The organism is Buttiauxella gaviniae (assembly GCF_040786275.1).
GTDB lineage: Bacteria > Pseudomonadota > Gammaproteobacteria > Enterobacterales > Enterobacteriaceae > Buttiauxella > Buttiauxella gaviniae_A.
Window position 1 is genome coordinate 2,474,072 of sequence record NZ_JBFMVT010000002.1, and the last position, 57,671, is coordinate 2,531,742.

Annotated in this window: 53 protein-coding genes, 2 tRNA genes and 3 rRNA genes (2 of these 58 running past the window's edge); 43 read left to right on the top strand and 15 right to left on the bottom strand. The window is 47.7% G+C overall.

Features of this window, described 5'->3' with window-relative positions; all coding sequences use genetic code 11:
- Positions 1 to 1,383, top strand: partial view of a UxaA family hydrolase gene (locus tag AB1E22_RS12110; protein WP_367595557.1) — the 3' portion only. 105 nt of this gene lie to the left of the window's left edge; 1,383 of the gene's 1,488 nt are visible here — the last part of the coding sequence; the start codon falls outside the window, past its left edge; the stop codon is at positions 1,381 to 1,383.
- A gap of 87 nt (positions 1,384 to 1,470) precedes the next feature.
- Positions 1,471 to 2,013, top strand: coding sequence for a YgjV family protein (locus tag AB1E22_RS12115; protein WP_367595558.1), 543 nt, complete (start codon positions 1,471 to 1,473; stop codon positions 2,011 to 2,013).
- A gap of 36 nt (positions 2,014 to 2,049) precedes the next feature.
- Here the strand turns inward: AB1E22_RS12115 and sstT are convergent, their stop codons facing one another.
- From sstT to AB1E22_RS12140, 5 genes are all read right to left on the bottom strand, one after another.
- Complete coding sequence (gene sstT / locus AB1E22_RS12120) at positions 2,050 to 3,294, bottom strand: serine/threonine transporter SstT (RefSeq protein ID WP_367595559.1); 1,245 nt, start codon at positions 3,292 to 3,294, stop codon at positions 2,050 to 2,052.
- 300 nt (positions 3,295 to 3,594) lie between these two features.
- Positions 3,595 to 4,563, bottom strand: a complete 969-nt coding sequence (locus AB1E22_RS12125) for a TerC family protein (RefSeq protein WP_367595560.1) — start codon at positions 4,561 to 4,563, stop codon at positions 3,595 to 3,597.
- 243 nt (positions 4,564 to 4,806) lie between these two features.
- Positions 4,807 to 5,805 (bottom strand): Gfo/Idh/MocA family protein, encoded by a 999-nt coding sequence (locus AB1E22_RS12130; RefSeq protein WP_367595561.1) that lies wholly within the window; start codon positions 5,803 to 5,805, stop codon positions 4,807 to 4,809.
- A 72-nt stretch (positions 5,806 to 5,877) separates the two neighbouring features.
- Positions 5,878 to 6,456, bottom strand: a complete 579-nt coding sequence (locus AB1E22_RS12135) for a class I SAM-dependent methyltransferase (protein ID WP_367595562.1) — start codon at positions 6,454 to 6,456, stop codon at positions 5,878 to 5,880.
- Positions 6,456 to 7,472, bottom strand: a complete 1,017-nt coding sequence (locus tag AB1E22_RS12140; RefSeq protein ID WP_367595563.1) for an HNH endonuclease — start codon at positions 7,470 to 7,472, stop codon at positions 6,456 to 6,458. The genes AB1E22_RS12135 and AB1E22_RS12140 overlap by 1 nt, the downstream gene beginning before the upstream one ends.
- 277 nt (positions 7,473 to 7,749) lie before the next feature.
- Here AB1E22_RS12140 and AB1E22_RS12145 point away from each other — a divergent pair.
- The 6 genes from AB1E22_RS12145 to AB1E22_RS12170 all read left to right on the top strand — a co-directional run bounded on the left by AB1E22_RS12145 (position 7,750) and on the right by AB1E22_RS12170 (position 16,939).
- Positions 7,750 to 7,834, top strand: a tRNA-Leu gene (locus AB1E22_RS12145).
- 198 nt (positions 7,835 to 8,032) lie between these two features.
- Positions 8,033 to 9,298: a tyrosine-type recombinase/integrase gene (locus tag AB1E22_RS12150; protein WP_049097490.1), complete on the top strand. Its 1,266-nt coding sequence runs from the start codon at positions 8,033 to 8,035 to the stop codon at positions 9,296 to 9,298.
- A gap of 542 nt (positions 9,299 to 9,840) precedes the next feature.
- Positions 9,841 to 12,813 (top strand): type I restriction endonuclease subunit R, encoded by a 2,973-nt coding sequence (locus AB1E22_RS12155; protein ID WP_049097491.1) that lies wholly within the window; start codon positions 9,841 to 9,843, stop codon positions 12,811 to 12,813.
- A 69-nt stretch (positions 12,814 to 12,882) separates the two neighbouring features.
- The gene (locus AB1E22_RS12160) at positions 12,883 to 14,166 is read left to right on the top strand and encodes a restriction endonuclease subunit S (RefSeq protein WP_367595564.1); all 1,284 of its coding nucleotides are present in this window, start codon (positions 12,883 to 12,885) and stop codon (positions 14,164 to 14,166) included.
- Positions 14,163 to 15,335 (top strand): AAA family ATPase, encoded by a 1,173-nt coding sequence (locus AB1E22_RS12165; RefSeq protein ID WP_049097494.1) that lies wholly within the window; start codon positions 14,163 to 14,165, stop codon positions 15,333 to 15,335. The genes AB1E22_RS12160 and AB1E22_RS12165 overlap by 4 nt, the downstream gene beginning before the upstream one ends.
- Positions 15,332 to 16,939, top strand: coding sequence for a type I restriction-modification system subunit M (locus AB1E22_RS12170; protein WP_049097495.1), 1,608 nt, complete (start codon positions 15,332 to 15,334; stop codon positions 16,937 to 16,939). The genes AB1E22_RS12165 and AB1E22_RS12170 overlap by 4 nt, the downstream gene beginning before the upstream one ends.
- 65 nt (positions 16,940 to 17,004) lie before the next feature.
- On the opposite strand, the gene AB1E22_RS12175 is transcribed toward AB1E22_RS12170, so the two are convergent.
- On the bottom strand, positions 17,005 to 17,868 hold the full coding sequence (locus tag AB1E22_RS12175) for a hypothetical protein (RefSeq protein ID WP_049097496.1): 864 nt from the start codon (positions 17,866 to 17,868) through the stop codon (positions 17,005 to 17,007).
- Positions 17,869 to 18,092: 224 nt separating this feature from the next.
- On the opposite strand from AB1E22_RS12175, the gene AB1E22_RS12180 reads away from it, so the two are divergent.
- From AB1E22_RS12180 to AB1E22_RS12190, 3 genes are all read left to right on the top strand, one after another.
- Entirely contained in the window at positions 18,093 to 18,383 is a 291-nt protein-coding gene (locus AB1E22_RS12180; RefSeq protein ID WP_226324415.1) for a helix-turn-helix transcriptional regulator, read from the top strand.
- A 205-nt stretch (positions 18,384 to 18,588) separates the two neighbouring features.
- On the top strand, positions 18,589 to 20,196 hold the full coding sequence (locus AB1E22_RS12185; protein WP_049097497.1) for a YfjI family protein: 1,608 nt from the start codon (positions 18,589 to 18,591) through the stop codon (positions 20,194 to 20,196).
- Positions 20,197 to 20,734: 538 nt separating this feature from the next.
- Positions 20,735 to 21,988: a hypothetical protein gene (locus tag AB1E22_RS12190; RefSeq protein WP_148677555.1), complete on the top strand. Its 1,254-nt coding sequence runs from the start codon at positions 20,735 to 20,737 to the stop codon at positions 21,986 to 21,988.
- A 196-nt stretch (positions 21,989 to 22,184) separates the two neighbouring features.
- Here the strand turns inward: AB1E22_RS12190 and AB1E22_RS12195 are convergent, their stop codons facing one another.
- Complete coding sequence (locus tag AB1E22_RS12195; RefSeq protein ID WP_043865901.1) at positions 22,185 to 23,129, bottom strand: glycosyltransferase; 945 nt, start codon at positions 23,127 to 23,129, stop codon at positions 22,185 to 22,187.
- A 535-nt stretch (positions 23,130 to 23,664) separates the two neighbouring features.
- Here AB1E22_RS12195 and AB1E22_RS12200 point away from each other — a divergent pair.
- The 13 genes from AB1E22_RS12200 (at position 23,665) to AB1E22_RS12260 (ending at position 33,951) form a co-directional block, all read left to right on the top strand.
- The gene (locus AB1E22_RS12200; RefSeq protein ID WP_233097513.1) at positions 23,665 to 24,846 is read left to right on the top strand and encodes a hypothetical protein; all 1,182 of its coding nucleotides are present in this window, start codon (positions 23,665 to 23,667) and stop codon (positions 24,844 to 24,846) included.
- A gap of 181 nt (positions 24,847 to 25,027) precedes the next feature.
- Positions 25,028 to 25,696 carry an EcsC family protein gene (locus tag AB1E22_RS12205; RefSeq protein ID WP_048299772.1) on the top strand — a complete coding sequence of 223 codons (669 nt, stop codon included), beginning with the start codon at positions 25,028 to 25,030 and terminating at the stop codon, positions 25,694 to 25,696.
- Positions 25,696 to 25,947: a DUF905 family protein gene (locus tag AB1E22_RS12210; RefSeq protein ID WP_198802594.1), complete on the top strand. Its 252-nt coding sequence runs from the start codon at positions 25,696 to 25,698 to the stop codon at positions 25,945 to 25,947. Before AB1E22_RS12205 ends, AB1E22_RS12210 begins: the two co-directional genes overlap by 1 nt.
- A gap of 131 nt (positions 25,948 to 26,078) precedes the next feature.
- Complete coding sequence (locus AB1E22_RS12215; RefSeq protein WP_198802596.1) at positions 26,079 to 26,897, top strand: DUF932 domain-containing protein; 819 nt, start codon at positions 26,079 to 26,081, stop codon at positions 26,895 to 26,897.
- Between the two features lie 185 nt (positions 26,898 to 27,082).
- Positions 27,083 to 27,565, top strand: coding sequence for an antirestriction protein (locus tag AB1E22_RS12220; protein ID WP_049097504.1), 483 nt, complete (start codon positions 27,083 to 27,085; stop codon positions 27,563 to 27,565).
- 11 nt (positions 27,566 to 27,576) lie between these two features.
- Entirely contained in the window at positions 27,577 to 28,056 is a 480-nt protein-coding gene (gene radC, locus AB1E22_RS12225; RefSeq protein WP_043865897.1) for a RadC family protein, read from the top strand.
- Positions 28,057 to 28,067: 11 nt separating this feature from the next.
- Complete coding sequence (locus tag AB1E22_RS12230; protein ID WP_043865896.1) at positions 28,068 to 28,289, top strand: DUF987 domain-containing protein; 222 nt, start codon at positions 28,068 to 28,070, stop codon at positions 28,287 to 28,289.
- A gap of 22 nt (positions 28,290 to 28,311) precedes the next feature.
- The gene (locus AB1E22_RS12235) at positions 28,312 to 28,671 is read left to right on the top strand and encodes a type IV toxin-antitoxin system YeeU family antitoxin (protein ID WP_048299776.1); all 360 of its coding nucleotides are present in this window, start codon (positions 28,312 to 28,314) and stop codon (positions 28,669 to 28,671) included.
- A 62-nt stretch (positions 28,672 to 28,733) separates the two neighbouring features.
- A complete protein-coding gene (locus AB1E22_RS12240) occupies positions 28,734 to 29,111 on the top strand; it encodes a TA system toxin CbtA family protein (RefSeq protein WP_367595565.1) in 378 nt (125 codons plus the stop codon).
- Positions 29,108 to 29,599 (top strand): DUF5983 family protein, encoded by a 492-nt coding sequence (locus tag AB1E22_RS12245; RefSeq protein WP_048299778.1) that lies wholly within the window; start codon positions 29,108 to 29,110, stop codon positions 29,597 to 29,599. The genes AB1E22_RS12240 and AB1E22_RS12245 overlap by 4 nt, the downstream gene beginning before the upstream one ends.
- Before the next feature lie 127 nt (positions 29,600 to 29,726).
- Entirely contained in the window at positions 29,727 to 30,575 is an 849-nt protein-coding gene (locus AB1E22_RS12250) for a DUF4942 domain-containing protein (RefSeq protein WP_049097506.1), read from the top strand.
- A gap of 69 nt (positions 30,576 to 30,644) precedes the next feature.
- A complete protein-coding gene (locus AB1E22_RS12255; RefSeq protein ID WP_198802600.1) occupies positions 30,645 to 31,652 on the top strand; it encodes a restriction endonuclease in 1,008 nt (335 codons plus the stop codon).
- Between the two features lie 340 nt (positions 31,653 to 31,992).
- Positions 31,993 to 33,951 (top strand): NACHT domain-containing protein, encoded by a 1,959-nt coding sequence (locus AB1E22_RS12260; RefSeq protein ID WP_367595566.1) that lies wholly within the window; start codon positions 31,993 to 31,995, stop codon positions 33,949 to 33,951.
- 55 nt (positions 33,952 to 34,006) lie between these two features.
- Here the strand turns inward: AB1E22_RS12260 and AB1E22_RS12265 are convergent, their stop codons facing one another.
- The gene (locus AB1E22_RS12265) at positions 34,007 to 34,264 is read right to left on the bottom strand and encodes a helix-turn-helix domain-containing protein (protein ID WP_367595567.1); all 258 of its coding nucleotides are present in this window, start codon (positions 34,262 to 34,264) and stop codon (positions 34,007 to 34,009) included.
- Between the two features lie 99 nt (positions 34,265 to 34,363).
- Here AB1E22_RS12265 and AB1E22_RS12270 point away from each other — a divergent pair, with 99 nt between their 5' ends.
- From AB1E22_RS12270 to tauD, 12 genes are all read left to right on the top strand, one after another.
- Positions 34,364 to 34,675 (top strand): helix-turn-helix domain-containing protein, encoded by a 312-nt coding sequence (locus AB1E22_RS12270; RefSeq protein ID WP_367595568.1) that lies wholly within the window; start codon positions 34,364 to 34,366, stop codon positions 34,673 to 34,675.
- 83 nt (positions 34,676 to 34,758) lie between these two features.
- Positions 34,759 to 35,094, top strand: a complete 336-nt coding sequence (locus AB1E22_RS12275) for a helix-turn-helix domain-containing protein (RefSeq protein ID WP_367595569.1) — start codon at positions 34,759 to 34,761, stop codon at positions 35,092 to 35,094.
- Between the two features lie 184 nt (positions 35,095 to 35,278).
- Positions 35,279 to 38,821 carry an AAA domain-containing protein gene (locus AB1E22_RS12280; protein ID WP_367595570.1) on the top strand — a complete coding sequence of 1,181 codons (3,543 nt, stop codon included), beginning with the start codon at positions 35,279 to 35,281 and terminating at the stop codon, positions 38,819 to 38,821.
- 567 nt (positions 38,822 to 39,388) lie between these two features.
- Positions 39,389 to 40,930, top strand: a 16S ribosomal RNA gene (locus AB1E22_RS12285).
- A gap of 86 nt (positions 40,931 to 41,016) precedes the next feature.
- Positions 41,017 to 41,092: transfer RNA gene (locus AB1E22_RS12290), tRNA-Glu, on the top strand.
- Between the two features lie 218 nt (positions 41,093 to 41,310).
- Positions 41,311 to 44,218, top strand: a 23S ribosomal RNA gene (locus AB1E22_RS12295).
- 109 nt (positions 44,219 to 44,327) lie between these two features.
- Positions 44,328 to 44,443, top strand: a 5S ribosomal RNA gene (rrf, locus tag AB1E22_RS12300).
- Together the 16S, 23S and 5S rRNA genes with 1 tRNA gene alongside form the textbook arrangement of a ribosomal RNA operon.
- A 184-nt stretch (positions 44,444 to 44,627) precedes the next feature.
- Positions 44,628 to 45,101, top strand: coding sequence for a VOC family protein (locus AB1E22_RS12305; protein ID WP_367595571.1), 474 nt, complete (start codon positions 44,628 to 44,630; stop codon positions 45,099 to 45,101).
- 223 nt (positions 45,102 to 45,324) lie between these two features.
- The gene (tauA, locus tag AB1E22_RS12310) at positions 45,325 to 46,299 is read left to right on the top strand and encodes a taurine ABC transporter substrate-binding protein (protein WP_437178384.1); all 975 of its coding nucleotides are present in this window, start codon (positions 45,325 to 45,327) and stop codon (positions 46,297 to 46,299) included.
- A 10-nt stretch (positions 46,300 to 46,309) separates the two neighbouring features.
- Complete coding sequence (gene tauB / locus AB1E22_RS12315; RefSeq protein WP_367595572.1) at positions 46,310 to 47,077, top strand: taurine ABC transporter ATP-binding subunit; 768 nt, start codon at positions 46,310 to 46,312, stop codon at positions 47,075 to 47,077.
- Complete coding sequence (gene tauC / locus AB1E22_RS12320; protein ID WP_367595573.1) at positions 47,074 to 47,901, top strand: taurine ABC transporter permease TauC; 828 nt, start codon at positions 47,074 to 47,076, stop codon at positions 47,899 to 47,901. Before tauB ends, tauC begins: the two co-directional genes overlap by 4 nt.
- Positions 47,898 to 48,746, top strand: coding sequence for a taurine dioxygenase (tauD, locus tag AB1E22_RS12325; RefSeq protein ID WP_367595574.1), 849 nt, complete (start codon positions 47,898 to 47,900; stop codon positions 48,744 to 48,746). Before tauC ends, tauD begins: the two co-directional genes overlap by 4 nt.
- A 58-nt stretch (positions 48,747 to 48,804) precedes the next feature.
- On the opposite strand, the gene nepI is transcribed toward tauD, so the two are convergent.
- The 7 genes from nepI to AB1E22_RS12360 form a co-directional block, all read right to left on the bottom strand.
- Positions 48,805 to 49,989 carry a purine ribonucleoside efflux pump NepI gene (nepI, locus tag AB1E22_RS12330; protein WP_367595575.1) on the bottom strand — a complete coding sequence of 395 codons (1,185 nt, stop codon included), beginning with the start codon at positions 49,987 to 49,989 and terminating at the stop codon, positions 48,805 to 48,807.
- A 91-nt stretch (positions 49,990 to 50,080) separates the two neighbouring features.
- Complete coding sequence (locus AB1E22_RS12335; RefSeq protein ID WP_367595576.1) at positions 50,081 to 50,803, bottom strand: DUF2461 domain-containing protein; 723 nt, start codon at positions 50,801 to 50,803, stop codon at positions 50,081 to 50,083.
- Positions 50,804 to 50,935: 132 nt separating this feature from the next.
- Positions 50,936 to 51,337: an Exc2 family lipoprotein gene (locus AB1E22_RS12340; protein WP_367595577.1), complete on the bottom strand. Its 402-nt coding sequence runs from the start codon at positions 51,335 to 51,337 to the stop codon at positions 50,936 to 50,938.
- A 511-nt stretch (positions 51,338 to 51,848) separates the two neighbouring features.
- Complete coding sequence (locus AB1E22_RS12345; RefSeq protein ID WP_116329951.1) at positions 51,849 to 52,625, bottom strand: coiled-coil domain-containing protein; 777 nt, start codon at positions 52,623 to 52,625, stop codon at positions 51,849 to 51,851.
- Positions 52,618 to 53,673: a phage integrase gene (locus AB1E22_RS12350; RefSeq protein WP_111975959.1), complete on the bottom strand. Its 1,056-nt coding sequence runs from the start codon at positions 53,671 to 53,673 to the stop codon at positions 52,618 to 52,620. The genes AB1E22_RS12345 and AB1E22_RS12350 overlap by 8 nt, the downstream gene beginning before the upstream one ends.
- A gap of 9 nt (positions 53,674 to 53,682) precedes the next feature.
- Positions 53,683 to 54,582: an NAD-dependent DNA ligase gene (locus AB1E22_RS12355; protein WP_162875876.1), complete on the bottom strand. Its 900-nt coding sequence runs from the start codon at positions 54,580 to 54,582 to the stop codon at positions 53,683 to 53,685.
- A gap of 11 nt (positions 54,583 to 54,593) precedes the next feature.
- Positions 54,594 to 55,208 (bottom strand): phage repressor protein CI, encoded by a 615-nt coding sequence (locus AB1E22_RS12360; RefSeq protein ID WP_111975961.1) that lies wholly within the window; start codon positions 55,206 to 55,208, stop codon positions 54,594 to 54,596.
- A 100-nt stretch (positions 55,209 to 55,308) separates the two neighbouring features.
- Here AB1E22_RS12360 and AB1E22_RS12365 point away from each other — a divergent pair, with 100 nt between their 5' ends.
- The 7 genes from AB1E22_RS12365 to AB1E22_RS12395 all read left to right on the top strand — a co-directional run.
- On the top strand, positions 55,309 to 55,545 hold the full coding sequence (locus AB1E22_RS12365; protein WP_062856346.1) for a hypothetical protein: 237 nt from the start codon (positions 55,309 to 55,311) through the stop codon (positions 55,543 to 55,545).
- A gap of 34 nt (positions 55,546 to 55,579) precedes the next feature.
- Positions 55,580 to 56,089 (top strand): phage regulatory CII family protein, encoded by a 510-nt coding sequence (locus AB1E22_RS12370; protein WP_111975962.1) that lies wholly within the window; start codon positions 55,580 to 55,582, stop codon positions 56,087 to 56,089.
- A 7-nt stretch (positions 56,090 to 56,096) separates the two neighbouring features.
- Positions 56,097 to 56,297, top strand: a complete 201-nt coding sequence (locus AB1E22_RS12375) for a phage filamentation protein Fil family protein (protein ID WP_111975963.1) — start codon at positions 56,097 to 56,099, stop codon at positions 56,295 to 56,297.
- On the top strand, positions 56,261 to 56,602 hold the full coding sequence (locus AB1E22_RS12380) for a DUF5347 domain-containing protein (RefSeq protein ID WP_126499255.1): 342 nt from the start codon (positions 56,261 to 56,263) through the stop codon (positions 56,600 to 56,602). Before AB1E22_RS12375 ends, AB1E22_RS12380 begins: the two co-directional genes overlap by 37 nt.
- Positions 56,603 to 56,669: 67 nt before the next feature.
- Positions 56,670 to 56,897, top strand: a complete 228-nt coding sequence (locus tag AB1E22_RS12385; RefSeq protein WP_039025453.1) for a DUF2732 family protein — start codon at positions 56,670 to 56,672, stop codon at positions 56,895 to 56,897.
- Positions 56,897 to 57,124 (top strand): TraR/DksA family transcriptional regulator, encoded by a 228-nt coding sequence (locus AB1E22_RS12390; RefSeq protein WP_048987514.1) that lies wholly within the window; start codon positions 56,897 to 56,899, stop codon positions 57,122 to 57,124. The genes AB1E22_RS12385 and AB1E22_RS12390 overlap by 1 nt, the downstream gene beginning before the upstream one ends.
- Positions 57,121 to 57,671 carry the 5' portion of a DNA adenine methylase gene (locus tag AB1E22_RS12395; RefSeq protein ID WP_367595579.1) on the top strand. It continues 301 nt past the right edge of the window, so the window shows 551 of its 852 coding nt (coding positions 1-551); the start codon lies at positions 57,121 to 57,123; its stop codon lies beyond the right edge, outside the window. Before AB1E22_RS12390 ends, AB1E22_RS12395 begins: the two co-directional genes overlap by 4 nt.

Genomic DNA, 57,671 nt, shown 5'->3' on the forward strand with positions numbered 1-57,671 from the left:
CAGCCGGTACTGCGTGGCCACAAATTTGCGCTCGTCACCATCGCACAAGGTGAAAACGTTGTTAAATATGGCCTGCCGATTGGCCATGCGTTGGCAACCATTGAAGCCGGGGAGCACATTCACTCGCACAATGCGCGCACTAATCTGAGCGATTTGGATGAGTATCGCTATCAACCGGATGTTCTTTCTCTGGCAAGCCAGGCGGCAGATCGCGACGTGAGCGTTTATCGCCGTGATAATGGCGCTGTGGGCGTGCGTAACGAGCTTTGGATCCTGCCAACCGTGGGTTGTGTAAACGGCATTGCGCGTCAGATCCAAAACCGTTTCCTGAAACAGAACAATAACGCCGAAGATATTGACGGTGTGTTCCTGTTCAGCCACCCGTTTGGTTGTTCACAGTTGGGTGAAGACCACGTCAACACTCGCACCATGCTGCAAAACATGGTGCACCATCCAAATGCGGGTGCGGTGCTGGTGATTGGCCTGGGCTGTGAAAACAACCAGGTGAGTGCTTTCCGCGAAACGCTGGGCGAATACGACGCTTCTCGCGTTCACTTCATGGTTTGCCAGCAGCAAGACGACGAAGTGGAAGCCGGGCTTGAGCAGTTGCAAGAGCTTTACGAAGCGATGCGTCATGATAAACGTGAGCCGGGCAAACTCAGCGAACTCAAATTCGGCCTTGAGTGCGGCGGCTCAGACGGTTTATCCGGGATTACGGCAAACCCAATGCTGGGGCGTTTCTCAGACTATATGGTGGCAAACGGCGGCACGACTGTACTGACAGAAGTCCCGGAAATGTTTGGCGCTGAACGCATTCTGATGAGCCACTGCCGCGATGAAGCCACGTTTGAAAAAACCGTCACCATGGTGAACGACTTCAAACAGTATTTCATCGAACATAATCAGCCGATCTACGAGAACCCATCACCAGGGAACAAGGCTGGCGGTATCACCACGCTTGAAGAAAAATCCCTTGGCTGTACGCAAAAAGCCGGTGAGAGTGAAGTGGTGGATGTGCTGCGTTATGGCGAGCGCCTGAAAACGCCAGGCCTGAACTTGTTAAGCGCACCAGGCAACGACGCGGTTGCTACCAGTGCACTTGCTGGAGCAGGATGCCATATGGTGCTGTTCAGCACCGGGCGCGGCACACCGTACGGTGGTTTTGTCCCGACAGTTAAAATCGCAACCAACAGTGAACTGGCAACGAAGAAGCCGCACTGGATTGATTTCGATGCTGGCAAACTGCTGCACGGCAGCGACATGAACACACTGCTGACCGAGTTTATCGACACCATTGTGGATATCGCAAACGGCAAGCAAACCTGCAACGAACGCAATGATTTCCGCGAGTTGGCGATCTTTAAAAGCGGCGTCACGTTGTAAGCGTTAAGCTGGTGCTAACATGAAACGGTATTTTGATCATCGAAATACCGTTTTTTTTCGCCTGAAGTTTATTAACAAGGATATGTCATGACCGCGTATTGGGTTGCTCAGGGCATCGGCGTTCTGGCCTTTGTGGTTGGCATCACCACGTTTATCAACCGCGATGAACGGCGTTTTAAGCTACAACTGGCGGGTTACAGCGCTATCATCGGTATTCACTTCTTTTTGATGGGCGCAAGCCCAGCGGGCATGAGCGCGGAACTTAACGCGATACGCACCGTGATTTCCCTGCGCACGCGTAGCCTGTGGGTGATGGGGATTTTTATCGCTTTAACGTTGGGCCTGGGCCTTGCGAAGTTTAACCACGCCATGGAATTGCTGCCGATTGCCGGAACCGTCGCCAGCACCTGGGCGCTATTTCGCTGCAAAGGGCTGACCACGCGCTGTGTGATGTGGTGTTCCACCGCCTGCTGGGTAACGCATAATTTCTGGTTGGGTTCGATTGGCGGGACGTTAATCGAAGGGAGTTTTCTAATTATGAACGGCCTGAATATCATTCGCTTCTGGCGCATGCAACGGCGGGGCATTGATCCGTTTAAAATTGAAAAAGAAGTGCAGCAGCAAGAGTAAAAACTCCCCGCTTCGAAAAACGGGGAGCATTGAACATTAACCGCGTAACGGGTTTTTATCCGCCAGGCGAGCATCTTCTGCCTGGCAGGCCGCAGCGGTAAACAACACATCGGTTGAGGAGTTGAGCGCGGTTTCGCACGAATCCTGCAACACGCCGATGATAAAGCCGACGGCAACCACCTGCATGGCAATCTCATTTGGGATACCGAACATCCCACAAGCCAGCGGGATCAGCAGCAGCGAACCGCCCGCCACACCTGATGCACCGCAAGCACACAGAGAAGCCACCACGCTCAGCAGCAGTGCAGTTGGCAAATCCACCGGTACACCCAAAGTATTTACCGCCGCCAGCGTCAGCACGGTAATGGTGATTGCCGCCCCCGCCATATTAATGGTCGCGCCCAATGGGATGGAGACGGAATAGGTGTCGCGGTCCAGATTCAGCTTCTCACAAAGCGCCATATTTACTGGAATATTGGCCGCAGAACTACGCGTAAAGAAGGCAGTGACGCCGCTTTCGCGCAGGCATGCGAACACCAGCGGGTACGGGTTACGGCGAATTTTGATAAACACCAGTAGCGGGTTGATGATAAGCGCCACGCCGAACATACAACCAACCAGCACCAGCAACAGTTGCGCGTAGCTCCACAGGGTTTCAAAGCCGGTAGTCGCAAGCGTTGAGGCGACCAGGCCAAAAATACCGATCGGCGCAACGCGAATCACCACTTTAACGATAAAGGTCACCGCATCGGAGACATCGTTAATCAGGTTTTTGGTGCTCTCGTTACCATGGCGCAGAGCGAAGCCCAGCCCGACTGCCCACACCAGAATTCCGATGTAGTTCGCTTCCAACAGGGCGTGAATTGGGTTGGAAACCATGCTCATCAACAGCCCGCGCAACACTTCAACAATACCTGAAGGCGGGGTGATGTCTGTTGTGCCAGTAACTAAATGGAGTGTCGAAGGGAATATGAAACTGACCACCACGGCAGTTAACGCAGCGGTGAAAGTGCCAATGAGATAAAGCACCAGAATGGGGCGGATACTGGTTTTCTGCCCGTGTTTATGGTTGGCGATTGACGCCATGACCAGCATCAGAACCAGCACCGGCGCGACGGCCTTTAGTGCCCCAACGAATAACGTCCCGAGTAAACCGACGGCAATCGCAGCGGGTTTTGAAACGGCTGCCAGAGCAATACCCAGCACCAGACCTATCAAAATCTGTTTGACCAGACTGCCTTGTGCCAGGCGTTTTAACATGCCCGGAGATTGTGTAGACATAAGTAACCTTCCTGTTTTGTCGATCGTCCCATCCTGCGTCGGTACTCTGAGGTACTTAATTGACCGGATGTAAATAAATGTGTTTGCCTGGTCGAGTATAAGGAAATACCGTTGGGTAGAAAGGAGTAATCACTGATTATTTCGGGGTGGGTTAGATTTTATAACTAAGTTTTAACAAATATGTGACATTAGCGGCAGTTCATAAACCAGGCGCAGCGTAGCGAATTGACTTGCCAGAATAGTGGCCTACAAAAAGAAAAACCCCGCCAAAGAGACGAGGTTTGTGCAGCCGGAAAGTCGTTATTCCGACAATTTCTTCTGATCGTTTCGGTAATTCACGACCGAGTTGATGATAAGCGTTAACGCCAGAATACCGCCCACAACGCCCAGCGAAATCGCAATTGGGATGTGGTAGAAATCGACAATTAACATCTTCACGCCGATAAACACCAGGATAATCGACAAGCCGTATTTCAGCATCGAGAAGCGTTCTGCTACGCCCGCCAGCAGGAAGTACATCGCACGCAGGCCGAGAATCGCAAACAAGTTAGACGTCAGCACAATAAACGGATCGGTTGTTACCGCAAAAATAGCCGGAATACTGTCGACCGCGAAAATCACGTCGCTTAGTTCAACCAGAATTAGCACCAGCAGCAATGGCGTTGCGAACAAAATACCGTTCTTACGGATAAAGAAGTGCTCGCCTTCGATTTTATCCGTCATGCGCAGATGGCCGCGGATCCAGCGTACCAGCGGTTTATCGCCAATGCCGCTTTCATCTTCTTTCGCCAGCGCCATTTTGATACCGGTGAACAGCAGGAACGCGCCGAAGACATACAGCAGCCATTCGAACTGGTTGATAAGCCAACTGCCCGCGAAAATCATAATGGTACGCAGCACAATTGCGCCCAGCACGCCATAAACCAGCACGCGACGTTGCAAGGCCGCAGGAACTGCGAAGTAGCTAAACAGCATCAGCCAAACGAAGACGTTATCCACCGCCAGCGCTTTTTCTATCAAGTAACCGGTGAGGAAGGCGAGAGCCTGGGTATCCGCGACTTCACGGCCAGATGTTCCGGTGAGATACCACCAGAATGCTGCGTTAAACAGCAGTGAAAGCGAAACCCAGACCAGGGACCAGGCGGCCGCCTGCTTCATGGACATGGTGTGCGAGCCTTTGCGCCCCTGTAAAAAGAGGTCGATAGCCAGCATGATGACGACCACGACGGCAAAGCCGCCCCACAATAATGGAGTGCCGACACTATTCATAAAAAGTATTCCTTCAAAAACAAAAACGGCCAACGTCGGAAGACGCCAGCCGCTAATGCTTGCAACAGGGATCTCGCCTTCCGGCAAGGTCTCACTTACAACGTATAAACGTTGCCCGGCAACCGGGTGCTGACGCACCGTAATGACGATTAACCGGCAATGAAGTTACTCCCCTTTGCGAGTAACAAAATATTACAGCCGATACAATCCGTCAACATCTTGCTACCCCTGTTTTACAATCCTTTACGCCGGTAGATGCACAGGCACATCATCCGCCGGGAATTTCACGCCGGTTTGAGCGCGGATCTCAGTGCTTAGTGCGGCTGTTAAACGCGACGTCACTAAACCGGGATGATTCACTTCGTTGTCGGTGACCAGACGGGCAAACACTTCAGCTTCATACAGCATAGTATTGATATGCTGCGGGAGCGTGAGATCCTGCGGTTTGCCGCCGCGCGGCACAAAGGTGATGCGCTGGCACTCAGAGATTTTCTCGATGACAAGTGAACCGGCTTCGCCCTGTATCTCGCTTGGGATAACCGAGTCGCTCACTTTTGAGTGCAGTAGATTCACGTCAAAATCACCGTAGTTCATCTGCACTGAACCGTGAGCATCAACGCCGCTTTCCAGAAGACTGGCGGTGGCGCGCACCGAATACGGCTCGCCCCACAGCGCAACCGCCGAGGCCAAAGTATAAAAACCGATATCCATAATCGAGCCGTTTGAGAACGCGGGATTAAAGGTATTTGGATTTTCGCCATCCAGATAACGCTGATAGCGCGAGGAATACTGGCAATAGTTGAGCAGCACTTTGCGGATCTTGCCCACTTTCGGCAGCGCTTGTTGCAGCGCGATAAAGTTCGGCAGGCTGGCGGTTTTAAACGCCTCAAACAACACCACCTGATTTTCACGCGCGCAGGCAATCGCCGCTTCCACTTCACGCAGATTAGACGCCAATGGCTTCTCGCAAATCACATGCTTTTTATGGCTGAGGAACAACAGCGTTTGCGGAGAGTGCAGGGAGTTTGGACTGGCGATGTAAACCGCATCTATCGAGTCGCTTTTCGCCATCGCATCAAGGTCGGTAAAAAGATGTTCCACCGGATAGTCGCTGGCAAAACTTTGCGCCTGTTCCAGCGAGCGGGAGTAGACTGCGGTGAGTTTATATTTGCCACTTTCGTGGGCAGCATCGACGAACTGACGGGTGATCCAGTTAGTTCCAATAACAGCGAGGCGTATCATAAACGGGTGCTATCTCCGAAGGGGATTATCTTTGAAAGACTATCATGATGTGAGGGGAAAACCAGTGTTGGACTAGCGTTTTCTGAGAAGTGCATTCAACCAGATTTCATCGCGCTCTGGGCGTTTGTCTTGTGTCGTCCAAAGCGATTCAATTTCCACTTCTGGCGTGGTTTCCATTAACGTGTTGAAACTAGCTTCATTCATGTCCGTAAATTGGCGGCCATCTTTTTCGCGCTCGCCGTCGCCATACTTGAATGACACGTACCAGATACCATCAAGTTTGAGGGCGGTTGTCAGGTTCTGCATTATCGTTGGTAATTCCTGCGCGGGAACGTGGAGAAGGGAAGCGCAGCACCAGATACCGTCGTATTTTTCCTTTGCATCCACATCGGCGAATGTCATCTGCTGAACAGATAAACCAATGTGCTGGATTGCTAACGCCACCATTTCTGACGAGGCATCGAACGCTTCAACTTGATAACCCATTTCATGGAATGCTTTGGCGTCACGACCGGAACCGCATCCAGCATCTAATACCTTCGCGCCTTGCGGTAAATGACAGGTAAAAGTTTCATACAGCGCGCTCATATCGACATTCACCGTGCCATCAAAAAAGTTCTGCGCGTTGTTTTGGTAATAATTAAGCGTCATCAGAATGTTGCCTCACCTTCGGCTTTCGGTTCCCAGGTATGGAAAAGCCTGTTGTTTTTCGCAGCTTGCCAGTTCTTTTCAAGGAAGTCTTTGCGTTGAGTTGTCTGGTTACCCGTCTGATTCACGATGGTTTCATGCAGAGGCAGCTTGCTTTGAACAAAGTACTCGTTCCGCGCATGAAGACGCTGCAATAGTTTACGGCTTGGTAAATGCGCGAATTTGCCTGCCTCACCCCGGTTACAGCACTGGCATGCCAAAACTAGATTCCACACGCCATTGATATTGTTGACCTCATTACGGGCCATCCATGGAATAAAATGGTCAACGTCAGCCAGTTCGGAGTCGCCCGGTATCAGGCTAATGGTGCGGAAGCAGTAAAAGCAACGCCCTTTCTGGTAACCATTCAGGCTATCCCTGCAACTGGTGATATTCACCCGACGCGCATTGATATGGCTAAACAGAAGCTGTTCCTGCTCATCGAACTCAACGGTAACAAGGTTGCGGGAAACACCCATCGCCCAGGCCTGCTCAACCAGATTCCAGCGCGCGTTCGTCTCGTAAACCAGGTTCTGATATTGCGGCCGCTCACTGAGCTGAAAGAAGTTATCAGTAAGACGAATTCCCTTTGCTGTTTTGCGCTCATCAAGGAAAAAACGTTTCTCAATTTCGCCCGCATTCACATTATGGAAAGCATCAATCACATTGCTAAAACCAAGGCGCACTGTGGTTTCTATCAACTTATCTTGCGTGATTTCACCGTTATTGAATTGCACACAGGTTTCCAGATACTGGCTGCCCCGAGATGTGATTTGCTTTGGCGCATGTAAAAGATGTTGGCAAAGATGCCGACTAAACGGAACGGCGAGATCTTCAAGCGTGACCAGATCGCTACCTGACTTATCCACTTCATACAACGCATGTGCGAGAGCAAATTTGTAAGATGCGACGTTTCTTCCAAAAAGGATCACGCCGCGCCAATAGTTCTCAAGCGTAGGATCGGTCTGATAAAAATCCATTCACGTTTTCTCGGTTACGGTTTGGCAATGCAGGAGGGAAGTTGGGTTAGTGAAACCCGTAACAGGATCACATAACAAATGAAAGGTGATGTAAATCGATGAACGATAGATTTTGTGAATTTGTGAAGTAGTGCAGGAAGCGCAGAACCCGTAGGGAAGGGCAACGAATTGATGATGCGATGGTTTTTTCAGCACTCAGTACGCAAAAGGTAGAATGGGGCTTGCAAGGCAGTCTGTGACAGGTATAATCCCCAACGTTTTCCGCATACCTCTTCGTGCCGAAGTGGCGAAATCGGTAGACGCAGTTGATTCAAAATCAACCGTTGAAAGACGTGCCGGTTCGAGTCCGGCCTTCGGCACCATCGGAACATCAATAGACGTCAACGGACGTCTTTTTTTGTGCCTGAAATCCAGTATCCGCAAGGCTTTCCTCGCTTTTTCACTCAACCTAAGTCAACCTGATTCAATCTACATCAACTTACTGATGCGGGTACATCTGCGGGTATATCTCGGTTCGATAATGTTTGTACCCACACAGAACCCTTGAAAGGATACTCATTATGGCTCTGAGTGATGTGAAAGTTCGTTCGGCTAAGCCTGAAGCAAAAGCCTATAAACTTACTGACGGTGAAGGCATGGTTTTGTTGGTTCACCCGAACGGCTCCAAATACTGGCGGCTACGTTATCGCTTCGGTGGTAAAGAGAAGATGCTGGCGCTTGGGAAATACCCTGAGGTTTCGCTGGCGGATGCCAGGGCGCGCCGGGATGAGGCCCGTAAGCTATTAGCTAATGGTGTTGATCCCAGTGAGAACAAGAAAGCCGTTAAGGTAGAGCAGGAGCAAGAGGCGATAACGTTTGAAGTGGTTGCCAGAGACTGGCATGCCAGCAATCAGAAATGGTCTACATCGCATAGTGCTCGTGTATTGAAAAGCCTCGAGGATAATCTCTTTGCTACCATTGGTAAGCGGAACATTGCGGAACTGAAGACGCGGGATCTTCTTGTACCCATCAAAGCGGTGGAATCATCCGGACGACTCGAAGTTGCGGCTCGTTTGCAACAGCGGACTACCGCGATTATGCGGTTTGCTGTGCAGAGTGGTTTAATCGACTACAACCCAGCGCAAGAGATTGCCGGTGCGGTTGCTACGGCGAAAAGACAGCATCGTGCTGCTCTGGAACTTAATCGCATTCCTGAATTGCTTCACCGCATCGATCATTACTCCGGCAGACACTTAACTCGATTAGCTGTCGAGCTCACTTTATTAGTGTTTATCCGCTCAAGTGAACTACGTTTTGCACGCTGGTCAGAAGTAGATTTTGAAACGGCCATGTGGACGATTCCAGGTGAGCGTGAACCGCTGGAGGGTGTAAAGCATTCTCAGCGTGGTTCGAAGATGCGAACTCCCCATCTTGTTCCCTTGTCGCGGCAGGCTATAGCCATTTTGGAAAAGATTAAAAGCATGAGCTGGAATCGTGAGCTGATTTTCGTAGGCGATCACGATCCGCGTAGGCCGATGAGTGAGAACACGGTTAACAAGGCTTTACGAGTAATGGGGTATGACACAAAAGCGGAAGTATGTGGGCATGGATTCAGGACAATGGCCTGTAGCTCATTGATTGAATCGGGATTGTGGTCGAGGGACGCGGTAGAGCGGCAGATGAGCCATCAGGAGCGTAGCTCTGTTCGGGCAGCTTACATTCATAAGGCCGAACATCTGGGGGAGCGGAGGTTGATGTTGCAGTGGTGGGCTGATTTTCTGGATGCGAATCGGGAGAAGGCAGTTAGTCCGTTTGATTTTGCTAAAATTAACAACCCTTTGAAATGATTTATAACATTATTAAATTGAGTAGCCACTGTCTGCATTTGGATTGATGATGAGCAGTGCTGCTGATGACTTTTAGTTAGTCATCATTTAGTAAACTCCCCAGCTTATGGCAGAACTCTTTGGTTTGGCGATAGGCTGGCAGGTAATCTACTGAAATATAAATATATTATATTTATAGGAATAGTTTGTTCTGTCAATTTGAGCCTATTGAGTGTAGTAGCGTTGCAATGCAAAATGCATTACATTTATAGGCCTTAGCATTGAGGGTTCCGCCTATGACTCGCCTTAAAGACGAAACACTTTCTATACGCACGTCTGCCGATATTAAACAGCTTCTTCGCCTAGCAGCTGATCGTGAGCGTCGCTCTGTCGCTTCAATGATTGAGATTTTGATTGTGGATTATGCGAAGACGCACGGACTAACGTCGGACCAATCTAAAAATCAAACTGCCGAATAGCTCACGTTTTAATGCCTCATTCAACGAAAGCAGCAGCTTAGTCAAGCACAAGAGCAAATTGATATTGAGGTGAGGAATTCACTTATGAGTACGACTGAAAACCAAATTGAGTTGGACCTTCTTGCCAAGCTGGCTGAGTTAAAATATACACTTCGACCCGACATTCGTGATCGTGCATCCCTCGAAAAAAATTTCCGGGCGAAGTTTGAGGCTCTCAATAGAGTTCATCTGACCGATAGTGAGTTCCAGCGTTTACTCGATTCTATCATTACACCTGACGTGTACAATGCTGCTCAGACATTACGCAATATCAACAGCTTCGAGCGAGATGATGGAACACCGCTAAACTACAGCTTGGTTAACATTAATGACTGGTGTAAGAACGACTTCGAGGTCGTTAATCAGTTGCGCATTAACACCGAGAATAGCCATCATCGCTATGATGTAATGCTACTCATAAACGGTGTACCAGTGGTGCAGATCGAGCTTAAAACACTGTCCGTTAGCCCACGCCGAGCTATGCAGCAAATCGTGGATTACAAAACCGATCCTGGCAATGGTTACGGAAAGACACTGCTGTGTTTCATTCAGCTCTTCATCGTCAGCAACCGTTCTGATACTTGGTACTTCGCAAACAATAATGCACGACATTTTAGCTTTAATGCAGATGAACGCTTTTTGCCTGTCTACCAGTTCGCTAGTGAAGATAACAAAAAAATTACCCTGCTAGACAGATTCGCTGATAAGTTCTTGGCCAAGTGTACATTGGGGCAGATGATTAGCCGTTTTATGGTTTTAGTTGCCAGTGAACAGAAGCTATTGATGATGCGCCCGTACCAAATCTATGCGGTCAAGGCTATCGTCGAGTGTATTCATCAGAACTGTGGAAACGGCTACATCTGGCATACCACTGGTTCAGGTAAGACGCTGACATCTTTCAAAGCATCTACTTTGCTCAAGGACAATCCAGACATCGAAAAATGCCTTTTCGTAGTGGATCGTAAAGACTTGGACCGACAGACCCGGGAAGAATTTAACCGTTTTCAGGAAGGCTGCGTAGAAGAGAACACTAACACAGAAACACTGGTGCGCCGACTTTTGTCCGACGACTATGCTGATAAGGTTATTGTTACTACTATCCAGAAGTTGGGTCTGGCGCTGGACGGCACAAATAAACGTAGCTACAAAGAGCGCTTGGAGCCGTTGCGAGACGCCCGTATCGTGTTTATCTTTGATGAATGCCATCGCTCGCAATTTGGCGAAAATCACAAGGCTATAAAAGAATTTTTCCCCAACGCTCAGCTTTTTGGCTTCACAGGGACGCCCATCTTTGAGGCGAATGCTAGCTATCAGCAAATTGAAGGCCAGCAAGCCAGCCTACGTACCACTAAAGACTTATTTGATCGGTGTCTGCACCAGTACACTATCACTCATGCTATCGAAGATCGCAACGTCTTACGCTTTCATATAGATTATTTCAAACCCGAAGGAAAGAATCCACCGAAGCCCGGTGAAGGGATAGCTAAATCTAAGGTTATCGAAACCATTCTTTCCAAGCATGATTCTGCTACCAACGGACGCAAATTTAACGCTGTTCTGGCGACAGCCAGCATCAACGACGCTATCGAATATTTTGAGTTATTTTCGAGCATTCAGATACAAAATGCAGAAAAAGATGCTGAATTTAGAGCACTGAACATAGCATGCGTGTTTTCACCACCTTCTGAAGGTAACAAAGACGTTCAGCAGATACAGGAAGATCTGCCGCAGGAGAAAGAAGATAACCAGCAAGATCCTGAAGGTAAGAAAGCTGCACTTACTCGTATCATTGCCGAATATAATGCCCGTTTCGGGACCAATCATCGTATAAGCGAATTTGATTCTTACTATCAGGACGTACAAAAGCGCATCAAGGATCAGCAGTATCCCAACACAGATTTATCTGCTGCGCAAAAAATTGACATCACCATCGTAGTAGACATGCTACTTACAGGTTTTGACTCCAAATACCTTAATACATTGTACGTGGACAAAAATCTCAAACACCATGGTTTAATTCAGGCATTTTCACGAACTAACCGTGTTCTCAACGATACCAAGCCATACGGTAATATTCTTGATTTTCGTCAGCAACAGAAATCGGTAGAAGGAGCCATTGCTCTCTTTTCTGGTGAGCAAATAGATAACCCGCGTGAGATATGGCTGGTAGATGCCGCACCTAAAGTGATTGATAACCTACAAAATGCCACGCGAAAGCTGGCCGATTTTATGCAATCACAGGGATTGACTAATGCACCGGAAGAAGTAGCCAACCTTAAAGGTGATGTCGCCAGAGCGCAATTCGTAAACCTGTTCAAGGATGTTCAGAGACTCAAAACTCAGCTTGACCAATATACCGATCTTTCTGAAGAGCAGAAGCAGCAGATTGAGAGCATAGTACCGTCAGATCAATTGCAAGGATTCAAGGGTGTCTATCTGGAAACAGCTAAGCGCCTGAAGGAAAAACAAGATAAAGATCAGTCAATTCCAGAAGTACAACAACTTGATTTTGAGTTTGTGCTCTTTGCTTCTGCGGTTATTGATTACGATTTTATCATGGGTCTTATTGCTAACCTGACTCAACAGAAACCAGGAAAACTCACTCTGAACCGCGAAGAACTCATTGGCCTAATTCAGTCTGATGCCAAGTTTATTGATGAGCGTGAAGATATTGCTGAGTACATCCGTGGTCTGCCGGTAAATGAAGCATTAAACGAAAAACAGATTCGAACGGGTTTTGCACACTTCAAAGCAGAAAAAAAGGCGAAAGAAGTCACTGACATCGCAACCCGACATGAACTCGCACCTGATGCCTTACAGGTTTTTGTTGATGAAATTCTGCGTCGCCGTATCTTTGATGGCGAACGCCTTTCTGAATTAATGTCTCCGCTGAATCTAGGCTGGAAAGCGCGCACGCAGAAAGAACTGGCGCTTATGGAGGAGCTAGCACCGTTTCTGCACAAACTAGCACAAGGGCGTGAGATCACGGGACTATCAGCCTATGAAGAAGACCGATAATGAAAGCAGGTTGGACATGGGTTATCTGCACATTAAGCGATATGTAAATTTTAATAAGTGATTGATTTTATGAATAAAAAAATGAATGGCGATGTTAAGCAATTTGTTCCTAGCTTGCGCTTTCAATCATTTAAAGCCTCAGGTCCATGGGAATTTAAGCCATTGAGTCAACTGGCTCAGCGCTCAACACGTAAAAATGTGGATCGTAAAATAACCCGGGTCTTAACAAACTCAGCAGAGTTTGGGGTGATTGATCAGCGTGATTTTTTCGAAAAAGACATTGCTAACCAAGGCAATCTCCAAGGGTATTATGTTGTAGAAGAAGGAAGCTATGTTTATAACCCACGTATCTCAACGATGGCTCCTGTTGGACCGATTTCAAAAAATAAAATCGGATTAGGGGTGATGTCGCCGTTGTATACGGTTTTCAAGTTTAATAATAGAGAAAATGATTTTTACGCTCATTACTTCAAGTCAACACATTGGCATCAATATATGCGCCAAGTTTCAAGTACAGGGGCGCGCCATGACCGAATGAGCATCAGTAATAATGCTTTTATGGAACTACCACTTCCTGTCTCTACGCCGAAAGAGCAAGAAAAAATCGCTGACTGTCTGTCTTCTTTGGATGACCTACTCACAGCAGAAGCCCAGAAACTGGATGCGTTGAAGAAATATAAAAAAGGCGTGTTGCAACAGATTTTTCCTCGTGAAGGTGAAGCTGTGCCACGGTTGCGGTTTCCTAAGTTTCGTGAAAGTGAAAAGTGGAATACGGTGGTTGTGGCTGAAATATGCGAAGTCAATCCTTCTAAAGCTAGCCGGCAAGATAATGAGTTGGTTAGCTTTATCCCAATGGCTTCCGTTTCTGAAGATGGCCGGATAACAAATCCAGAGATTCGAGCGTACGCAGATGTCAAAAAAGGTTATACCGCTTTTGCTGAAAATGATGTAATTATTGCAAAAATAACGCCTTGCTTTGAAAATGGAAAGGCTGCGATTGCGAGAGGTTTGAAAAATGGACTGGGTTTCGGCAGTACGGAATTTCATGTATTTCGGGCTTCCAAATCTTGCTTGCCAGAGTTCTTATTTTTGCAATTGTATCGAGATGAAGTTCGGACTGTTGGAGCTAGAAGCATGATAGGGAATGCCGGGCAGCGACGTGTTCCTGTGTCATTTTTCGAATCATTACCGTTTTATTTGCCATCTATTGATGAGCAACAAATGATCGTCGGTTTCCTCTCTACGCTTGATGAACAACTGAGCGCAATAAAAAAGCAAATAGACATTCTGAAAACCCACAAAAAAGGCTTGATGCAGCAGCTTTTCCCCGTGTTTGATAGGATATCAGCATGAAACCAAAGCAAACCTTTGCCGATCTTTCAGTGTTGGCCGACCAGTTGCGCACCAAACTAGAGACGATGAAAGTCATTCTACTCTACGCATATAACGGCACAGGGAAGACAAGACTGTCTATGGCGTTCAAAGATGCAGGTAAAAAAACAATTCACCGTCCTTTTTCGGCTGGTGATCATGTAGGCCAGCCACTCACAATAACCGAAACGATTGGTGATACCCTATATTTCAATGCGTTCACCGAAGATATGTTTCACTGGAACAATGATCTGGAAGGTGATGCGGATCGACGCTTGATGCTCAATAGGGATTCGCGATTTTTTCAGGGTCTTTTTGAGTTGGAAATGGATAACCGTATAAGGCCATTGTTACAGCGTTACACTGATTTTGACTTTCGCATTGATACCGAAGAATGGGCAATACGCTTCTCACGCACAGTTGATGGGCAACTCATTGATAATATAAAAGTTTCTCGAGGCGAAGAAAATATTTTCATTTGGTGTTTCTTCATAGCTATTGTACAATTAGCGCTTGATGGGGCTGATGCTTACCAGTGGGTAAAGTATGTGTACATCGACGATCCTATATCTTCACTAGATGAGCATAACGCCATCACAGTTGGTAGCCATCTGGCGCAATTACTGAACAAATCTGATAATCCATTGAAAGTTGTGATCTCGTCACATCATCCATTATTTTTCAATGTCATGCATAATGAACTTGATGCTCGCAAATCCAAAAAGGTCGCAGCCTATTTTTTATCAAGATCTAGGGCTGATGGTAGTTATTCCCTGACTTATACAGGTGCAACGCCGTTCTTTCATCATGTCGCGATACTCACCGAGTTGTATAAGGCAGAGCAATCAGGTGAGCTTTATACCTATCATTTCAATATGTTGCGTTCAGTTCTGGAAAAATCAGCCAGTTTCCATGGCTTCTCAAACTTCTCATCCTGCATTGCGCAGGATGCTGATGATCCAGAAAGAATTTTACATTCGAGGCTCATCAATATTCTGAGCCATGGGAACTATTCGCTGTTTGAGCCTCAGCCTATGCTAGACGAGAATAAAGCATATTTCAGAAAAATTTTGAATGATTTTCTGCAGCGCTATCCATTTAATCCTGATTTATTTCCTCAGCCGATTGAGGAAGGTGAAGAAAAATTATGACTGAGTTTGACAAACAAAAACTGGGCAAAACACTCTGGAATATAGCCGATCAATTACGTGGTGCTATGAATGCGGATGATTTCCGCGACTATATGCTGGCATTTTTATTCCTGCGGTATCTTTCGGATAATTACGAAGCTGCTGCTCAAAAAGAACTAGGAGTAGATTACCCTAAACTGAAAGAAGAGGAATATCATTCGCCGCTGACCTTGTGGTATGAGCAAAATAAGCAGGATATTCCTGAGTTTGAAAAACTGATGCGCCGTAAAGTGCATTACGTAATCGAGCCTCAGTATCTTTGGGCGGGTATAGCTGAGATGGCACGAACCCAACATGTGAAACTGCTTAATACATTACAGGCGGGCTTTAAGTACATTGAGGAAGAATCTTTCGCCAGTGTTTTCCGGGGATTGTTCTCAGAAATCAATCTTGCCTCAGAAAAACTAGGCAAAACATACAGTGAAAGAAATGACCGTCTTTGCAAGATAATTAAAGAGATTGCTGAAGGGCTGAAACAGTTCTCTACAGACAGCGACGCATTAGGTGATGCTTACGAGTATCTGATTGGTCAATTTGCAGCTGGGTCAGGTAAGAAAGCCGGCGAGTTCTACACTCCGCAGCGTATTTCAGATATTCTGTCAGCCATCGTCACTCTGGACAGCCAGGAGCCAGCTACAGGCAAGCGCTCGCATCTGGATAGCGTTTTCGACTTTGCCTGCGGCTCTGGCTCACTGTTGCTCAACGTGCGTCGCCTGATGGGCCCACACGGCATAGGCAAGATTTACGGACAAGAGAAAAACATCACCACCTACAACCTGGCACGCATGAACATGCTGCTGCACGGGGTGAAAGATTCAGAGTTTGATATTTTTCACGGTGATACTTTGCTAAATGATTGGGACATGCTACGCGAGACCAATCCGGCTAAAATACCCCGGTTTGATGCCGTGGTGGCTAACCCTCCATTCAGCTATCGTTGGGAACCGGCAGAAACATTAGCCGATGACGCACGCTTTAAAAATTATGGCTTGGCACCTAAATCTGCTGCTGATTTTGCCTTCCTTCTACATGGCTTCCATTTTTTAAAAGAAGATGGGGTAATGGCAATTATCCTTCCTCATGGCGTACTTTTCCGTGGTGGCGCTGAAGCACGCATCCGTACGAAGCTGCTTAAGGATGGTCATATCGATACAATAATTGGCCTACCTGCGAATCTGTTCTTTTCTACAGGAATCCCTGTATGTATTCTGGTGCTGAAAAAATGCAAAAAGCCAGATGATATATTATTCATCAACGCCGCTGATCACTACGAACCAGGTAAACGACAGAACCAGCTTTCGTCTGATCATATTAATAAAATTATCGATACTTATAAGTTCCGTAAAGAGGAACCTCGCTATGCGCGTCGCGTTAGCATGAAAGAGATTGAGAAGAATGAATTTAATCTGAATATTTCACGTTATGTAAGTACGACAAAGGCTGAAGCAGAAGTCAACCTTGCTTTAGTATATGATGAGCTTATTTCGCTGGAGAATCAGATAAAATCAGCAACTCAGAAACATAACGAATTTCTAAAGGAACTAGGGTTGCCTCTTTTACCTTAGGTTATTTGATTTTGTTTTCTATCATAGAACAATGCTCTTATCTTTTAAGATAAGAGCATATCTCTTTAACAGATCAGCTCTCCAGCAAGTGAATAAATCTGATCGTATGGTGGAGTATTACGTTTTGACCAGTCATGGATCCGGTAAGATAATTCTTCAGCAGAACTGACTCTGGATTTAATGGCTATCCTGCACTCGTTTTCAATTATAAAGGCATAAAGTGCCGGTGCGAGAGCTTCGGATAATGTAACTTTACTGGTAAACGTTTCGCCGTTCTCTACTTTCTCTGTCAGTATTCTGATAAGCTCATTTCTAATAAGTGCGGCTCCACTTTTCTGAACGGTGTTCTTACCTCCCTGACTTGATTGTTCCTTTCTCATCAACCGGTGACTTTCACTCTGCGCTATTTCAGCCCAGCCCCTGAATTGACCATAAAGCTCGTTTGCTTTGATTAGAGCATTGTAATACGCGTACGAATTTTTTGGCGTAAAGCAATGGCGGGCAAGAAGAAAAAAATAACAGGCAGACTCGAAGGCATTAAGATACAACGGTTCGCCAAATATGGCGTGTATCCGATTGAGCCCCTCGACGATCTTCTGCTCAGTGGCAAAATGCGTGTCTAATCTTTCCAGAAACAGGCTGAAATCGGGTTTCTCCTGCACAACCCATAACTGTAGTTCCGTTATTTCATCCGGAGAAATGAGGCCATCCTGAAACCAGGACAGACTCGCAGCACGCCAGACGGTATATGCCCGCTCCAGATGATGTATAAAACGTTTCTCAACGCGGGTCAGTCCATCCCAGATTTCCCATAGCGATTCCCCCTCCAGGTTAACCGGGGGAGACAGATAAATGTTGCGGAAATGGTCAATGAAAAAATCAGCAGGTTCGATTCCTTTTTTATTTCTGAACAGTATCTTTTTTTGCATATCCCTTCAGCCTGTGGTCGGGTTCGATGGGTTTGATTAAAGATCACGTTACAGCCATGCCAGGATCTTCGTCAAGAGTCGGTACCAGAGTGGGATGGTGGGGAAAAAAAGCGAAAAACGAATGAAAAATTAAATTGACTGCTACCGTTTACCCACCCGTTTTCGCTTTTGTACTCTTGGTTCCGGAGCACAGTGCTCCCGCTATCAACCATGAGGAACCCACAATGACCAACCCGCCACAAGCTGAATATCCGGTTTACGAAAACCGGCATGAGAACATACAAACTGAAACCCCACTTCCACAAGATGTTGAAAAACGGACCCGCTTTGCAATGGGCGATGACATTCTGCTCAGCATGAAAGACATTACTGCTCATAGCGGTCTTAGTGACAAGCATTACTATTCCCTTATTTCCAGAGGTATGTTTCCCCGACCGCTGAAAATTGGTCGCTCAAGTCGCTGGAGAAAAAGTGACTATGAAGCATGGTTAAATGAGCGGGACACAAATCGCTAGTAATCTGGACTGCAATATCGCTTACTGAAACGATTTGTATTAATGGGATTATCTAAAGTACGAGAAAATACGCACGCCTGTAATTGAAAAATAAGTTATCTGTACCAGCATATTTATCACATTAACCCCGTGAGGGGAACAGCTATACCTGCTGTTCATCAGCTGGTATATGTCTTATGCTCTTTAACAATAAGGAACCATTATCATGAATCTGCCCTTGCAGAATTATCAGGGGGGGACTCCTGATCAACAAAATCTGTCTGTAATCGCCTCTGAAACACGATCATTTCCAATAAAGTCTCTTCCCACAAAAATCAGCAATGCAATCATCGCTACGAGCGTAAATAAAAAAGTCTCTGTAGAGATTGCTGCCAGTTCATTTTTGGCTGCTGCTTCTCTTGCCTGCCTCCCGCTGATTGAAGTGATACCTGTACATACAAAGATCCCTGAGCCCGCCGTGCTCAATTTTCTGGTTGTTGCAGGGTCCGGTAGTGGAAAGTCTACGGTGTTGAGAGCAGTCATGCAGGTCTTTCATGATTTTTCATCAGTGGTGAATGATGAATATAAAAATCTATTGAACCAATTTCAGGCCGATACAAGCCTGTGGGAGGAAAATAAAAAGGCCTTGGCCCGAAACCTACGGCAGGCGACGTCCAGCAACTACGGTCGTGAAGATGCAGAAGCGGCTATGGAGGAACATCTTAAGAATAAACCGAAGAAACCTGTCCGGTTTAAGTTTTTATATCAGGATATATCTAACGGTGAGCTTATCAAAAGCCTCGGAGATAATCCTGATGCTGGTATTTTCTCTGAAGAAGCGGTGACATTTTTCAAATCTAGGGCTAAAAACGATCCGGGTATATTTAACCTCGGATGGGATGGTGCTCCATATTCATATCAACGTGACGGAGTGGATTGTGAAATCAATCTTCGCCTGATGTTTTGCCTGATGGTTCAGCCCGATATTTTTGATGAATATATCACCAGGAACCAGGCAACAGGAAGAGGGAGCGGTTTCCTTGCCCGTTTTCTGGCAGTCAAAGTAGATGGAGAATGTAAATATCAGGATGGCGATTTTAGTCATATGAATCGCGCCCTTGAAGAATTTGATAACAGAGTTCAGGAGCTATTAAAACAGGCAAAGCAACGATTTTATAATGGCAGCACTGATAAGCAACAACTTATTCTGTCGCCTCAAGCTATTGCATTCATGGGCGAGAAACGCGCCGAAATGAAGCAAAAAATAATTGAAGGAGGCCCATGGGAGCATATTAAGGATATTGCACTTAAATCTGGTGCTAACGTATTACGGCTGGCGGCAATTCTTCACTACTTTGATGAGCGACCAGGAAATGAGATATCGCTTTCAGCAATTGAATGTGCTCAGCGGATCATTGATTGGTATATGCAACAGGCTTGTAATGTATTTTATAAAAACTCGCATTTTTTCCTTTTTGAAAAAGATGTACTGGAAGTGTACCACTGGATCCACAACAAAATGATGATAGAAGGAGTTGCTATAATCTCCAAGTCAGAAATTATGCGTCTGGGGCCAAAGCATAAGGATAATAATCTCCGACTTGCCAGTAAACTGGAACCCATACTGGATCAACTGGCATGGCAAAAGAGAATTTATTTGATTCAGAATTACACAGGAGGCCCTGTTTATATCATTCTGGCTAATTCACTCGGCGTTTTTCAGGATCCACGTGTACGGCTAGACTTATTCCCTCATGGAATCAGATGTCTTGAGCCCGATTATGCACCTGAAAGGGTGTCTCTGAACTTGCCAAATTTGACGTTCACTTGGTGAAATCGGTGATCGTTATTGGATGTTCGATATGATTATTTATTCATTCCGTATGTTGGTGCTTCCCAAGGTGATTGAGTGTTTTTCCATCAATATGTAATCTGCCATGAACCTATATGCCCTGATTCTTGCGAATTTTCGCAGAATCGCGGCTGTGGTTATGCTTGGGATTTTTGTTTGCGGTTAAAAATTGAGCGATGAAGCCATTTGGGAGGTGATATGGCATAAGAGGCAAAGACCTCGCCATTGAATGATTAGTCACGAAATCAGCATTCAGGAATGCCCTTCATAGTCACCATGGGATCACTATGTGTGATCGAAGGGCTTCATCAAAATACCTGTCAGAGGAGGAGATATACGATTCATAATAAGTGAGTATTGAGGGTGGGTTAGTGAGATAGTCTCTAGGTGTCTTCTGTCTCATTTAACCCATTATACATTATCTTATTACTATTCATCATTCATCATTCATCATTCATCATTCATCATTCATCATCACTATCTATTCTATTTATAGATCATAACCATCAACAATATTATCATGACACAATGTGATCGGAGTAATTGTAAAAAGGAAATACTCAGACGAACAGAAGCTGGTAATGCAGGCCTTTGTGAGAAGCATTATCAGACATTTTTATTTAATCAACAAAATCAGGAGGTGAAGTTATTAAGTATGTGCCAGTGTTGCGGTGATTCTCTGGCAGAGACAAGAAATGAAAAGTATTGTAGTGCAGCATGCCGTCAGAAAGGTTCACGTAAAATTAATACCAACAATACCGTAAGTATTCTGAATTCATCATACTGGAAGCACATTAATAGTACCTATACACGTAATCCACTGGTATTAGGATCTATTACTGGACCAGGGGATGTGGTGGATTTTCACCAGCTATATCAGATAAAAGCCCGTCATCAGCGAAGCTATACCATTCTTACTTACGAGTGGGGACAGGAAAAAATGAAGCTTGTGGCGTTGCTGTGTATTGAAATATGTCATATGTATCCAAATGGGAAAGGAGGTGCAAACATAGCAGGTAATTTGATTATAGCTCCTGAATTAATAAACCGCAGAAACAGAGATGTAATACCTTATCAGGGCCATGGTTTCGACGGTATCAAATCAGCAGGTGAATGTATTCCATTTAACGGAAGTTTGTATGATGGACTGGTAGAGCGGTATGGCGTCTTAACGGTTAACGAAGAATTGAGCCGAGTCACACCTGTCAGACGCTTTCATGGTAATGTTCCCAGAAAGATTGAGTTTGGTGGTATTGAGCAACAACTTCCCTTGTTCACGCTGCTTCATGGGGAATTGTGGCGTCTTGGACATCACAGAATTTCAGAATGCCTGGGGGAGATCCGGCAGCTGTTCCCTGAATATCCTTTGTATCTGGAGCTACTGGCGATTGTGGGGTTCCATGCGGTGCTATCTGGCGATCCCGATCGCGTCATGGCGCTTTTATGCCGTGTTTTTAATAAATGCTTTGATGTCACCTCGTCATTACGCGAGCCACACAAGCAGTGTATCGGTCTGATGTACCGCTTATTGCGTAAGTATCTTCGTCGCTACTTCAGTGTTGAGATAGACAGCAGAGAGGCTGTGGTGGCGTTCTACAATGGCTTCTACTCACAGGAGATAATCGCGCCTGGCGATGCCGACGATGAAGTTGTGTGTTATCGCTATTCCACTGGCATCAAACATTCTTCCACCACCTTTTTTTATGTACTACCACAGAAGAAGGAACCCGTCGATTTATGGCGTCTTATGGGGGAAGATCTTACTTTTGAGTGAAGGATATTCCAGATATTTTTGCGGCTATATTACTTATTTGAATAGATCAGGAATCTATTCTGCAACGGTGAATAAACCACTTCCTGCATGACTTACCCGGTTCGTTACTGATGTAGCGTTCCGGGTTTTTTAGTTTTATGCGGCAATTCTCTGTTGCATCTATCTCGCGAGATTCGCCGCTGCGTAACCTCACTGGCTACAGGTAAATCTTTCTCACAAGTTTCAGCACAAAAAAGAGGTCGCTCAGACTGCTGACCCCTGCAATCAACTGACGCAACGCGATTCTCTGCCTGAACAGCTGTCGGGCTGCCTGCCGGTTGGCAATCTTACGCCGGAACAACCCGAGAAAATGGCGACACTCAACCAGCGCATGCCTTCTCAGAGGCTTCCTTATCTCATTGTGTTGCGGCAGGGATGAAAGAGCGAGAATGTCGCTGATAACGTCAATGTAGCTATGTGCACGGATATCGTAGTAGTCCTGTCGGTGGGTAATCGATGCCGGGTTCGTGATGTAGAAATAGTCTTTTCTGTCAGCGAAATAAAACAGGCCGTTTGCAGCGGCCAGGTTAATCGTCCAGAGGATGTCCTTGTGGCTTTTACCCTCCTGAAAACGCAGATTATTCTTCCTGATGTAGGACGAGCGTACCATCTGCAGCCACAGGTAATGCGGCCATTCTTTCTGCGCCACGCAATGCTGTATCCACGCATGCCCGTTGAGTGCCTGAGCATAGGGCTGCTTACGATGAACCGGTCGCCGTTGCAGGCAACTGCTGTCGGTGTACCAGCCATTGAAAAGGGCAACATCAGCCTGGGCCGCTCGTGCGCTTTTCAGTCTCTCCCGGAGAAAACCGTCTTCAATCCGGTCATCCGCATCCAGAAAAACCACCCATTCACCCCGGTGTACTGCCAGAGCGGCATTTCTTGCAGCATATACACCCTGATTTTCCTGATGAACAAGAATCAGCCGCTCGTCGGTGATGGCGCTCAGTATGGTCGACGTTTCGTCGGTAGAGCCATCATCCACAACAATCACCTCAATGCTGAGTGTTTGCTCGCTGAGGAGCCCATGTACCTGATGGCCGATAGTGGCCTGCGCATTGAATACCGGGATAATGACGCTGACATCAATTTTAGGCTGCATATCAGGTTACGCTTTCCCTTTGCTGTCATCTTTCTGACGCCTGACGGGGAGGATGTGTTTCTCCCTGATTTCCTGCTCAGTATCAAATAAGCACTCGTCGCAGAATTCCTTATCAAGCCCAAACAGACGGCTGATGATGCCCCTTCTCTTGTTACATCTTGCACATCGTTTCATTACATCACCTGTATTCCTTTGACCCAGCCACCTTCAACCACGGTTTAGCAAAAACAAATAAAAACATAGTGTTAACAACCTTTCGCCACCGTGATTGGGTTGTCTTTACAAAAATATTAATTGATTATACAGATCAATTTTATTAAATCGATCGATAAAAACGATCATGATATTACCGATTGCACGCACCCTGGCATAGGTTTTGGTCGGGTCATTTCCACGGCCGGAAGGGTTATCAACAGCGAAGAGGGCAGGATGAAGGTTTCCCGCTGATTAGCGGGTGATGAGTACGTTCAGGAAGTAAAACCATTCAGGGAAACAAGCCCGTTTCCCGTTCAGTAATAAAAAAGGAGAAAATTGAATGAAAAAATACCGTCCACATCAGAAAACCTTGCTGGCGGTTGTGCTCAGCATGGCGGCGTTTAATGCCTCTGCCGCCTGGACCGTCAATGGTACTTTCTGCCAGTCGTACAGCGATGACGGCCAGGTTCTGCTACGGGTTAAGCCATCAACGATCGGTATTATTGAGAATAAGCCGCAGTGCGGCGGTCGTGGCACCACCGAACTTGCAGGGAGTAATTTCAGGATTAATAACACGTCTTATCCATCCAGCGTGATGTGTAACAGCCAGTCCCAATACCAAGCTGTGCAGACAACCGTGGCAACCAGTGATATTCAGTCAGTTATTAATTCATTGAAAGAAAACAAAAAAGTCAGCATGAGCACGTTTGGTTCTTCTTTTACCTTCAGTACTGCTGATTTTGCCAGCGCGTGCAGCTCGGTAATTAATCAGAAGGTGGCTGATTTCGATCCTCAGTCAGAATACAAGCAGGACATGGCAAAGATGGGTTACAAACAGGATGAAAACGGCCAATGGCATAAACAATCAAAACAGGCATATTCACGCGAAGCTGATCCGGAAATAACTGCCAACTACAATCCAAAAGCGGGCGTTGCTGAAGGTTCAGGAAAAGGTGGGTTCTATGGAGACGGAACCAGTAAAAATCTTTATGGCCTGGGTAGCCAGGCGCAAAAAGAGGCAGAAGCGGCAAATGAAGCCCGCCGCCTCGCGGCACAACATCGTATGTCGAAAACTACCCCAAAAATAACAGAACCAGAGAAGCAGACAGCTCAGCAGTCTGTCGATCTCCCGGTGAATGCGTTCTGTACCCTGGATAACGGGAAAAATGTGGGTGTCTTTGCCGCCGCAGGACAGGATTATCGCTACACCTACTCGGATAAAAACGATAAACCCGAGCTGGAGTTAACGGAAGGGCTGTTCGGCGTGAAAGCCTTCCACTACCACGCACCGCTGGGAATGGGCTCTGCCAGTTATATCCGCTTTAACAAAGGGGTATACGACTACATTCTGCTGAGTAAAGACACCGGTCATGAAGAGTTTCAGGGTATTCGGGTGTACAAAAACGGCGACCTGGTTTCGGCTCACGAATGCAAAACCCATCTGACGCTCGATACCCGCCAGCTTCCCCAGGATAGTCACGTTGACAACGACAAAATGGGTGAACACTTCATCCTGAACTGACTGTAAAAGTCATTAACCGCAGGAATACCCCTGCCACGACTCTACCCCACACAGCAGGCCACATCCCTACAGGGGACGTGGCTTGTTCTTTTTATACCTTCTGACAGCAAACCCACAAGCCAGGCTCATCACAGCGATGTCCCTGGCCTTTCTTTTATCCACTGTTTAAGCAGGAGAACGAATGGAAAATAACGATGAGATTGACGTTGAGTATGACGATGAGATGCCTGCAGAGAAACACAACTCCCGCAGTATTCAGGCCATGATGGGCTGGCTCTATGACAAAGCCGTCAGTGGGATTGCCGGGATCGAGTCGGCTGAAACCCTGGCAGAACGCTATCTCACTGATGCTGAGGGTGATGTGACAAAGGCCGCCCACGCGATGATCCGCTGGGAAAGCGTCAAGGCGGGTAGTACCGGCTTTTTATCCGGTGTGGGTGGGGTGGTGGCGATGCCCGTCACGCTGCCGCTGAACATCACCAGCGTACTGTTTCTCCAGACCCGACTGGTGGCAGCCATCGCCTGCCTCGGCAAACGCAGTCTGGCTGACGAACGTATCCGGGCACTCGCCGGGCTGTGCCTATGCGGTAACGCTGCCAAAGCGCTGTTGCAGGAAGTGGCGTTACAGGCGATGGACAACTGGACCCGCCCCTTCACACGGAGGATTGTGGAGAAAACCCTGGTGCTGATGGCCGCCCGTGCCGGTGTACGCACCAGTGGCCAGTTTATTCGTCTGGTGCCTCTGGCCGGCGGTGTGGTCAGCGGGGCGGTGGATGTCACCACCACCCGCACGATTGGCCGTATTGCCTGCACCACGTTTCTTCCACCTTATCCGGGGCAACGGAAATAATGAGAAATCATGAGGTTACCACTTTTCCGCACAAGAGGCTCAGCCGCGCTGAGGCCGAAGCTATTGCTGCAACGTACACCAATGTCACCTTTGAGGATGACCAGGGTATCCATTTTCGTCTGGTTATCCACGATACCGACGGCATGCTTATCTGGTGGGACTGGGATTTTGTCCCGGAGGCTGGCGTGATGCCCAACCGCTTTATTGCCAGCTACGGTATCCCGATGGCCCCTGCTACTGACGACAATTAAAGATCGTCCCACGACGGCAACAATCACCGCTATCACTATTACCCCCTCACAGCCACGCAAACAATCAGGCCATACTTCCTTCCGGGGGTATGGCCTGTCTGCGTTTATGCCATTATCAAGGAGTTTACATAATGCGATTAGCCAGCCGCTTTGGCCACACGAACCAGATACGTCGTGACCGTCCGCTGACCCACGAAGAATTACACCAGCATGTTCCCAGCGTCTTTGGTGAAGACAAGCACAATTCCAGGAGCGAGAAGTACACCTATATCCCCACGATTACCCTGCTCGAAAACCTGCAGCGCGAAGGTTTTCAGCCCTTCTTCGCCTGCCAGTCGCGTGTACGTGACCCCGGACGCCGGGAGCATACAAAGCATATGCTGCGCCTGCGTCGCGCCGGGCAGATAAACGGCCAGCAGGTACCGGAAATCATCATCCTCAACAGCCATGATGGTGCATCGAGTTTTCAGTTGCTGCCGGGCATATTCCGCAGCGTCTGCACCAATTCCCTGGTTTGCGGGCAGTCGTTTGGCGAAATTCGCGTACCACACCGGGGCAACGTGGTGGAGAGAGTTATTGAAGGCGCTTACGAAGTCCTCGGGGTGTTTGACCCGGTGGAGGAAAAGCGCGAGGCCATGCAGTCGCTGCTGCTCCCGCCACTGGCGCAGCAGGCGCTGGCGAAGGCTGCGCTGACGTATCGCTTTGGCGAAGAGCATCAGCCGGTAACCGAAGCACAGGCGCTCTCTCCCCGTCGCTGGCAGGATGAGAAAAATGACCTCTGGACAGTCTTTAACCGCCTGCAGGAGAACCTGAGCAAGGGTGGATTGGCCGGACGCTCGGCACAGGGTAAGCGCAGCCACACCCGCGCCGTCAACGGTATCGACGGTGACCTTAAACTGAACCGGGCCTTGTGGGTGATGGCGGAAGAACTGCAGCAGGCGCTGAGCTGATGCGGCACGCTCCAGCGAAAGAGATGTCGATGGCTATGCACAGTTCTGCCCACGCTCACATCTGAACGTACCGCTTGCTGATATCACCCGCCGGTAACACGGCACATCTGCTCCCCCAATTACACGACTCACATGCTCCCGCTCATCGGGAGTGCGCTGATGACCCTGACAAAAGGAAAACAACCATGACGGACATGATTCATCTTAACGATAACAACCTGTTGTATCCCTCTACCGGTGATGACTCCATACCGGTATTAGCCGCCACACTCGTTCCGGATGAACAACGAGTGGAATTCTGGCCGCAGTACTTTGGTAACATCCCACAATGGATAATCCTTGAGCCACATATCTTCGCCTGGATGGACCGCTTCTGCGCGGACTACTGCGGGGGTATCTGGCAGTTTTACATGCTAAGCAACGGCGGTGCTTTTATGGCCCCGGAGGCGAATGAGGATACCGATGAAAAATGGTCGCTGTTCAACACCATGAACGGTAACGGTGGTGAACTCAGCGCCGAAGCCGCCGGTATTGCCGTCTGTCTGATGACTTACAGCCACCACGCCATGCGTACCGGATGCGATGCCATGACGGAACACTATTACCGTCTGCGGGATTACGCGCTCAACCACGCGGAATGCAGCGCCATCATGCACATCATCGACTGAGGTCAGACACTATGGAACAACAGCTACCGCTGTTTGCTGCCGGATTACCGGCATCCGCACAGCACATCATCCGGGAGGCACTAACCCTGCTGGAGCGTCAGTTACGTGAACCCGGAGCGTCATTTACCTCCAGCCACGCCGTCCGGGACTGGCTGCGCCTGCAGCTTGCCACACTGGAGCGTGAAGAGTTTACCGCGCTCTTCCTCGATAACCAGCACCGGCTGATTGCGCATGAAACCCTCTTTACCGGCACCATCAACCATACGCAGGTCCATCCACGGGAGGTGATGAAGGCGGCACTGAAATATAACGCTGCAGCCATGCTCGTCGCGCACTGCCACCCGTCAGGGCACGCAGAGCCCAGCGAGGCGGACAGACGGATCACAGAACGTCTTAAACAGGCACTGGACTTGGTGGACATCCGCCTGCTGGACCACCTGGTTGTTGGCGGGATGGAAATCGTCTCGCTCGCTGAACGTGGCTGGCTGTAAGGAGACCTGTGATGAAAATAATCCCCAAACGTCAGGCAATGACGATATACCGCCAGCATCCTGAAGCCCGGTTGTTTCGTTTCTGTACCGGAAAGTACAAGTGGAGCGGCAGCATCTGCCATTACGCGGGTCGGGAGGTTCAGGATATCAGCGGCGTACTGGCGGTTTTTGCTGAACGCCGTCAGGACCGTCATGGCCCGTATGTCGTATTGCGCAGCGTTACCCTGAATTAATGCACAGTTAAGGATTACTTAAATGCAGAACACAACAAATGTAGCAACCCATGATAGTGCCGAACCCTGGTGGGGACTTAAACCTACCGTCAGGACGTGCTTTGGCGCACGGCTGGTGCAGGAAGGCAACCAGTTGCACTATCTCGCCGACCGCGCCAGCATCACCGGCACGTTCAGCGAAGCGGATTTACGCCATCTTGATCAGGCGTTTCCGCTGCTTTTGAAACAGCTTGAATTGATGCTGGTTTCCGGTGAACTCAATCCCCGCCATCAGCACTGCGTCACGCTGTATCACAATGGTCTCATCTGCGAAGCGGACACACTGGGCAGTTGTGGTTATATCTACCTCGCGATTTATCCGGGGGAACCGCCAGCAGCATAATCACCAGACCTGCAACAGCATTCGGCACCACCTTCCTCGTTTCACCTCAGAAAGAGAACATCATGCAAACCCAATCTATACACCCTGCACGGGCGGCAGAGTCCTGCCCGCCGCCTGTCGCCGTCTGGCAGATATTACTGACGCACTTGCTGGACAGCCACTACGGTCTGACGCTCAGAGATACACCATTAGGCAACGATGGCGTGATCCAGGAGCATATTGAGGCTGGTATCTCGCTGTGCGATGCCATCAATTTTATCGTCGAAAAGTATGAACTAATCCGTATCGATCGTCACGGTTTCAACGCAGATACACAGTCTCCACTTATTAGTTGTATTGACATTCTCCATGCCCGTAAGGCTTGTGGATTAATGACCCGCAACGGCCACAAAGTGGTTACCGATATCACTCGCGGCAAATGTAGCGAGGTGCAGCAATGAAACTATCCCTGACAGTAGAAGCTGATGCCATCAACGTACTGGCTCTCAATATGGGTCGGATCGCCGTCGATATCGACGGGATTGAGCTGACCGACCTGATCAATGTGGTCTGTGACAACGGTTATTCGCTTCGTATTGCTGATACCCCCGGGAAGCTGATTGTTGAAGATCCGCTACTACCTGTCACCCGTCTGAACGGGATCCAGTGCAATACCGGGCACATTACCAGTGAGGATAACGCTATTCTCGACCAGATAAGTCTTCAACGCCACGACGGCGGCAACAACGACTGGATACTGTACACCGGCTACGGATTTATTCTCAGACTGAATGCCCGTTTACATCCCGTACTGGAACTAAAGCGAATCGGGCTTTCAAAAGACAGCCGTCGGTTAGTGACTACGCTCATACAACGTTACGGGATCGATATTCTGCATTTGGATGCAGCGGGCGACCTGTTGCCCGGTTTTGCAACTTTCGACTGGTAGGCCCTCGATCCGACATATTCAGTCTCTGCAATACTCCAGTCAGAATAATCGCAGTCCGATATTCACCTTACGCATAAGCGCCAGCCCTCACCGGCTGGCGTTTTGCTTTATAGAAAGGATATAAACTATGTCAGAACTCACCATCACCAAATCCGAAGTTTTAACCGATCACACCGACGTGATTTGCTCCACCAGCATTGAGCGCATCATCACCGGGCGTAATAGTGCACTTAAACAAATTGAGACACTGATACAACAAGTTGCTGATATATCGACGCTGACCAGAAGTATCGGCGGTAAAACCGCTCTTGACTGGGCCATGAAGCAGGATTTTCGCTGTGGCTGCTGGTTGATGGAAAAAAGAGAAGCGGCAATGAAAGCCATTACCCGCAATCTCGATCGCGATATATGGCGTGACTTAATGAAGCGTTCAGGGATGCTTTCCATTATGGATGCTCAGGCTCGTGAGCAGTGGTACAACAGCCTGGAGAAAGACGATATTCCCGCTATCAATGAAGAAAATATTCTGAGCACATTTAAACAATTGCATCTGAATAAAAGTGAAGTATTTGAACGTGGTGTGATTAACGTGTTTAAGGGGCTGAGCTGGGATTACAAAAGCAACAGCCCGTGTAAGTTTGGGAAAAAAATCATCGTGACAGGGCTGGTGAAATATGACCGTTGGGGATTTGGTCTTAACTGGGGCTGGCAGCGTGATCGCCTGGCTGACCTTGAGCGCATGCTGATGCTTCTCGATGGAAAACCTGTCCCCGACAACCGGGCTGATGTCACCCGTCGTCTCAGCGATCATATTCATGAGAACAGGCACAGTACCAGTTATGAGGATGAGATGTTTACTATTAAGTACTATCAGAAGGGAACGGCCCACATCACGTTCAAACGATCAGAGCTGGTTGATAAGTTGAATGACATCATCGCCCGGCACTACCCAAGCTTGTTAAGCAGCCGTTCTTGAGGGTTTTGACGGCTGAAGCTAACAAGCTTATGATCCGTCGTAATTTCTTTTCCTCATGAAGGAACGGGTATGAGCAGCAGAATGTGGATGATCCGTGGTGACGGCGGCAAGCTTTATGACGATTTTCGCGATAAGCAAATTGTAGGCATCGGTTGGTCTCAGCTGGCTCCATTAGTCAAACCCGGCCTGTCCCGAGCCCAGTTACTCGCCTTATACCAAGAGGCAGACCCATTAACAAAGCTGGGAACTGCGCGTTCTGGTGCATCGCAGGTCTGGCGTTTTGTGAACGAAATCCAAAAGGGGGATTGGGTTATGACCTATTCGCCAGCCAACCGTACTTATTTGCTAGGCAAAGTTACTTCAGACTACCAATATCATCCTGAATGGGTGGAAGAGGGGATGGGTATCGCTCGGCAGGTTAAATGGAATACTCAAGAAATCGATCGCGATCGACTGTCTGTATCTACCAAGAACACATTGGGTTCTACGCTGACGGTTTTCCAGCTTCCAGAATATGCGCTAGAAGAGCTTTTACAGGATAAGAAACCCACTATTGATGTGATTACTCAGAATCCAGTTGCGATGGATGAAGATGAGGTCGTTTCTGATCCGCTCCGCGATATGGAAATGCTGGCGTTTGAGGGTATCAAAGATCGTATCAACTCTCTTGACTGGGACGAGATGCAAAATCTGGTTGCCGGAGTTTTACGCAGTATGGGCTATAAAACGCAGGTCTCACCTGCAGGAGCCGATCGGGGTAAAGATATCATTGCTTCACCTGATGGGTTCGGTTTTGAAAATCCACGTATTATCGTTGAGGTAAAACATCGCAGGGAGCAAATGGGAAGTCAGCAGATTCGCAGCTTTATTGGCGGTCGCCATAAAGACGATCGCGGTCTTTATGTCAGTACAGGGGGTTTTACGAAAGATGCTCGATATGAAGCCGACCGTTCGACGATACCACTGACGCTTTGGACGCTTGATGATCTCGTCCGGGCGCTTATTGAGAACTATGAGCAAGTTGATATTGAGACCAAACTTTTGGTGCCTCTGAAGAAAACTTTCCTGCCTGCCTGAATCTTGCTTTGATAGCCATATCGGTGTTCTACTGGTGTGGCTTTATACCCACTTGCAATGTCTATTTTTTGTACGGATTTTAACTTGTGGGTACAAGTGCGGGTATAACTATTTATCCCTGTTTATAAACTACATTGATATCAGTCTATTGTGTGTGAAATTCGAGTCCGGCCTTCGCACCATCTGATATGCAAATCAAGTCGCTCCTAAGCGACTTTTTTTGTACCTTCATTATTTGATCTTGACATTTAAGCATAAATAATTTCATTAAGATTAATCTTTGAAATTTTTCGTTATTATACTTAACACATTATCAATTGATATAAATGAGAGGGATATTATGGTTTTAATTGATAGTTTAATTGAGCTAGCTAAACCTTGGGCTAAAAAGATTGTAGAGGAAAAATTCTTACCTTATCTTCAGGATATAGGGTATGAATACTATTTAAAGGGGCGTCAACTCAATAAATTAAAATCTTCTATGTCTGATTATCTTATAAGAGTCAAGTCGCAATGTTCTGTAATTAACTCCCTTGCATTTCCAAATGTTTTAAAGAAAATAAAAGATATTTATGAGCCACTATTTTTATCATCTCTTGACTCTCGTGATGAAAATAGTATCAGGGTATCAAATGGAAATGACTTTGTTACAATGATTACTCATGCATTAATAATTGATAATGCTGGTATGGGTAAGTCTACGTTGATGAAGAAAATCGTTATTGATACAATTGATAAAACAGAGTTTATACCAGTTTATATCGAGCTGAGATCTTTAGCTGACTCACCGATTACATATCAAATAAAAGAGCTGCTAGGAATCGAGCCGTCAGAGTCTGATGATTTGGTAAGGAATTTCCCGTTTGCATATTTTTTTGATGGTGTAGATGAAATTCCATTTGATCAAAAAAATAATATTCTTAAAAGAATTCGTGAATTTTCTGATGATTTTCCAAAGTCTAAAATTCTCATTACATCTAGACCCGATAACTCTCTTTTAGAGCTACATGGTTTTTCACGTTATAGAATAAAGCCATTAGAGCTAGAGCAGTCTTACAATTTATTGAGACTGTATGATGCGAATTCATATAGTTTAAGCAACAAATTGATTTTGTCTGGTAAATTAATTTCAGAGATAAAGTCAATGAGGAATAAGGATAGCATTACGGAGTTTTTAACTACTCCTCTATATGTCTCACTACTTTTTTGTGCTTATAAGCATAAGCCTATTATACCAAGAAGAAAGGATCTTTTTTACAGTCAAGTATATGAGGCATTATTTGAGTCTCATGATTTGAGTAAGGAAACTGGTTATGTAAGAGGGAAAATGTCAGGTCTGGATATAACCGATTTTAGCCTTTTATTGAGAAGGTTGGCTTTTTGGTGCCTTAAACACAATGGCAGGCTTGAGTTCTCGCGGGCAGAATTGGAAATATGTATCCTTGATATAGTATCTAATATAAAAGGTGTTCAAGTAAAACCAATACAATTTATTAATGATTTAATAACAACGGTTCCTTTATTTGTTAAGGAGGGATCTTTATACCGATGGTCACATAAATCACTAATGGAGTACTTTTCAGCAGAGTTCATTTGTATTGATGTCAAAGACAAGAGAGATGAAATTCTATTGAAACTTTTTGATAGCAATAGCCCCTCAAAGTACAAAAATATTTTAGAGTTATGTGCAGATATAGATTATAGTACTTTCAGGCGTACAGTCGTTAAACACTGCCTTGAGAGGTATTTAAATCATTTTGAAAAGATAGACGAAATAGATAACTTATCATTAGTTGATAAAGAAATATGGGCTAGTGTGAGTTTCTTTACAGATATTATATTACGGCTTACTCCCTATGGTAGTGCGAGCTTATCCGATTTTGTACCAGACGCAGAAAAAAGAAACAAATCTCCTGATCCTGAATATCCAATTTTCGAAAATACCTTTATCGGTTATCAAGATTTTATTACATCTCTCACTTATCCAGAGTCCCTCGGAAGTGCAGTTTTTGAAATATTGAAATGGAAGCATCTAGAGTATTTTTATACAGAGAGAAACTTTTATAATCGACTTAATGATGATGCTAATATCATTACAGAAAATGTTATGATTAAAGTTATTAATGGTAGAGTTATCGGTGCTCATGACTCCATTATTCCCGGAGTCATAACTGTTTTGCTGCAATTTAGACATGCATTATCAATACCAGTTATTCGTACTGCTTCTGCACGTAGAGCATTATCAGATATTAATTTGGATGCATCAAATGGTGTTGATAACTTATTAGAAGGTTTTTAATTTATATTGATGTGTATTATGTCAATGTAGTTGAGAGGGGCTTATGCCCCTTCAATTAGGATCTTTCTTTTCTAATTAAATTCAGACGATTAAGTTGTTTGCCACTTTTGTCAAAATATCTCTCCGGCCAAATCTCACTCGGATGCACTCCCAGCGCCTCAGCAATCAAAAATTCCCCTTTTGGCCAGGGTTTCGTTAAAGCGTTCGCCAGTGTTGATGAGCTCAAACCAGCCGCTCGCGAAAGTGCTGCTAGCGACGTACCTTTCTTACGTATACCCGCGATGATATCTGCCTGGTGCCAACCTTTTTTCATGATTCCCTCCTGACTCTTTCCTGTAAATGGAACTGCTATAAATCGATGCTACGTTATTCGTAGTATCGTGTCTAAACAAAAACTACGAATATCGTAGTTATGCGAACTACTCCAAATTACCGTGAAATTTTCTGCAAAAGACTCAAAGCTTCGCGGCTTGCATGTGGGCTTTCGCAAAGGCGGCTGGGGATTTTGGCGGGTATCGATGAGTTTGTCGCAAGTGCACGTATCAATCGTTATGAACTTGGAATTCATGAAGTTGATATACAAACGGCTCAGCAATTGGCAGATGTATTGAATGTTCCACTTGCATATTTCTATTCTGATGATGAGCAACTGGCAGAAATGATTTTGCGCTTTACTCGATCATCCTCACAGATTAAAGAAGATGTTTTGGAGTTGGTCCGCTAGCCATCTGTGTTGCCACGCTTTTTATTACAAGACTACGTTACTCGTAGTATCTGCTACGCTCTAAAGCTACGACTATCGTAGCCATGAAAACTTCTATCAATTACCCCGATATCTTCTGTCAGCGCCTAAAAGCTGCTCGTCTTTCTAAAGGACTATCACAAAAGAGTCTTGGCATTCTTGCGGGGATAGATGAGTTCGTTGCAAGCACGCGCATCAATCGCTATGAAAAGGGCGTTCACCAAGCCAACATAGAGATTGCTCAGCAGCTCGCTATGGCACTGGAAGTCCCTTTGGCATATTTCTATATGGTTGATGACGAACTAGCAGAGTTGACTTTAAATTGGGTGAAGCTATCTGCTCGGGACAAAACAGAAATGCTGGCTCACATAAAGGCCAGGGCTTCCGAAACCCCAAGATAAATTTTTGTTTGCCCGGCATTCTTACATTAGCTCCGGGCAAATATCCCACACGAATTCTTAGACGACCCCATTCCCCAGCACAAACAAAATATTGCGATTACGTTCGCATCGTGGACAATGCTTAACCATGTGCTGCGTTTATATTAACGAAATCAATAGTTTTATTTAAGTCACGGGATGGGCTATGGACAAGAACACTCGAAGGTTCGCATCATACTGGCGTAACTCCTTGGCAGATGCCGAGTCTGGTAAAGGGGCATTTGAGCGTAAAGATGCGGATAAATTCACCCGCTGGATGGATATCACTACGGGGCGGTTGGATGATAAGACCGTTCGTGCGTTCTTTGAGGGTGAAGATGAATCGGTTAAAACCGTCGAGGTGCTGCTACGTCCAAAAGTCTGGATCCGCCTTATAAAGCATGGCAAAGAGCGGACGGCAGGTGCACCAGGTATCGTCACTCCGTTGGTAACTTCTGCTCTTGTGAATCGCGAAGGCTTTTTGTTTCCCATCGCGCCAGCCACCATTCCCCGCGATCTACTCGAACCGCTTCCCAAAGGCACTTTCTCAATCGGTGAGATAGTGCAATATGACAAATATAAAACGACGCATAACACATCAACCTTTGGAGATGATGACGAACAAGAACGCCGTAACGAGACTGATGAACAGCGTACAGAGCGTTATGAAAAATATCGACATCAATGGGAAAAATACCTAAAGCAAGCAGACGAGCTTCTGGAAAATGTTGCCGGGCGGTGGAGTGCCTCCCACGAGCAATATGAACCGGCCGGATATGGCTATGTCATCAAGGCTAACCAGCCCGGCGGGGCCAGCATCCATATCCTTCCTCTGTACGATCATCTGCTGATGTCTAAAAAAGAGGTTCCGTTACTGGTGCGTTTGGCCTCTATGGAAATGCCTTCCGTAGAACCTCCCCTTGCCGCCAATGCAAAGTTTAGCGAGCGTTTGGGGCATTCCGGGGATGAGTTTCCGCTGGCTGTAGCGCAGCGCGATGCTCTAAGTCATTATCTCACCCTGCAATCGGGCGATATTCTCGCAGTCAATGGCCCTCCGGGAACCGGAAAAACCACTCTGGTTCTTTCTATTATTGCGACCGAATGGGCAAGAGCCGCCCTCGATAAAACAGAGCCACCGGTGGTGATTGCTACATCAACCAACAATCAGGCCGTGACCAATATCATTGAAGCGTTCGGTAAAGATTTTTCCACCGGCACCGGAGTAATGGCCGGGCGCTGGCTGCCTGAGTTAAAGAGCTATGGCGTTTACTTTCCGTCTTCGGGCCGTAAGGCTGACGCCGCAAAAAAATATCAGACGGATGACTTTTTCAACCGTGTTGAGTCTCTGGAGTATGTTGAAGATGCGCAAATCTTCTATCTTGAGAAAGCAAGGGCGGCGTTTCCATTGGCGGATTGCAGTTCTCCCGAACGCGTCGTGGATCTTCTGCATGAGTGTTTAACCAGGCAGTCAGCGCAGCTTAAGAAAATTGAACCTGCATGGGACAGCCTGAACCGCATCCGCCAGGAGCGGAATGCCATCAGCGAAGATCTCGATCAGTATATTCAGGATAACAATACGTCACTGCTCGGCTGCGCGAATGAAATCGCATTTTTAACCCAGGGTAAAAAGCAGTGGCAGCAATACCGTGCGGGCGAGTCGATGGTATATGCGTTCTTCTCCTGGATCCCCGCCATTCGTACTAAACGCCAATATCAGATTAACAATTTCTTGGACGAGACGTTTGGCATAAGAATGATTCCGTTCCAGGGGACTGCACCGGAAGGCATCGACGCGTTTATCGACGGACTGATTGCGCAAGCGCAAAAAGAGCAGGACAGATATCAGCAGCAAATCGATCTTGCGCAAGACGTTTCCCAACGCGAAAGAGAGGCTGCCCGTTGTTGGCACGACTTGACCCATTCGCTGGGGCATGCGAGTGAAGAGGAACTGAGCCTGACGGGAGCCGACGAGCTTGCCGATATGCAGATCCGCTTCCCGTCGTTCCTGCTGGCAACCCACTACTGGGAAGGCCGCTGGCTAATGGATATGGATGCGATTGACAATATTCAGAAAGAAAAAGGTCTTAAAGGGGCGAAAACGATCAAGGCCCGCTGGCAACGTAGAATGAAGCTTACTCCGTGCGTGGTGATGACCTGTTACATGCTGCCTCACCATATGGTCATCAGGGAACATATTGGCGGGGCTAAGAAATTTGATGATAGCTATTTATATAACTTTGCCGATCTGCTGATTGTCGATGAAGCAGGGCAGGTGCTCCCGGAAGTGGCTGCGGCTTCTTTCGCGCTGGCGAAAAAAGCGTTAGTGATTGGCGATACAGAACAGATCGCGCCTATCTGGAACAGTGTACCCGCCATTGATATAGGCAATATGATGGAGGAAAACATTCTCTCCGGTGGAACTCAGGAAGAGCTGATGGATGCCTATGCGCTAATGTGTGATTCAGGTAAAAGCGCTGCATCGGGCAGCGTTATGAAGATGGCTCAGTTTACGTCGCGCTATCAGTACGATCCGGACCTTGCCCGTGGCATGTACCTTTACGAGCACCGTCGCTGCTTTGACAACATCATCGGCTACTGTAATGCGCTCTGCTATCACGGCAAGTTACAGCCAAAGCGGGGAACCGAAAAGGAGACGCTTCTTCCGGCAATGGGCTATCTACATATAGATGGTCTGGGTCAGCAGGCAAACAGTGGGAGTCGCTATAACGCTTTTGAGGCGGAGACGATAGCGGCCTGGCTTGCCGCGCGCAAAGAAGAAATAGAACATCATTACGACAAACCACTGCATAAAGTGGTGGGCGTCGTTACGCCATTTTCGGCGCAAGTCAACTCTATCAAGATGGCATTGTGTAAGCAGGGTATTAATTGTAGTGGCGATGAAGATTCCCTAACGGTCGGCACAGTGCACTCTTTGCAGGGGGCGGAAAGGGCGATCGTTATCTTTTCTCCTGTTTATTCCAAACATGAAGATGGCGGGTTTATCGACAGCGACAGCAGTATGCTGAACGTTGCCGTCTCACGCGCCAAAGATAGCTTCCTGGTCTTCGGGGATATGGATCTGTTTGAGATTCAGCCAGGCTCTTCTCCACGAGGGTTGCTGGCAAAATACCTGTTCTCTTCCGATAGCAATGCCTTGCAGTTTGAGTTCCAGGAACGCAAAGATTTAAGCGCAACACAAACGCAGATTTCAACTCTACACGGTGTGGAGCAGCACGATACGTTTCTGAATCAGACTTTTGGCTCTATCGGGAAGAACATTACCATCGTTTCCCCATGGTTGACCTGGCAAAAGCTGGAGCAAACTGGCTTTTTGAAGTCTATGATCCAGGCGCGTTCGCGCGGCATTGATATCACAGTGGTAACAGACAGAAATTACAATACTGAACACGTCGATTATGAAAAGCGTAAAGAGAAACAGCAGGGCCTTAATGCCGCTTTGGAAAAGCTGAACGAGATGGGTATTGCTACGAAGCTGGTCAATCGTGTTCACAGTAAAATTGTGATTGGAGATGATGGGCTGCTGTGTGTCGGGTCGTTTAACTGGTTCAGTGCTACGCGAGATGAAAAGTATCAACGGTACGATACATCGATGGTGTACCGGGGCCAGAGCCTAAAGGGGGAAATCAAAACGATTTATGCCAGCCTGGAGCAGCGCCAGTGCTCTAGTGTTGCACTGGTGGGGCGATGACCCTGAATGTGAAGCTGCATATATATAGTGTCGTATGAGTCAGGCCGAATCATCATTCTCTATCCTTTATATATAGAAGATAAGAGATTCCGTTTGTGGTCTTGACTGGAAATATCATCACGATTGTGGATAACTGTGTGCACAACTGCGTATAAGGCGGGGTTTTGCTGTGGAATGCAGCAGTCAGTCAGATTCGTGCAAATTTAGGGTTGCGGCCCCGGCAGAACTCCCTATAATGCGCCTCCATCGACACGGAACATGTGAACAACATCACAGAGTAACGGCGGCGATGAGAGTCAAATATCCTGAAATTAAGGGTTGACTCTGAAAGAGGAAAGCGTAATATACGCCACCTCGAGTTAGCAAGCGAAAGCGCGTAACTCACTGCTCTTTAACAATTTATCAGACAATCTGTGTGGGCACTCGCAGGATTGATATCTCAGATACCTCCGGGTATCAAAAAAATATCAAGTCTTGAAGAGTGACCAAGCAGTAATTCATTTAGTTGAATTATTACGAAAGTTAATTTTTGAGCACCGCTTACTCATTGTAAGCAAATCAAGCTTTTAATTGAAGAGTTTGATCATGGCTCAGATTGAACGCTGGCGGCAGGCCTAACACATGCAAGTCGAGCGGCAGCGGGAAGTAGCTTGCTACTTTGCCGGCGAGCGGCGGACGGGTGAGTAATGTCTGGGAAACTGCCTGATGGAGGGGGATAACTACTGGAAACGGTAGCTAATACCGCATAACGTCTTCGGACCAAAGAGGGGGACCTTCGGGCCTCTTGCCATCAGATGTGCCCAGATGGGATTAGCTAGTAGGTGAGGTAATGGCTCACCTAGGCGACGATCCCTAGCTGGTCTGAGAGGATGACCAGCCACACTGGAACTGAGACACGGTCCAGACTCCTACGGGAGGCAGCAGTGGGGAATATTGCACAATGGGCGCAAGCCTGATGCAGCCATGCCGCGTGTATGAAGAAGGCCTTCGGGTTGTAAAGTACTTTCAGCGAGGAGGAAGGCATTGTGGTTAATAACCGCAGTGATTGACGTTACTCGCAGAAGAAGCACCGGCTAACTCCGTGCCAGCAGCCGCGGTAATACGGAGGGTGCAAGCGTTAATCGGAATTACTGGGCGTAAAGCGCACGCAGGCGGTTTGTTAAGTCAGATGTGAAATCCCCGGGCTCAACCTGGGAACTGCATTTGAAACTGGCAAGCTTGAGTCTTGTAGAGGGGGGTAGAATTCCAGGTGTAGCGGTGAAATGCGTAGAGATCTGGAGGAATACCGGTGGCGAAGGCGGCCCCCTGGACAAAGACTGACGCTCAGGTGCGAAAGCGTGGGGAGCAAACAGGATTAGATACCCTGGTAGTCCACGCCGTAAACGATGTCGACTTGGAGGTTGTTCCCTTGAGGAGTGGCTTCCGGAGCTAACGCGTTAAGTCGACCGCCTGGGGAGTACGGCCGCAAGGTTAAAACTCAAATGAATTGACGGGGGCCCGCACAAGCGGTGGAGCATGTGGTTTAATTCGATGCAACGCGAAGAACCTTACCTACTCTTGACATCCACAGAATTCGGCAGAGATGCCTTAGTGCCTTCGGGAACTGTGAGACAGGTGCTGCATGGCTGTCGTCAGCTCGTGTTGTGAAATGTTGGGTTAAGTCCCGCAACGAGCGCAACCCTTATCCTTTGTTGCCAGCGGTCCGGCCGGGAACTCAAAGGAGACTGCCAGTGATAAACTGGAGGAAGGTGGGGATGACGTCAAGTCATCATGGCCCTTACGAGTAGGGCTACACACGTGCTACAATGGCGCATACAAAGAGAAGCGACCTCGCGAGAGCAAGCGGACCTCATAAAGTGCGTCGTAGTCCGGATCGGAGTCTGCAACTCGACTCCGTGAAGTCGGAATCGCTAGTAATCGTAGATCAGAATGCTACGGTGAATACGTTCCCGGGCCTTGTACACACCGCCCGTCACACCATGGGAGTGGGTTGCAAAAGAAGTAGGTAGCTTAACCTTCGGGAGGGCGCTTACCACTTTGTGATTCATGACTGGGGTGAAGTCGTAACAAGGTAACCGTAGGGGAACCTGCGGTTGGATCACCTCCTTACCTGAAAGATACGAACTTGCGTAGTGCTCACACAGATTGTCTGATAGATGTAAAGAAGCAAGGCGTCTTGCGAGTGAGACTTCAGTGTCCCCTTCGTCTAGAGGCCCAGGACACCGCCCTTTCACGGCGGTAACAGGGGTTCGAATCCCCTAGGGGACGCCACTTGCTGGTTTGTGAGTGAAAGTCGCCGACCTCAATATCTCAAAACTGACTTAGCAGTCACGTTTGAGATATTTGCTCTTTAAAAATCCGGAACAAGCTGAAAATTGAAACGACACACTGTTTCCTTTCTCCGTAATAAGAAAGGAAGTGAGGTGTGTTCGAGTCTCTCAAATTTTCACGACACCGATTGTGTCTCACGAGACACCTTCGGGTTGTGAGGTTAAGCGACTAAGCGTACACGGTGGATGCCCTGGCAGTCAGAGGCGATGAAGGACGTGCTAATCTGCGATAAGCGTCGGTAAGGTGATATGAACCGTTATAACCGACGATTTCCGAATGGGGAAACCCAGTGCAATCCGTTGCACTATCGTTAAGTGAATACATAGCTTAACGAAGCGAACCGGGGGAACTGAAACATCTAAGTACCCCGAGGAAAAGAAATCAACCGAGATTCCCCCAGTAGCGGCGAGCGAACGGGGAGCAGCCCAGAGTCTGAATCAGTTTGTGTATTAGTGGAAGCGTCTGGAAAGTCGCAGGGTACAGGGTGATACTCCCGTACACAAAAATACACCTTCTGTGAACTCGAAGAGTAGGGCGGGACACGTGGTATCCTGTCTGAATATGGGGGGACCATCCTCCAAGGCTAAATACTCCTGACTGACCGATAGTGAACCAGTACCGTGAGGGAAAGGCGAAAAGAACCCCGGCGAGGGGAGTGAAACAGAACCTGAAACCGTGTACGTACAAGCAGTGGGAGCCTCTTTATGGGGTGACTGCGTACCTTTTGTATAATGGGTCAGCGACTTATATTCTGTAGCAAGGTTAACCGTATAGGGGAGCCGCAGGGAAACCGAGTCTTAACTGGGCGTTAAGTTGCAGGGTATAGACCCGAAACCCGGTGATCTAGCCATGGGCAGGTTGAAGGTTGGGTAACACTAACTGGAGGACCGAACCGACTAATGTTGAAAAATTAGCGGATGACTTGTGGCTGGGGGTGAAAGGCCAATCAAACCGGGAGATAGCTGGTTCTCCCCGAAAGCTATTTAGGTAGCGCCTCGTGAACTCATCTTCGGGGGTAGAGCACTGTTTCGGCTAGGGGGCCATCCCGGCTTACCAACCCGATGCAAACTACGAATACCGAAGAATGTTATCACGGGAGACACACGGCGGGTGCTAACGTCCGTCGTGAAGAGGGAAACAACCCAGACCGCCAGCTAAGGTCCCAAAGTCATGGTTAAGTGGGAAACGATGTGGGAAGGCACAGACAGCCAGGATGTTGGCTTAGAAGCAGCCATCATTTAAAGAAAGCGTAATAGCTCACTGGTCGAGTCGGCCTGCGCGGAAGATGTAACGGGGCTAAACCATGCACCGAAGCTGCGGCAGCGACACTTAGGTGTTGTTGGGTAGGGGAGCGTTCTGTAAGCCGTCGAAGGTGGCCTGTGAGGGCTGCTGGAGGTATCAGAAGTGCGAATGCTGACATAAGTAACGATAAAGCGGGTGAAAAGCCCGCTCGCCGGAAGACCAAGGGTTCCTGTCCAACGTTAATCGGGGCAGGGTGAGTCGACCCCTAAGGCGAGGCCGAAAGGCGTAGTCGATGGGAAACAGGTTAATATTCCTGTACTCGGTGTTACTGCGAAGGGGGGACGGAGAAGGCTATGTTGGCCGGGCGACGGTTGTCCCGGTTTAAGCATGTAGGCGGGAAGTTTAGGTAAATCCGGACTTCTGTATAACGCTGAGGTGTGACGACGAGGCACTACGGTGCTGAAGTGACAAATGCCCTGCTTCCAGGAAAAGCCTCTAAGCATCAGGTAACATCAAATCGTACCCCAAACCGACACAGGTGGTCAGGTAGAGAATACCAAGGCGCTTGAGAGAACTCGGGTGAAGGAACTAGGCAAAATGGTGCCGTAACTTCGGGAGAAGGCACGCTGTCGGTAAGTGAAACCCCTCGCGGGTGGAGCTGAAGGCAGTCGAAGATACCAGCTGGCTGCAACTGTTTATTAAAAACACAGCACTGTGCAAACACGAAAGTGGACGTATACGGTGTGACGCCTGCCCGGTGCCGGAAGGTTAATTGATGGGGTTAAGCGCAAGCTGAAGCTCTTGATCGAAGCCCCGGTAAACGGCGGCCGTAACTATAACGGTCCTAAGGTAGCGAAATTCCTTGTCGGGTAAGTTCCGACCTGCACGAATGGCGTAATGATGGCCAGGCTGTCTCCACCCGAGACTCAGTGAAATTGAAATCGCTGTGAAGATGCAGTGTACCCGCGGCAAGACGGAAAGACCCCGTGAACCTTTACTATAGCTTGACACTGAACACTGGTCCTTGATGTGTAGGATAGGTGGGAGGCTTTGAAGCGAGGACGCCAGTTCTTGTGGAGCCAACCTTGAAATACCACCCTTTAATGGCTGGTGTTCTAACGTAGACCCGTGATCCGGGTTGCGGACAGTGTCTGGTGGGTAGTTTGACTGGGGCGGTCTCCTCCTAAAGCGTAACGGAGGAGCACGAAGGTTAGCTAATCACGGTCGGACATCGTGAGGTTAGTGCAAAGGCATAAGCTAGCTTGACTGCGAGAGTGACGGCTCGAGCAGGTGCGAAAGCAGGTCTTAGTGATCCGGTGGTTCTGAATGGAAGGGCCATCGCTCAACGGATAAAAGGTACTCCGGGGATAACAGGCTGATACCGCCCAAGAGTTCATATCGACGGCGGTGTTTGGCACCTCGATGTCGGCTCATCACATCCTGGGGCTGAAGTAGGTCCCAAGGGTATGGCTGTTCGCCATTTAAAGTGGTACGCGAGCTGGGTTTAGAACGTCGTGAGACAGTTCGGTCCCTATCTGCCGTGGGCGCTGGAGAATTGAGGGGGGCTGCTCCTAGTACGAGAGGACCGGAGTGGACGCATCACTGGTGTTCGGGTTGTCATGCCAATGGCATTGCCCGGTAGCTAAATGCGGAAAAGATAAGCGCTGAAAGCATCTAAGCGCGAAACTTGCCCCGAGATGAGTTCTCCCTGAGCCTTTAAGGCTCCTGAAGGAACGTTGAAGACGACGACGTTGATAGGCTGGGTGTGTAAGCGTAGCGATACGTTGAGCTAACCAGTACTAATGATCCGTGAGGCTTAACCTTACAACACCGAAGGTGTTTTGGTGAGAGAGATTTGATTTTAATTTTCAGCTGAATTCCGGATTTAGGTTAACGGTCACCCGGGAGGTGACGGTTAATGAAACAGAATATGCCTGGCGGCACTAGCGCGGTGGTCCCACCTGACCCCATGCCGAACTCAGAAGTGAAACGCCGTAGCGCCGATGGTAGTGTGGGGTCTCCCCATGCGAGAGTAGGGAACTGCCAGGCTCCAATCAAGTAAGAAGCCCTGCACTGACGTGCAGGGCTTTTTGCCGTCTGCGGTTTATGGAAATTCCTCGTCCGTTAAGCGATACAGACCACAAAAAACGCCTCTTACCACCATAAAAAATCGATCCGGTACATACTTATGGTTGAAAAACCACCAAAGGCGCAATGCCTGGCAGGCTAACTTATGGCTAAGAATACTATCTGTATTTGGTATAATCATGATGCGGAAGCTGCCGCTCGTTTCTATGCTGCGACCTTTCCAGACAGTAGCGTTGGTGCCGTCATCCCGGCTCCTGGCGACTATCCGGATGGCAAAGCTGGCGACACAATAGTTGTTGAGTTTGTTGTCGCGGGAGTGTCATGTATCGGCCTCAACGGTGGGCCACATTTTAAACATAATGAAGCTTTTTCCTTCCAAATATCTACCGAAGATCAGGCAGAAACGGATCGCTACTGGAACGCTATTGTCGACAACGGTGGCCAGGAAAGCGAATGCGGTTGGTGCAAAGATAAATGGGGTGTTAGCTGGCAAATAACTCCGCGTATACTAACCGAAGCGCTGGCCACGGGCGGAGACACCGCCAGGCGTGCATTTGGGGCGATGATGTCGATGAAGAAAATAGACGTTGCTGCCATCGATGCGGCGATAAAGGGTTAACGAGCTCTACCTTGCTGAAAATGAAGACAATATTGGTTGCTAATATCCTTATACCACATTGTCTCCATTGCCTTTAAAAGAGCTTAATCCATTCCCATCCCCCAACTATCCTTCCCCAAAATTCATCTAAAAACAGAAAAGCATTAGCGATAATTTTTAATTCTTTTATGTAATCGCCGCCTTTGGAAATACTGCTCCCATCAACGATACAGGAGCACTCATCATGGTAGCAAAACGACATTCTCTCTGGCTGGCAACTTTGGCCCTCATTGCCGCACCCGTATTCGCGGTGGACGTAACCGTGGCGTACCAAACCTCCGCTGAACCCGCCAAAGTTGCACAGGCCGATAACGCCTTTGCAAAAGACAGTGGCGCAAAAGTGGAATGGCGTAAGTTCGATAGCGGTGCCTCTGTGGTGCGAGCGCTGGCATCGGGCGATGTGCAGATTGGTAATATCGGTTCAAGCCCGCTTGCCGTGGCTGCAAGCCAGAAGGTACCCATCGAAGTGTTCCTCCTTGCATCACAGCTCGGTAACTCCGAAGCGCTGGTCGTGAAGAAAGGGATTACTAATCCTAAGGATCTGATCGGCAAGCGTATTGCCGTGCCGTTTATCTCCACCACCCATTACAGCCTGCTGGCTGCCTTAAAACACTGGGGTATCAAGCCTGGTGAAGTGCAAATCCTGAATCTTCAGCCTCCGGCAATAATTGCGGCCTGGCAGCGTGGAGATATTGACGGGGCATATGTTTGGGCTCCAGCGGTTAATGAGCTGGAAAAAGATGGCACAGTACTGACTGATTCTGCGCAGGTAGGTAAATGGGGCGCACCAACGCTGGATGTCTGGGTAGTTCGTAAAGATTTCGCACAGGCACATCCTGAAGTCGTTGAAGCTTTCGCTAAAAGCGCCCTCGCCGCACAGAAAAGCTATATCGATAACCCCGAAGCCTGGCTGAAGCAGCCGGACAATTTGAGCAAACTCTCACGCCTGTCTGGTGTACCGGAAAACGACGTGCCGGGACTAGTGAAGGGCAATACCTATCTCACTGCCAGCCAGCAAACTGAGCAACTGAGTGGCCCGGTGAATAAAGCGATTGTTGATACCGCACAATTCCTGAAAGCGCAGGGCAAGGTTCCGGCGGTGGAAACGGATTACAGCCAGTTCGTCACCGATCGCTTCGTGAAAACGCTGGCACAGTAAGGGGAAAGCCATGTTACAGGTTTCGCATTTAAGCGCAGATTACGACGGCAAAGCCGTTCTGAATGACATTAATCTGACCGTAGATGAGGGCGAGCTGCTGGTTGTTCTCGGTCCGTCCGGCTGCGGGAAAACCACGCTGTTAAACCTGATAGCGGGCTTTGTTCCTTATCACGCAGGCAGTATTACGCTTGCAGGCAAAACGGTCACAGGACCTGGCGCGGAACGCGGCGTAGTGTTTCAGAACGAAGGACTATTGCCGTGGAGAACGGTGCTGGATAACGTGGCTTTTGGGCTCCAGCTTGCCGGAAAACCTAAACCACAGCGCGAGGAAGTCGCACTCGATATGCTGCGTAAAGTGGGGCTTGAGGGTAAAGCAAAACGCGCAATATGGCAGCTCTCAGGCGGGCAGCGGCAGAGGGTGGGGATTGCGCGGGCGCTGGCCACTCAACCCCAGCTTTTACTGCTCGATGAGCCTTTTGGCGCGCTCGATGCCTTCACTCGCGAGCAGATGCAGACACTGTTATTGAAGCTGTGGCACGAAAGCCGCCGCCAGGTGCTGCTGATTACGCACGATATTGAAGAGGCGGTTTTCCTGGCAACCGAGCTCGTATTGCTTTCGCCAGGGCCGGGGCGGGTGCTGGAGCGTCTACCGCTTGATTTTGGCCGTCGCTTTGCCGCAGGCGAACCGTGCCGCAGCATTAAATCCGACCCTGAATTTATCGCGAAGCGCGAATACGTGTTGAGCCGGGTGTTTGAACAGCGCGAGGGTTTTTTATGAGCATCGTTATTCAGGACAAAGCCCGTCGTAAACGGATCAACGTTAGCTGGCCTTTCTCGCGCCAGCTTACACTTAGCTTCGCAACGGTAACGGCGATCATATTGCTGTGGTGGTGGGTGGCTGCGGAGCAGTGGATTAGCCCGCTGTTTTTACCGCCGCCGGGGCAGGTGCTGAGCAAGCTGATTACCATTGCAGGACCGGAAGGATTTATGGATGCGACCTTGTGGCAGCATCTTGCCGCGAGCCTGTTGCGCATTCTCACGGCGCTTGCCGCTGCCGTGCTGATTGGTATTCCGGTCGGCATCGCTATGGGTTTAAGCCCGACGATACGTGGCATTCTTGACCCGTTAATCGAACTGTATCGCCCGGTACCGCCACTAGCTTATCTGCCGCTGATGGTGATTTGGTTTGGTATTGGTGAAACCTCAAAAATCCTGCTGATTTACCTGGCAATATTTGCCCCTGTCGCCATGTCGACCATGGCGGGGGTGCGAAGCGCCAAAGAGGTGCGTATCCGAGCCGCTCGGGCGCTTGGAGCAACGCGTGCTCAGGTGGTGTGGCATGTGATTCTACCTGGCGCACTTCCGGAAATTCTCACCGGCTTCCGCATTGGGCTTGGCGTGGGCTGGTCAACATTAGTCGCAGCGGAGCTTATCGCCGCTACCCGCGGACTGGGCTTTATGGTGCAGTCTGCCGGTGAATTCCTGGCAACAGACGTGGTGCTCGCGGGCATCGGGGTGATTGCCGTTATCGCATTTTGTTTAGAACTGGGTTTGCGGGCATTGCAGCGCCGTCTAACCCCATGGCATGGAGAAGGGCAATGAGTGAAAAAGTGAATGTTACGCCACTGGGGCCATATATTGGTGCGCAAATTAGCGGCCTGACGCTGAACCGTGGTTTGAGCGATAACCAATTTGAACAGCTTTACCATGCGCTGATTCGCCATCAGGTGCTGTTCCTGCGTGACCAGCCGATTACACCGGCACAACAGCGTGCGCTGGCGCAGCGCTTCGGTGATCTACACATTCATCCGGTTTATCCGCATGCGGAAGGCGTAGAAGAGATCATCGTGCTGGATACGCATAACGATAATCCTCCCGATAATGATAACTGGCACACCGACGTGACCTTTATCGAAACGCCACCCGCTGGTGCGATTCTTGTGGCAAAACAGCTTCCGGTAACGGGGGGCGATACGCTGTGGACCAGCGGTATTGCGGCGTATGAGGCGCTTTCTGAGCCCTTCAAGCGCCTGCTTTCCGGTCTGCGAGCGGAGCACGATTTCCGCAAGTCGTTCCAGGAATACAAATATTCCCATAATGAAGTGGAACATCAGCGTTGGCGTGAAGCGGTCGCCAAAAATCCGCCGCTACTCCATCCGGTGATCCGCACGCATCCAGTGAGCGGCAAACAGGCGCTGTTTGTGAACGAAGGTTTCACCACGCGGATTGTCGATCTGTCACAAAAAGAAAGCGACGCACTGCTCGCCTTCTTGTTTGCGCACATTACTAAACCGGAATTCCAGGTGCGCTGGCGCTGGCAGGAAAACGACATCGCTATCTGGGATAACCGCGTCACGCAGCACTATGCGAATGCCGATTATCTTCCGGCGCGACGTATCATGCATCGCGCAACGATTCTTGGAGATAAGCCATTCTACCGGGGATAATATGAAAAAAAGGCGGTGGATGGCGCATTCGTTTATCCACCGTGATCGGATAAGCTGCCTACTTAACCCGCACTTTTATAGCCACCAAAGCTGCAGTGAGTAGCATCAAACTGCCCGACAGCACCAACGGCGATAACAGACCCAAATTATCCAGCGCGTAACCGCCTACTGCTGCGCCGCAGGTATTGGCGAGCTGAATGACTGCAACCTGAATAGATCCCGCCTTTTCAGCCTGATCCGCCAGTGAGCGGGTGATCCACGTTGACCAGCCGACCGGAATCAGCGCAAAGGCAAAACCCCAAATAATGGCGATGGCCGAAGCGACCACTTTATCTGAACCCCACAGCACCAGCGTCAAAGCGCTAAGCGCAAGTATCAGCGGCGCGCAGGTCAACGCCAATTTGAGTGAACGCTTGAGGAAAACAGCTGACAGAGATGTCCCGACAAAACTCGCGATACCAAAGCTCAACAGCACTAGCGTCAGGCCGTCGACGTCGAATCCCGCAAGCGTCATATACACCGGGCGGATGTAGGTGAAGAAGGCAAACTGCCCGGCAAATGTCATAAAGATTGCCGTCATACCCGCCAGCACTCCGGGGCGTTTGAGCAGGCCTAACATATTTTGCTTATGCTGCGTGGATTCACCAGGCAGCGACGGCAGCGCTTTCCATACCCAAATGATACAGGCCAGTCCCATCAGGGCCGCGCCGTTAAACACATTACGCCAACCAATAATACTGCCCAAAAAACTACCAAGTGGTGCGGCGATAACTAATGCGATAGAAACTGCGCCAAAGATAACCGATAACGCTTTTGGCACAGTGCGTGTCGGAACCAGGCGTATGGTCAAAGAGGCTGACATCGCCCAAAAACCGCCCAGCGCAACGCCGAGACAGGCCCTGCCTATCAAGAGCATCGTGAAGTTTTCTGCGAAGGAAACGAGCAGGCAAGAAAGGGTGAGGAGAATAGAAAACAGAATTACCACATAACGCCTGTCAGTAGCGCGAATAATACTGGTAACAAACAGGCTGGCAAACATCGCGACGAAAGCGGTAACCGTAACGGACTGACCCGCAACGCCTTCGGAAATACCCAGTTCTTGCGCCATTGGTGTCAGCAGGCTAACGGGCAAAAACTCTACGGTGATCAAACAGGCGACACAAAACGCCACGGCAAAAACCGCCGACCAGTTAGACCGCATCACTACCCTCGGCTCGATTACCTTTTCAATATGCTCACTCATTTATCCACCCAGCGCTGCTTCTAATAAAGCCGCGTAGTGTAGCATCGTAAGTGTGATGCATTTAACGTTTTGGCAACTTTTCCGCGATGTTTTAGAAATCAAGTTCCAGGGCAAAACAGAGATAGGCCATCAATTGAGAACAGTGCTGAAACTGTTCGGCACAAAAACTAACTGCACCTGGCTTGCACAGTTCTTTGAAATCGAAATTTTTCACCGCGATAAAATCTTTGCGCTTCAATTCGGTTAACAAAGGATGTGTTTTATCAAAGCCTTTCGGTGGACGGATTAAACTATCGCCATCCATGATAAACCCGTGGTTTTGCAGCGCCTGTAACGCCTTTTGATACGCGTTGGGGTTTTCATCAATACATATACGAATGGCATTTAAGGCTTTTGATTCTGGATGCCAGATTCCTGCGGCAATAAAACAACCCTCCTCAGCAATATGCAGATATAGCCCGGGTGCATGAACATCTTTTCCCAGGAAATGACGGAATTGAATCCCGACATTAGTTTTATAGGGCGTTTTATCTTTGCTGAAACGGCTGTCCCGTTGCGGACGCATAAGGCTCCCGCCGACTTTTTTCGGCACCGCAGTGAGTTTTGATGAAATGGCGAGAATCGCGGGCTGCATTTGCTCGATAAACCGTAATGCAGGCGTTCTCACGGTATTTTCGTATTCTTCCTGATGCTCTTTAAACCACTCGCGGGAGTTATTTTGTGCAAGTTTACTCAGAAATTGCAGAGTGGCGGGACTGAACGATGCTTGTGACAAAACCGGAGCGCTGGAGGTTTTAGGTGTTTGAGTTGCCATTATCGATGAACCCTTATTGGTGCTTATAGAAAGGATTAAGCGGGCAAAACCGGAATTTGGTTCCTCAAGGGATACCAAATCCGGCGGTCATAGTGGATATCTCGATCTTAAACTAATGGCGGTATTTGTTGATTAATTAATGCCGTTATAGCCATCGAGGAAGGTATCTTTCAATGTTTGCCCCCAAAGTTGGGTTGCTCGCTTATCTCGTGTTATCTGCGTTTTATGGTCTTTAAGGTCCATAAACGTTTCCGTGCCGTTAGTCGCATTAGCGTTAACTTTATAAATATCATCTGCCACGGATTGCGCTTGCGCAGGGGTCAATCCTTTAGCTTTTGCATCTTGCCCCAGTGTGTATATTTGCTGATAAGCCGGCAAGTTTGTCTTTGCCGTTGCGTCTGGACGGCTTGCATAGTTCCCACCCATCATAGTTGGATCGTGGCGAGCATAATAAAGTGAGTGACGCTCTGGGGATGTTTTAGCCGCGCAGCCACCCAGCACAAGAATCACTACAGCAATTAACAATCTTTTCATTTTCCGCCCTTGAAATAAACATTTTTTCAATAAAATTAAATAGATAACTGTAAGTTGCGGTTTAATGTATCAGGGGGGATAGGGCACCGGTTTTGATATGAATCAGAAAAAGAAGGCCTGCTGGAGCGTAATGGCGTTAGTTTAAGATCGAAATATTGGGGGTAACCACTGGTTTTTTTATTCTTGAAAATAGCGTAGAACCCATCAACTTAAACTTGCAAAAAATGTTGCGACACTAAGCATCAGAAACAAAAAAGCCACTTCGTTAGAAGTGGCTTAATCGTATGAATGTAAAGCTAAAATTTGGTGGCCCCTGCTGGACTTGAACCAGCGACCAAGCGATTATGAGTCCCAATCTTAACGCTTATAAAACAATAATTTACTTTATTTTCAACGGGTTGAGGTTAAGAATAGTAAACAATATTGTCGTATACTAAATAGCTCTGCTGCCATTTTGCTGCCATCATTTTTGAAATTTTCCTCATTTTTAATATTAACAAAATGAACCTTGTTAGTTTACAGTACGGTTTGCAATGTCTTCTAGAGCTTTGGACATGAGTTTTTCCTTAGCAAAAATAAATCTCATTTCTAGCTCTATTTTTTTATTGTCTGCTGCTGATTTCTTTCTAATGCAATCATAATCAATGTTAATTTTTTCAAATCTGTCTTCATATTCCTTTTTCGTTTTGTTAATTTCGCATTCTTTTTCAATGGAGTCCTTCTCAAGTGATAAGGATTTTAACTTACTATCGAGCTCGTTTTTTTGCTCTTTATAGCTGGATATAAGTTTAGGGGCTATAAGAGAAATGCTGCTTTTTAATTTTTTAATGTCATTGTTGTTAAGTTCTCTTAGTTCCGCAGATTCTGAGGTTTTAATAAAGCAATTAGTTAATGATTGTATTTCCCAGCTCTTTTCATAACATTGGGAATAAGCCAAGTTTATGAATTGAGATAGTAAATGCACTCTCAATTCAGAATATTGTTTGGAATACTTTCCTTGCATGGCTCGAAGATTTGTTTTGGCTTGCGCAGCATCATCTTTTGCCTTGTTAATCTCACTGGATAATGATTCTAGTTCACTAGCTCTTTCTTCCAGTTTTTTATTTATAGCTGCTATCTGTTTGTCTTTTTTCTCTATTTCCAAAGTTTTTTTTGCGATTTCCTCATCTAACAAAGACTTTTGATAAACAGGTAACACTGTGTAAAAATAACCAAAAACGGCTAATATTAAAACGCCTAGTTGTGATAAATTAGCTATTCTTGCGAACCATGTATCAATTTTAGACATGTATTTTAGCCTCCTCATCTAAAGATTCTAATTTTTTTAAATCAGATAATGGGTTTAGCGAAACAGCCTCGAACAAATGTTCTGGAGCTAAATGTGAATAGCGCATAGTAACTTTTATATCTGTATGCCCTAAAATTCGCTGAAGTACAAGAATATTACCCCCTTTCATCATAAAATGGCTTGCAAAAGTATGTCTTAGTACATGTGATAGCTGCCCATCAGGTAGTTCAATCCCCGCACGTTTAATGGCTCCTCGAAATGCAGAATAGCATCTAGTAAAAATCGGTTTTGACGTTCTTACTTTTGGGAGAATATCGTAAAGTTCATCGCTGATTGGAACAGCGCGGTTTTTCTTGCCCTTGGTTTTAATATAAGTGATTTTGCCGGGGCTGATTTGCTTACCTGTAAGTGACTCCGCCTCGCCCCATCGTGCGCCGGTTGCAAGGCATATTTTGACGATGGTTACTAAATCTACCGCTTTACTTTTCTCACACTCTTCCAGCAGTTGCTTGACTTCTTCGACTGTTAGCCAGGCCAGCTCTGCCTCATCAATTTTAAATTCCCGGACGTTTTCAAGCGGATTGGGCGCACTCCAGTCATCCAGCCTTTTCAGTTCGTTGAACATGGCACGGAAATACGCCAGCTCAAGATTAACGGTGCGGGGTGTCACTGCTTTTACCCGATCAGAACGTGTAATTTTCCCGCTTAAACGTTGTTCACGGTAGGTTGCAAAAAGCTTGGCGTTAAATTCAGTTGCAAGAGGGTTGCCCATGGCGAAACAGGCAAACTCCATCGCCCCCTTACGCTTGAGGCCATCAGAGAGTGTAACTCCATGAGCATTGAACCAAGTTTCAACAAGGTCTGTAACCCGTCGCTTATCTGCTTTCTCTCCTAACCAAGGCTTATCCTGTGCTTGATCCTTAATGTGGCGTTCAAAGGCCATAGCTTCCCCTTTGGTGGCGAATTGGCGACGAATACGCCGCCCATCTCTACCGTTGGGGAAGACCTGAGCCTGCCACTTTCCATTGCTTAATTTGCTTACTGCCATTCTGCAGGCCTATTGAGATATAGAATTATTATCACGCATTAAGGTTTGCCAGTGTTCTTCACTGAGGATCTTGAGCGGAACTCCTTTATTGTCACGATAATCAATTGCCTGCTCTATCTTCCTTCCGAAGCTTTGAAATTTCCAATCCTTAGAGCTGAGGGCGCCAATAATTAGATAGTCCAAATCTTGAGTAACACGATCAACAATTTGGCAGCCAAGCTTTAAAAGGTCACTTTCACATTGTCTACGGGAGCCACATAGAAACTTACCAGTGAGACAGACTTTACTATTTGTAGAGTTAAACTCATCAATTAGGTCAACAGGCGATGTTGTGGAATACCCATCTACAATACCCTCAGAAATATTTGAGCCAGTGAAAGCAGTAATTTCTTGTAATAATTTGGTGCGTTCTTCGTCTGTTATCACTCCATCACTCAGGATTGATTGAACCAGTTCGTAAAGATGTTTACCGGGATAGTTGCTTTTTAAAGCTGCATTTGTCGATAAGAACCAATTTAAATAGCGGATTTCTTCATCGCTTAAATGATAGTCGGAAGCAAGCCCCTTACAGAGACCTTCTAACAAGTGCTTGTCAGAATCTGCGGAGTAAAGGTCTATGTTAGGAGTGTCCATCAATCCGCGCTGCATTTCATGGAGCAGGTCTTTCAGCTCATCCAGTTCAGCCTTTTCAACCACACCATCAGAAAGAATTTCACTGATCTTTTCTCTAATGCAATTTACGAAATAGTTTTGAGAAAGAACGTCTGATTCCATGAGCCATGTATCTAGGAATATCATTTCTTTTTCGCTTAAATTTCCATCACAGGTCATTCCCTCAATCACGTTGATTAAGTTAGCAATGGCTTTATCTCTATTTTGTGTGTAGTTGAAAGCGCTAAATTGAGTCATACCAATATTCCTTATTCAGTAAACGTTATTTTGCTAATCACTCTGCCGTTGGTCTTAATATCCGATGGTGTGCATTCAAAGGATGCGGGGCCGTTCTCAACGCGTAAGCGTCCGCCAGGAAGACGATAAACTTGTCTGATACTCATAAAGCCATCGATTTCAATCAACCAGACTCCATCGTTGATTTCTCCCCTGAACTCGTCCACTAGATAGAAGGAATTTTCAAACTTCACAATGAATGGTGACGATGCGTCTTGAGGGATGAGGCGAGAATCGTAACGAACTTGCTCAGTAGAGGAGAGAATCCCATTTGAGATTTCTTTTAATTGCAAAGGCAATCCGCTATCACTGTCCGCTTTTGTCATGGGGGAGCCTTGCCCGGTGGTAAGCCAAAGCATAGATGCACCCGTATCAAGATGGCATGCAATTAGCCAATCATGAGGAAAAGTATCACGCATCCAGCGGTTTGCCATTGTGCTCTGAGATACCCCGAGGTGATCGCACAATGCCTGTCTGGTACTGAATCCATAGGCTTTAAGGATGCGGGTTATCGCCTCCTTTCCACCACTTTGTGATGGAAAGTTGTATTTTGAGATCGCTTGCGGGGTCTCTTTTGTGTTTGACATATTTGAAATGCGATCCTATCATCGGTTTTGTGGTGTTCGGAATGGTTGCGAATAGTTCCGAATAGTGAAGTTTTAAACACAAACTGAGGAATAGTGCATCATGAAAAGTAATTTTTCAATGCGCCCCAGCATCAATCTCGTGGTATCTGAGCCATTCATCACACTGGATGAGTTTTGTCGGCGTACTGGCTACAAACCTAGTTATGCCCGTCAAATGATCCGGGAGAACCGCCTGCCCATCAGGAAAAAAGCCGGAGTAAACAGCCTTATCGAAATCAACATGTTCGCATTGACGATGGAAGCGGCCCAAGGCTGCGAAGTCACAATGCAAGCCTGATAGTTCCATTTTGGGATAAGAAAGGATTTAGAACATGTTTGATTATCGCGTTTCCAAACATCCTCACTTTGATGAAGCCTGCCGCGCTTTCGCACAGCGTCACAATATGGCGAAGCTGGCAGACCGCGCAGGCATGAATGTCCAGACGCTGCGCAACAAATTGAACCCGGAGCAACCGCATCAACTTACGGCGCCAGAAATTTGGATGCTTACCGATATTACAGAGGATTCAACACTCGTTGACGGTTTCCTGGCTCAAATCCATTGCCTGCCATGTGTGCCGCTGAACGAAGTAGCCAGTGAGAAAATGCCTCATTACGTTTTGAATGCTACAGCAGAGATCGGTCGCGTTGCAGCAAGCGCTGTTTCTGGCGAACACCAGACAACAACGGAACGCCGCCAGGTTATCGAAAGCATCAATTCTGTTACTCGTTTGATGGCACTAACAGCTGTTTCCCTGCACGCGCGCTTACAGTACAACCCGGCAATGGCAAGTGCTGTTGATACTGTGACGGGCCTCAGCGCTTCGTTTGGTCTGATCTGAGGTGCTTATGCTGAATAAAGAACCTTCATTCGCTTCGCTACTGGTAAAGCAAAGCCCGGCAATGCACTACAGCCATGGCTGGATTATCGGGAAAGATGGCAAGCGCTGGCACCCGTCCCGCTCTCAGGAAGAACTACTGGCAGGGCTGACCACTACCAAACAGGTGAAACCATGGCTATTGAAGGTACTTCTGCGACTGTTCCACTAAGCCCGGGTCAACGGCTTGAAGGACTGAACCATATAGCTGAATTAAGGGCGAGTGTGTTTGGTCTGAATATTGAGCCAGAGCTTGAAAGGTTCATTAAAGATATGCGTGACCGTCGCGATATAAACCATAAACAAAATGAGCGCGCACTGGCTGCCATATTCTTTATGGCAAAAATTCCGGCAGAACGTCACGGCGTCAATATTATTGATCTGACTACTGACGAAAAACGGGAACTGGTTAAAGCAATGAATCATTTTCGTGCAGTGGTGAGCTTATTTCCCAAGCGGCTAACCATGCCGAATTAACCCACAACAGAAATTAATGGCGTAAACCCGCCGGGCATTTTTTTGCCCAAATTCAGGAGAGAGAACAATGCAGAAAGAATTACGAAAAATGTTTGTAGCCGAAACCGATTCGCTTATGGCTGTGATCGATATTGCCAAACGTGAGGAGCGCAAAGGCCGCGCGCTCGCAGTTTCAATCCGCCTTGAGGCGCTGGCAACCCACATCACCAACAAAGGGTTAAACGGTGTTGAAGCAGCTGAACTTCTGCGCTGCGAAGCAACCCGCTACGAAAACGAATCTCAGGAGCTCCACTAATGGCTGACTCTATGGATCTCGTACAACAGCGCGTTGAAGAAGAACGCCAGCGCCACATCCACACTGCCCGCAACAGAGCGCCGGGCGTTTCCCGTGTGCTTTGCATCGAATGCGATGCGCCGATCCCTCCAGCTCGCCGCCGCGCTATTCCGGGCGTGCAGTGCTGTGTGACCTGTCAGGAAATCGCAGAGCTTAAAGGCAAGCACTACAACGGAGGCGTTGTATGAGCACTATCCTGAAATGGGCGGGAAACAAAACCGCCATCATGTCCGAACTCAAAAAGCACCTCCCAGATGGCCCTCGACTGGTTGAACCTTTCGCAGGTTCCTGCGCTGTGATGATGGCAACAGACTATCCTCATTATCTTGTCGCGGATATTAACCCTGATTTAATAAATCTATATCGGGAGATAGCAACAAACGCATCAGATTTTATTGAGCGTGCCAAACATCTGTTTAAAATATTCAATAGTGAAGATGGTTATTATGATAGCCGGGATTCATTCAATCATGATAAAGACCCTGAATGGCGCGCGCCGCTGTTTTTATTCTTAAATCGCCACTGTTACCGTGGTCTTTGCCGTTATAACAAAAAGGGTGAGTTTAACGCCCCTTACGGTAATTATAAAAAACCGTATTTTCCTGAAAATGAAATACGCGCTTTTGCTAAAAAAGCTACCCGCGCCACGTTCATTTGCGCCAGCTATGTCGAAACTTTGGCATTATTAGTGCCTGGGGATGTTATTTATTGCGATCCGCCTTATGACGGTACTTT

Coding starts and splice junctions, on each gene's coding strand:
- AB1E22_RS12115 (WP_367595558.1), top strand. CDS start 1,471: ATGACCGCGTATTGGGTTGCTCAGGGCATCGGCGTTCTGGCCTTTGTG.
- sstT (WP_367595559.1), bottom strand. CDS start 3,294: ATGTCTACACAATCTCCGGGCATGTTAAAACGCCTGGCACAAGGCAGT.
- AB1E22_RS12125 (WP_367595560.1), bottom strand. CDS start 4,563: ATGAATAGTGTCGGCACTCCATTATTGTGGGGCGGCTTTGCCGTCGTG.
- AB1E22_RS12130 (WP_367595561.1), bottom strand. CDS start 5,805: ATGATACGCCTCGCTGTTATTGGAACTAACTGGATCACCCGTCAGTTC.
- AB1E22_RS12135 (WP_367595562.1), bottom strand. CDS start 6,456: ATGACGCTTAATTATTACCAAAACAACGCGCAGAACTTTTTTGATGGC.
- AB1E22_RS12140 (WP_367595563.1), bottom strand. CDS start 7,472: ATGGATTTTTATCAGACCGATCCTACGCTTGAGAACTATTGGCGCGGC.
- AB1E22_RS12150 (WP_049097490.1), top strand. CDS start 8,033: ATGGCTCTGAGTGATGTGAAAGTTCGTTCGGCTAAGCCTGAAGCAAAA.
- AB1E22_RS12155 (WP_049097491.1), top strand. CDS start 9,841: ATGAGTACGACTGAAAACCAAATTGAGTTGGACCTTCTTGCCAAGCTG.
- AB1E22_RS12160 (WP_367595564.1), top strand. CDS start 12,883: ATGAATAAAAAAATGAATGGCGATGTTAAGCAATTTGTTCCTAGCTTG.
- AB1E22_RS12165 (WP_049097494.1), top strand. CDS start 14,163: ATGAAACCAAAGCAAACCTTTGCCGATCTTTCAGTGTTGGCCGACCAG.
- AB1E22_RS12170 (WP_049097495.1), top strand. CDS start 15,332: ATGACTGAGTTTGACAAACAAAAACTGGGCAAAACACTCTGGAATATA.
- AB1E22_RS12175 (WP_049097496.1), bottom strand. CDS start 17,868: ATGCAAAAAAAGATACTGTTCAGAAATAAAAAAGGAATCGAACCTGCT.
- AB1E22_RS12180 (WP_226324415.1), top strand. CDS start 18,093: ATGACCAACCCGCCACAAGCTGAATATCCGGTTTACGAAAACCGGCAT.
- AB1E22_RS12185 (WP_049097497.1), top strand. CDS start 18,589: ATGAATCTGCCCTTGCAGAATTATCAGGGGGGGACTCCTGATCAACAA.
- AB1E22_RS12190 (WP_148677555.1), top strand. CDS start 20,735: ATGACACAATGTGATCGGAGTAATTGTAAAAAGGAAATACTCAGACGA.
- AB1E22_RS12195 (WP_043865901.1), bottom strand. CDS start 23,129: ATGCAGCCTAAAATTGATGTCAGCGTCATTATCCCGGTATTCAATGCG.
- AB1E22_RS12200 (WP_233097513.1), top strand. CDS start 23,665: ATGAAAAAATACCGTCCACATCAGAAAACCTTGCTGGCGGTTGTGCTC.
- AB1E22_RS12205 (WP_048299772.1), top strand. CDS start 25,028: ATGGAAAATAACGATGAGATTGACGTTGAGTATGACGATGAGATGCCT.
- AB1E22_RS12210 (WP_198802594.1), top strand. CDS start 25,696: ATGAGAAATCATGAGGTTACCACTTTTCCGCACAAGAGGCTCAGCCGC.
- AB1E22_RS12215 (WP_198802596.1), top strand. CDS start 26,079: ATGCGATTAGCCAGCCGCTTTGGCCACACGAACCAGATACGTCGTGAC.
- AB1E22_RS12220 (WP_049097504.1), top strand. CDS start 27,083: ATGACGGACATGATTCATCTTAACGATAACAACCTGTTGTATCCCTCT.
- radC (WP_043865897.1), top strand. CDS start 27,577: ATGGAACAACAGCTACCGCTGTTTGCTGCCGGATTACCGGCATCCGCA.
- AB1E22_RS12230 (WP_043865896.1), top strand. CDS start 28,068: ATGAAAATAATCCCCAAACGTCAGGCAATGACGATATACCGCCAGCAT.
- AB1E22_RS12235 (WP_048299776.1), top strand. CDS start 28,312: ATGCAGAACACAACAAATGTAGCAACCCATGATAGTGCCGAACCCTGG.
- AB1E22_RS12240 (WP_367595565.1), top strand. CDS start 28,734: ATGCAAACCCAATCTATACACCCTGCACGGGCGGCAGAGTCCTGCCCG.
- AB1E22_RS12245 (WP_048299778.1), top strand. CDS start 29,108: ATGAAACTATCCCTGACAGTAGAAGCTGATGCCATCAACGTACTGGCT.
- AB1E22_RS12250 (WP_049097506.1), top strand. CDS start 29,727: ATGTCAGAACTCACCATCACCAAATCCGAAGTTTTAACCGATCACACC.
- AB1E22_RS12255 (WP_198802600.1), top strand. CDS start 30,645: ATGAGCAGCAGAATGTGGATGATCCGTGGTGACGGCGGCAAGCTTTAT.
- AB1E22_RS12260 (WP_367595566.1), top strand. CDS start 31,993: ATGGTTTTAATTGATAGTTTAATTGAGCTAGCTAAACCTTGGGCTAAA.
- AB1E22_RS12265 (WP_367595567.1), bottom strand. CDS start 34,264: ATGAAAAAAGGTTGGCACCAGGCAGATATCATCGCGGGTATACGTAAG.
- AB1E22_RS12270 (WP_367595568.1), top strand. CDS start 34,364: ATGCGAACTACTCCAAATTACCGTGAAATTTTCTGCAAAAGACTCAAA.
- AB1E22_RS12275 (WP_367595569.1), top strand. CDS start 34,759: ATGAAAACTTCTATCAATTACCCCGATATCTTCTGTCAGCGCCTAAAA.
- AB1E22_RS12280 (WP_367595570.1), top strand. CDS start 35,279: ATGGACAAGAACACTCGAAGGTTCGCATCATACTGGCGTAACTCCTTG.
- AB1E22_RS12305 (WP_367595571.1), top strand. CDS start 44,628: ATGGCTAAGAATACTATCTGTATTTGGTATAATCATGATGCGGAAGCT.
- tauA (WP_437178384.1), top strand. CDS start 45,325: ATGGTAGCAAAACGACATTCTCTCTGGCTGGCAACTTTGGCCCTCATT.
- tauB (WP_367595572.1), top strand. CDS start 46,310: ATGTTACAGGTTTCGCATTTAAGCGCAGATTACGACGGCAAAGCCGTT.
- tauC (WP_367595573.1), top strand. CDS start 47,074: ATGAGCATCGTTATTCAGGACAAAGCCCGTCGTAAACGGATCAACGTT.
- tauD (WP_367595574.1), top strand. CDS start 47,898: ATGAGTGAAAAAGTGAATGTTACGCCACTGGGGCCATATATTGGTGCG.
- nepI (WP_367595575.1), bottom strand. CDS start 49,989: ATGAGTGAGCATATTGAAAAGGTAATCGAGCCGAGGGTAGTGATGCGG.
- AB1E22_RS12335 (WP_367595576.1), bottom strand. CDS start 50,803: ATGGCAACTCAAACACCTAAAACCTCCAGCGCTCCGGTTTTGTCACAA.
- AB1E22_RS12340 (WP_367595577.1), bottom strand. CDS start 51,337: ATGAAAAGATTGTTAATTGCTGTAGTGATTCTTGTGCTGGGTGGCTGC.
- AB1E22_RS12345 (WP_116329951.1), bottom strand. CDS start 52,625: ATGTCTAAAATTGATACATGGTTCGCAAGAATAGCTAATTTATCACAA.
- AB1E22_RS12350 (WP_111975959.1), bottom strand. CDS start 53,673: ATGGCAGTAAGCAAATTAAGCAATGGAAAGTGGCAGGCTCAGGTCTTC.
- AB1E22_RS12355 (WP_162875876.1), bottom strand. CDS start 54,582: ATGACTCAATTTAGCGCTTTCAACTACACACAAAATAGAGATAAAGCC.
- AB1E22_RS12360 (WP_111975961.1), bottom strand. CDS start 55,208: ATGTCAAACACAAAAGAGACCCCGCAAGCGATCTCAAAATACAACTTT.
- AB1E22_RS12365 (WP_062856346.1), top strand. CDS start 55,309: ATGAAAAGTAATTTTTCAATGCGCCCCAGCATCAATCTCGTGGTATCT.
- AB1E22_RS12370 (WP_111975962.1), top strand. CDS start 55,580: ATGTTTGATTATCGCGTTTCCAAACATCCTCACTTTGATGAAGCCTGC.
- AB1E22_RS12375 (WP_111975963.1), top strand. CDS start 56,097: ATGCTGAATAAAGAACCTTCATTCGCTTCGCTACTGGTAAAGCAAAGC.
- AB1E22_RS12380 (WP_126499255.1), top strand. CDS start 56,261: ATGGCTATTGAAGGTACTTCTGCGACTGTTCCACTAAGCCCGGGTCAA.
- AB1E22_RS12385 (WP_039025453.1), top strand. CDS start 56,670: ATGCAGAAAGAATTACGAAAAATGTTTGTAGCCGAAACCGATTCGCTT.
- AB1E22_RS12390 (WP_048987514.1), top strand. CDS start 56,897: ATGGCTGACTCTATGGATCTCGTACAACAGCGCGTTGAAGAAGAACGC.